Genomic DNA, 41,882 nt, shown 5'->3' with positions numbered 1-41,882 from the left:
ATTCGAACAACGCTATCGCCGCCACACGCTGCGGCTCAGACAATGAACTACGCGGATGCACAGAACTGCCCCCTGAAAATCGGAACTGGATTCTCCAGTCCAATTTCCAGGGAGCAGTTCACACGCGCCGCCCCTTCGTCGTGCTCGGGCGTGGTGCTCGGGCGTTGTGCGCTGGCGTCGTGCGCTGGCGTCGTGCTCCGGCGTCCTGCGCTATCGCGGCAGGGCAGATCCCGGTCGGCGCAGTGACGTGTGGCAGGGCGGGCCGTCCGCCACTAGTGTCGGGGGAGGCAGCGTCGCCGTCCCTTTTCCCCCGACTTGCGAGGAACACAGCATGAAGATCGGCATCCTGACGAGCGGCGGCGATTGCCCCGGACTCAACGCGGTCATCCGCGGCGTGGTGCTCAAGGGCACCACGACCTACGACCTCGAGTTCGTCGGCATCCGTGACGGCTGGCGCGGCGTCGTGGACGGTGACTTCTTCCCGCTCACCAGGCACGAGGTGAAGGGCCTGTCCAAGGTCGGCGGCACGATCCTCGGCACCTCACGCACGAACCCGTACGAGGGTCCGCGCGGCGGCGCGGAGAACATCGCGAAGACGATGTACGGCCACCGCATCGACGGCATCATCGCGATCGGCGGCGAGGGAACCCTCGCCGCGGCGAACCGCCTGTCGAACGACGGCATCAATGTGCTCGGCGTCCCGAAGACGATCGACAACGACCTGCGGGCCACCGACTACTCGTTCGGCTTCGACACGGCCGTCAACATCGCCACTGATGCGATGGACCGCCTCCGCACCACCGGCGACTCGCACCAGCGGTGCATGGTCGCCGAGGTGATGGGACGCCACGTCGGCTGGATCGCCCTGCACGCCGGCATGGCGGCGGGCGCCCACGCCATCTGCATCCCCGAGGTGCCGATGTCGATCGACGAGATCTGCGCCCAGGTCACCAAGGCGCACGACCGCGGTCGCGCACCGCTGGTCGTCGTCTCCGAGGGCTTCACCCTCACGGGCATGGACGAGGCCTACAGCGACAAGGGTCTCGACGCCTTCAACCGCCCGCGCCTCGGCGGCATCGGCGAGGTGCTCGCCCCCGAGATCGAGCGCATCACCGGCATCGAGACCCGCTCCACGGTGCTCGGCCACATCCAGCGCGGCGGCTCGCCTTCGGGCTTCGACCGCGTGCTCGCCACCCGCCTCGGCCTCCACGCCGCCGACGCGGTCGTCGACGGCGCCTGGGGCCAGATGGTCGCGATGCGCGGCACCGACATCGTGCGCGTGCCCTTCGTCGACGCCCTCGGCGAGCTCAACACCGTGCCGCTCTACCGCTACGAAGAGGCCGCCGCCCTCTTCGGCTGAGCGCGCGTGCGGAGAGCGGATGCCTCGGCCCGAGGCATCCGCTCTCCGCTGTTCCCCGCAGCCGCGCTCCGCTGCGCGGCCCCTACACCTGCGCCCCGCGGTCCTCCCAGCTCTGCGTCGGCAGCCGGCGTGTCTCAGTACGTGCGGCGTCCGCCGGGGTACCCCGTGCGTTGTGCGACACGCGCCGGACGGATGTCTCAGATGCGGTGGGTCCTCCGTGGGGAAGGCCGCCAAAGCTGTGACATACCGGGGCCGCCGCCCTCGGGCACCCATCCCAGCGCGTGGCTGCGGCGTCGTGTCTCAGTACTTGAGGCGTCCGCCCGGCAGACCCCGCGCGTTGTGTGACACGCGCCGGGCGGATGTCTCAGCTGCGGTGGGTCCCACGTGGGGGAAGCCGCCGAAGGTGCGACACATCCGGCGCCGGCACCCGGCGACAGCAGAAGAGACGGCAGACTGCACACGGCACATCGCACCCTGCAGAGGGAAGACAGCAGCGGGCGGTCGGGCAGAAGGAGCGCACCGGGGATCAGGGGGCGCCCGGGCGCCAGCCGGCGTCGACCAGCGCATCTGCGGCGCGGCGCACGGCGACGGAGGGATCGGGGTGCAGGTGATGGCTGAGGACGCGCACCAGACGCCAGCCCGATGACGCAACGGCGTCCCAGCGGTCCGAGTCGCGCGCGAACTGCTGCTCGTCGAACGCGTGTGTTCGTCCGTCGTGCTCGACGGCCACCTTGTAGTCGGGGTAAGCGAGGTCCAGTCGCGCGACGAACACGCCGTCGGCACTTCGCAGGGTCCAGTTGAGACAGGGCTCCGGCAGACCGGCGCGCACGATCGCGAGCCGCAGCGCGGTCTCTTCGGCTGTCTCCGCGCCGACGCGGATCCCGCTCAGCGCGCGCGTCAGGACACCACCCGCGACATCCCCTGCCTCCTCGACCTCTCGCCGCAGGTCGTCGAGCGTGACAAGCCCGTTCCTCGGCAGAACCAGGAAGTCGCCCGCGGCGATGAGGTCGTCCAGCTGCCAGAGCGAGGCCGCCTGTCGCCACATTCGTGCCGGATGCTCGATAGGCAGGCCACGAGCTGCCCATCGGGCCGGTTCCCGAGCCTGCAAGCGGTGGCCGACGACGCCCGCCCGGCGCGGCTCGCCGGCGGGTCGGCGGGCCGAGACGTGGAGTTCGCGCGCAGACGCCCTCGTGAAGGGCAGCGGTGCGCCGACGAGTGCCAGGCCGCAATCGTGGCTGAAGAACTGGTCGGCAGTGAGGGCCGGAGCGAACAGCGCGGCCCGTGCGAGCAACTCCTCGCGGAGGCGTGCCAGCCTCCGCGAGTTCGTCTCGTCGCGCGGCGGGTCTGCCGCTTCCGGGCGTGGCGCACGGACGCCGCGCGTCGGGCGCTCGAGGTCGGCCGCGCGCAGACGCGAGGGTGAGACGCTGTGATCCCGCGCCTCTGCGACGGAGAAGGCGCGGCCGCTCAGCGCTGGGGGAAGCGGATGCGCGCGTGACACGATCCCAGTAAGCGGCCTCGGGTGGCGGCATCCGTCACGTGAAGCCGATTCTGTGCGATCGCGCTACGCCGCGCCGTCTGTGGAGGAGCGGTCGCTGCCGGCGTGTCCCGGTTCCGGCGGCCTCCCCGACGCTCCGCGCATCGTGAGTGCGACATGCTGCTCCGCGCGTCACACTCGAGGCGACCACGCGCTCTCGCGACCCACGTCTCCCGAGACACGCGCTCGCGGCTCGGCACTGCGAGGAGAGCGGATGCCGCGGCCCGCGGCATCCGTCATCGCACGGGTCAGGCGTCCGCGACGCCGAGGACGTCGAGCAGCCAGGCGAGCTCGAAGGCGCGCTCGCGCCAGGCGTTGTAGCGGCCGGAGACGCCGCCATGCCCGGCGACCATCTCGCACTTGAGCAGCGCGTCGGCACCGACCTCGCGCAGGCGCGCGACCCACTTCGCGGGCTCCACGTACAGAACGCGGGTGTCGTTGAGCGACGTGACCGCGAGGATCTTCGGGTACGCGACGCCCTCCCGGACGTTCTCGTACGGCGAATACGTCTTCATGTAGGCATAGACGTCGGCGTTGTGCAGCGGGTCGCCCCACTCGTCCCACTCGATGACCGTGAGCGGCAGCGACGGGTCGAGGATGGTCGTCAGCGCGTCGACGAACGGAACATCGGCGAGGACGCCGGCGAAGAGCTCGGGCGCGATGTTGGCGACGGCGCCCATCAGGAGCCCTCCTGCCGACCCGCCCTCGGCGACGAGCTGCGACGGCGTCGTGTAGCCGTTGTCGATGAGGTGCAGCGCGCTGTCGACGAAGTCCGTGAAGGTGTTGCGCTTGTTGAGCAGCTTGCCGTCCTCGTACCACTGCCGGCCCATCTCGCCCCCGCCGCGCACATGCGCGACGGCGAAGACGACGCCGCGGTCGAGCTCCGACAGGCGCGGAACCGAGAAGCCGGGCTCGATCGAGTGCTCGTACGAGCCGTAGCCGTATAGGTGGACCGGTCGCGGGGCCACGCCCGCGTCGCCGAACGACTGCTTCCAGACGAGCGAGATCGGGATCTGCGTGCCGTCCTGCGCGGTCGCCCACACGCGGGCCTGCGCGTAATCCTCCGGGTCGTAGCCGCCGAGCACCGGCTGGCGCTTGCGCAGGTGCAGTTCGCGCGTCGCGACATCGAGGTCGTACACCGTGCCGGGGGTGACGAACGAGCCGTAGCCGAGGCGCAGCAGCGGCGGGGCCCACTCCGGGTTGCCGCCGGTGCCGACGGAGTACAACGGCTCGTCGAACGAGATCTCGTCGACGGTGCCGCTCGTGTAGTCGAGCATCCCGAGGCGGGCGAGGCCGCCGCGCCGGTAGCCGACGACGCCCCAGTCCCGGAACGTCGACACGCCGAGCAGGCGCTCGCCGGGGCGATGGGGGATGACGACCGAGCGGTCGCCGGAAGGATCGGATGCCGCGACCCGCACCAGTTCGAAGTCCAGGGCGCCGTCGTTGTGCAGGATGAAGAGCACGTCCTCGCCGTCGACGACCGCGTGCTCGGAGTCGTACTCGACGCCTTCGGTGCGCGGCCACACCACGCGCGGCTCACCGCGGAGGTCGTCGGCATCCAGCAGCCATTCCTCGGAGGTGATGGACGAACCGAGGCCGATCACGAGGAAGCGGTCGCTGCGGGTGAAGCCGGCGCCGACCCAGTACTTCTCGTCGGGCTCGTGAAACAGCTTCGCGTCGTCGGCCACCGGCGTGCCGAGCTCGTGCAGCCAGACGGTGTCGGGGCGCCAGGCGTCGTCGACCGTCGTGTAGACGATGTAGCGGCCGTCGGGGGAGAAGGTGGCTCCGGCGAAGGTGCCGGGGATCTCATCCGGAAGCTGCTCCCCGGTGACCAGGTTGCGGACGCGGACGGTGTATCGCTCATCGCCGGCGACGTCGACGCCGTAGAGCATGAGCGTGCCGTCGTTGGACACCTCGAAGCTGCCGAGCGAGAAGAATTCGTGGCCCTCGGCCTCCACATTGCCGTCGAGGAGGATCTGCTCGCCGGCGACCTCGACATCGGGTGAGAGCTCAGGCGGCGTCCAGTCGTCGGCGGAGTCGAGCGGAGCGCGGCACTGGATGCCGTACTGCTTCCCCTCGAGCGTGCGCCCGTAGTACCACCACTCACCGCGGCGAGTGGGCACCGAGAGGTCGGTCTCGAGCGTGCGACCCTTGATCTCGCCGAAGATGCGCTCGCGCAGCTTCTCGAGGTGCGCGGTGCGCTGCTGGGTGTAAGCGTTCTCCGCCTCGAGGTGAGCGACGACCGCGGCATCCTCCTTCTCGCGGAACCACTCGTAGCGGTCCTCGACGTCATCGCCGTGGTGCGAGCGGACCGTGATCCTGCGGTCGGCGACGGGCGGACGGATGCCGGCGTCAGGGGCGGACGGGGCGGGTGCGGAGTCGCTGAGAGTCACCGTTCCACGGTAGTCGCCTCCGAGTTGACCGGCAGGGTCGCCGATGTAGGATTCTTCCTGGCCGGTTGCCGGTACCTGAACTCTTGGTGAACTGTTCGTTCGTCGCGCCGATCTCGTCGGCACCCTCCTTCCGCACCTCCTTCCCGAAAGCGAACGGTGGAAACCGCAACCCTCATCACCGTCGTGCTGGTGATCGCCCTGGCGCTGTTCTTCGATTTCACGAACGGCTTCCACGACACCGCCAACGCCATGGCGACCCCGATCGCCACCGGCGCGCTCAAGCCCAGGACCGCGGTGCTGCTCGCCGCGGTGCTCAACCTCGTCGGAGCCTTCCTGTCGACGGAGGTGGCCAAGACCATCTCCGGAGGCATCGTCCGGGAGGATCAGATATCGGAATCGATCTTCCCTGCCGTGATCCTGGCGGGCCTCATCGGCGCGATCACCTGGAACATGCTCACGTGGCTGCTGGGCCTTCCGTCCTCGTCGTCTCACGCCCTGTTCGGCGGCCTGATCGGCGCGACGATCGTGGGTGTCAGCATCACCGCCATCGACTTCGGCGTCGTGATGTCGAAGGTCATCCTCCCCGCCCTCATCGCGCCGCTCACGGCGGGCATCATCGCGTTCACGGTGACCAAGATCGCCTACGCGCTCACCCGCCGGTACGACAACAAGCCCGACGGGCGCGACGGCTTCCGCGTCGGGCAGATCTTCACGTCGTCCCTGGTCGCGCTCGCGCACGGCACGAACGACGCGCAGAAGACGATGGGCATCATCACGCTCCTGCTCATCACCGTCGGCCTCCAGGACCACCCCGAGCCGGAGCTCTGGGTCATCGTAGCCTGTGCCGTGACGATCGCGCTCGGAACCTACATGGGCGGCTGGCGCATCATCCGCACGCTCGGCAAGGGCCTCACCGAGGTCAAGCCCGCGCAGGGGTTCTCGGCCGAGAGCTCCACCGCCGCGACGATCCTCGCCTCGAGCGCGCTGGGCTTCGCGCTGTCGACCACGCAGGTCGCCTCCGGGTCGGTCATCGGCTCCGGGCTCGGCCGGCGCGGCTCGCAGGTGCGCTGGCGCACGGCCGGGCGCATCATGGTCGGCTGGGTGCTCACCCTTCCCGCCGCAGGTGCTGTCGGCGCCCTCGCGGCGCTGGTCGTGACCTGGCTCGGCTTCTGGGGCATCATCATCGACGCGGTGCTCGCCACCGTCATCATCCTCGCCATCTTCCTGCGCTCCCGTCGCAACGAGGTGACCGCAGCCAACGCGATGAGCGAGGTCGCGGAGTCCGGCCGCGCCGTCAAGGTCAAGCGCAACCCGCCGCCCACGCGACGCCAGCGCGCCATCGCCCGCGAGGAGGCGCGACAGAAGTCGGCCGCCGCCGCAGCGGCGAAGAAGGCGGCGAAAGCGGGCAAGAACACCGAGCCCGCCGAGCAGGCGCCCGCCGGTCAGAACGACGGAGGTGCGCGATGACCATCGACTGGATCGCGTTCGTGCAGGTCTTCGTCGCAGCGATGGTGGCGGCGGTCCTGATCGTGAGCTTCTACGCGCTGGGACTGCGTCTCCTCGTCCGCGCCGGCCGCGCCCCGGTCGTCGCGCCGGCCGAATTCACCGACGCCATCACCGTCATCACCGAGAAAGAGGCGCGCCGCGCAGAGAAGGCCGCAGCCAAGGCGGCCAAGCGCAGCCCGCTGACCGAGGGCCAGAAGCGCTTCGCGCTCGTCGGCGCGTACGCCTGCTTCGTCGTGTGCGCCGCCGCGGTGCTGGGCGGACTGCTCCTCATCGTCTTCAACCACTGAGGTCTCCTCCCGCACGGTGGGGGAGGCCCGCAATAGGGTGAGTGCATGGTCCCCACGCCCTCCTCAGCCGCCGGCGGGGCGCACGGAGCCCCCGGGCGCGGGCCGGCGCCGATCCAGTTCGGCCAGTACCCGCCCGCGCGGCGCACGATCCTCCATCTGAGCGACACGCATCTGCTGGCCGGTAACGCGCCGCTGGGCGGACGCTTCGACACCGCGGCGAATCTCACCCGCACCCTCGAGGCGGCCGAGGCCACCGGCATCCGTCCCGACGCCATCGTGTTCACGGGAGACCTGACCGATCTCGGCGAGCGGGAGGCCTATGCGGCCCTGCATGCTGCTGTCGAGCCGGTCGCCGACCGGCTCGGTGCCCCCGTGGTGTGGATCGCCGGCAATCACGACGAGCGGCCGGCGCTGCGCCGCGATCTGCTGGGGCTCGAAGCGACCGAGGAGCCGGTCACGGGCGTCTGGGACCTCGGCGGCCTGCGCCTGATCGGGCTGGACACCACCGTTCCGGGGTGGCACCACGGCGACCTCGACTCGCATCAGCTGGAGTGGCTTCGTCACGAGCTCGTGACCCCCGCACCGCTCGGCACGATCCTCGCGCTGCACCACCCGCCGCTGCCGTCGCACGTTCCCCTGTTCGACATCCTCGAGCTGCGCGACCAGGGTCGACTGGCCGAGATCGTCGCCGGCACCGACGTGCGCGCGATCCTCGCCGGCCACCTGCACTACTCGACGAGCGGCACCTTCGCCGGGGTGCCGGTGAGCGTCGCGGCGGCAACCTGCTACACGATGAACCTCGCCCGTGCGGCGGTCGAGGTCAACGGCATGGACGCCGGTCAGTCGTTCCACCTCGTGCACGTCTACGACGACACCATCACCCATTCAGTCGTGCCCGTCGTCGACGCGCCAACCGGCGACTTCTTCTCCGCGGAGTGGGTGGAGCGGATGTCGCGGCTCACGCCCGAGGAGAGGCTCGAGGCCTTCTCGCGCAAGCGCCACTGATCCGGCCCACGCCGTAAGCCCCGCCGCGAGCACGGCGGTGGTGTGCTGACCGCATCGCTCGCCCGCCGCAGCCGGCTCCCGGTCGACCGCCGCACTGTACGTCTGGGCGGGTCGCGGTGTACGCGGTGTACATGCCCGCGCACAGGGGCCGAGGGTAGTCTCGAACCATCCCGCACACCGCTGTGAACGACCCACGAGGACTGCACACATGGCTCTGGACGCAATGACGCGCACCCGCATCGAGACCGACTCCCTGGGATCCCTGGAGATCCCCGCCGACGCGTACTGGGGCATCCACACCGCCCGCGCCCTGGAGAACTTCCCGATCTCCAAGCGACCGATCTCGGTCTACCCCGACCTGGTGCGTGCGCTGGCCATGGTGAAGCAGGCATCGGCTCGCGCGAACCGCGAGATCGGGGTCCTCGACCCCGCGAAGGCCGACCTCATCGATCGCGCCTCGCAGCTCGTCATCGACGGCGAGCACCACGATCAATTCGTCGTGGGGGTGATCCAGGGCGGCGCCGGCACCTCGACGAACATGAACGCCAACGAGGTGATCACCAACATCGCCCTCGAACTGGCCGGGCGTGAGAAGGGCGACTACGCCTTCCTGTCGCCGATCGACGACACCAACCGCAGCCAGTCCACCAACGACGTCTACCCGACCGCGATCAAGGTCGGCCTGGGCCTCGACCTGCAGACGCTCCTGGAGGAGCTCGACCTGCTGCGCCGCTCGTTCCTGGCCAAGGCCGTCGAGTTCCACGATGTCCTCAAGGTCGGCCGCACGCAGCTGCAGGACGCCGTGCCGATGACCCTGGGCCAGGAGTTCCACGGCTTCGCGACGACGCTCGGCTACGACCACCAGCGCCTCACCGAGAACGCGTACCTGCTGTACGAGGTCAACATGGGCGCCACCGCCATCGGCACCGGCATCACCACCCACCCCGCCTACGCTCCCGCCGTCCTCCGTCACCTGCGCGAGATCTCGGGCCTGGATCTCGCGACCGCCACCGACCTGGTGGAGGCGACCAGCGACACCGGCTCGTTCATGTCGTTCTCGGCATCGCTCAAGCGCAACGCGATCAAGCTGTCGAAGATCTGCAACGATCTGCGCCTGCTGTCGTCGGGTCCGCAGGCCGGGTTCGGCGAGATCAACCTCCCCGCACGTCAGGCGGGATCGTCGATCATGCCTGGCAAGGTCAACCCGGTGATCCCCGAGGTCGTGAACCAGGTGGCGTTCTCGGTCGCCGGCGCCGATCTCACCGTCACCATGGCCGTCGAGGGCGGACAGCTGCAGCTCAACGCGTTCGAGCCGGTCATCGCCCACTCGATCTTCCAGTCGATCACGTGGCTGCGCCAGGCGATGTACACCCTGCGCGTCAACTGCGTCGACGGGATCACCGCGAACCGCGAGCGGCTCGGCGCGATGGTCGGCTCGTCGGTCGGCGTCATCACCGCGCTCACTCCGTTCATCGGCTACGCGGCCGCGGCTGCGCTGGCCAAGACCGCGCTGCTGACCGGGCGCGGCGTCGCCGACCTCGTCGTCGAGGCGGGCCTGATGTCGCGCGAGGACGTGACCAAGCAGCTGTCGCCGGCGCGCCTGTCGGGGCTCGAGACCGTGACCGCCGCGATCCCCATCGTCCAGTCGCCCGAGGACGTCGTCCAGGGGGCACCCGCCGACACGCGCTGAGACTGTTGCCGCGGAAGCGCTGCGATCGATAGCGTCAGGGGACTCGAACGAAAGGCGAGAAATGACCGATCCGCAGAATCCGGCGGCATCCGAGCCGCCGCAGCAGCCCGCGTCGCAGCCCTCTGCGCCGCCGCCCGCCGCCGACGCGCCGTCCGGCGCGGGCCCATCGGACTACGCCCCGCCGCCCGCCCGCCCCGAGTACGGGGCGGCTCCGCCCTCGTACCCGCCGGCTGCGCCCGCCTACGGCTCCGCGCCGCCCGCTTCCTACGGCGCCCCGGCCGATGCGCCGGTGCCCGGCAAGACGCTCGGCATCGTCGCGTTCGTGCTGTCGTTCTTCGTGCAGCTCGTCGCCCTCATCCTCGGCATCGTGGCGCTCGTGCAGAGCCGCAAGGCGGGGGCCAAGAACGGATGGGCCGTGGCCGCCATCATCATCTCGGCGGTGCTGATGCTCCTCGGGATCATCCTGTTCTTCGCCATCGTCCTGCCGCTGCTGACGTTCTCCGGCGAGGTGCTCCAGGCCTGCCAGGAGGTCGGCTTCACCGGGACCGTCGAGGTCCGCGGTCTGCCGGTCGACTGCTCCACGGTCGCGAACTGACCTGATATCGGCGACGGCGGGTGCCCATCGGGCGCCCGCCGTCGGCGTGTCCGGGCCCCACCGGCCCACAGCCCCGAGCCCCCGGTCCCGGCGCCGAACGGCAGGCCGTGGGCCGTGAGCGTCTCAGCCCAGGATGCGGCAGTGGGTGGTGAGGGCGCCGATCCCGTCGATCCCGACCGTCACGGTCGAGCGGTCGCGGAGGAACACCTGCGGGTCGCGCGAGTAGCCTGCGCCGCCGGGGCTGCCGGTGGAGATGAGCGTTCCCGGCAGCAGGGTGGCCGACTTCGACAGGTGCGAGATCAGCGTCGCGACGGGACGCACCATCTGACCCGTGGTCGCGTCCTGCAGGGTGGTCCCGTCGAGCACGGTCCAGATGTGGAGGTCCTGCGGGTCGGGCACCTCGTCGCGCGTGACCACGAACGGACCCGTCGGCGTGAACCCGTCGAACGACTTGCAGCGCGACCACTGGGCCTCGGAGTACTGGATGTCGCGCGCCGTGATGTCGTTGACCACGGTGTAGCCCCACACGTGCTCGAGCGCGTCCTCGGGTGACACGTCTTTCGCGGGCGTGCCGATGATGACCCCGAGCTCCGCCTCGTAGTCGACCGACTCGCTCAGCGTGCGTGGCCACGTCGTCGTGCCCTCGTGGCCGGCGAGCGAGTTGGGCCACAGCACGAAGACGGTGGGGGTGGAGTCGGTCTTGAGGCCCAGTTCGCTCGAGTGCGCGGCGTAGTTCAGGCCGATCGCCAGGATCACCGGCGGCGTGAGCAGGGCGGACGCGAAGCCGAAGGAGTCGAGCGGATGCCGCGTCCCGCGGCCTGCGGCATCGCTTACGCGTGCGAGCAAGTCGTCGCCGCCGGCGATGAGCTCCTCCAGCACGCCGGGTGCGCCCTCGAACAGGTCCCCGACGATGATCGCCTCGTCATCCTCGATGAGGGCGAGCCGCGGCTCGCCCGATCCGGGTGACACGACGTGGGCGAAACGCATTACTCCAACCTATCCGGAGGGCGGTGCGACGGGCGATGCGCAAGCCCGTCACGGGTGACCGTTCTGCACCCATAGGCTGTGCGCATGACGCTCGACCCCGGTGCCGACCGACAGCGCCCCTCACTCACGCCGCCCGAGTTCGCGTCCGCCCTCGCGCAGCCTCGCCACGCGGCCCCCGCGGCCATCGCCCCGCCCGCGGTCTCGCCGGCGCCCGTGCAGGTGCCGTCGGCGGCGACGACCCGGCGAGGGCGTTCGGCGTCGATCTGGATCATCGGAATCCTGGTGCTGCTGCTGATCGCGCTGGTGGCCTACTTCCTCAATGCCATCGGGCCGGGGGCATCCCTCATCGGGATGCTGCTCGCCCTGGTGCCGCTGGCGGGCGTTCTGCTGGCGGTGCGCATCGTCGACCGCTGGGAGCCCGAACCGCGAGGACTGCTGGTGCTCGCCGTGGCGTGGGGGGCCATCGCGGCCGTGGGGATCGCGCTCGGGGTCGATCTCCTGCTCTCCATCGTGTTCGGCCCGGCTACCGGCGCACGCGAGGTGCTGCAGGCGGTCGTCCAGGCACCGGTCGTGGAGGAGTTCGCCAAGGGCCTCGGCGTGTTCCTGATCTTCGCCACCGCCCGCCGCGCGTTCGACGGGCCCGTCGACGGCATCGTCTACGGCGCACTGATCGGCGCCGGCTTCGCGTTCACCGAGAACATCCAGTACTTCGCGGTGAGCTTCATCGAGGGCGGCGCGGCCGAGACGACCGGCACGTTCTTCCTGCGCGGCATCCTGTCGCCGTTCGCGCACGTGATGTTCACCGCCGTCACCGGATTCGCGCTGGGCCTGGCCGCCCGGCGAGGGCTGAGCACCGGTCAGGCGGTCGGGCCCTGGCTGGTGGGGCTCGCCGGGGCGATCGCCCTGCATGCGTTCTGGAACGGGTCGGCCGTGTTCGGTGACTTCTTCCTCCTCTACCTCACGCTCCAGGTGCCGCTGTTCATCGGGTTCGTCCTGGGGATCGTCGCCCTGCGCCGGGAGGAGGCGCGCGTGACCAGGCGGCGCCTCGGCGACTACGCCGCGGCGGGGTGGTTCACCCCGCAGGAGGTCGACATGCTCGCCACCTCGGCCGGCCGCAAGGCCGCTCTGGCCTGGGCGCGCACGCTGCGCGGTGACCGCACCGCTCTCATGAAGACCTTCATCGCCGACGCCACGGCGCTCGCCGCGACGCGCCAGCGCGCCATCACCGGCCGCGATCCGCTGGCCGCCGGTGAGGAGCGCGACCTCCTGGTGAAGACCGCGACGACGCGCGCGGCGATGTTCGCCCCCTAGGTCTTGACACTCGCAGGGGCCTCCCGGCATCCTGAATCCAGGTCAACTCAGCGCTCGGTAGACACGCAGGCATCGCCGCGGCACCGAGCGCTGAGTCTTGGATGAGGCTCGTACGCCCGCAGTTAACCGCCTGTGCCGCTCGTCGCTCGCATGCTTGGATGGACTCATGACTGACGACCGCACCAAGCCCGAGATCGACGCACCCGCCGGCCCGGCGCCGGCAGACCTCGTCGTCCGCGACCTCGTCGTGGGCGAGGGCGCCGAGGCCAAGCCCGGCGACACCGTGACCGTCCACTACGTGGGCGTCGAGTACGAGTCCGGCGAGGAGTTCGACTCGTCGTGGAACCGCGGCGAGAGCATCCAGTTCCCGCTGCGCGGCCTCATCCAGGGCTGGCAGGACGGCATCCCGGGCATGAAGGAGGGCGGTCGCCGCGAGCTGGTGATCCCGCCGCACCTCGCCTACGGACCCGCCGGCGGCCACTTCCTCGGCGGCAAGACGCTGATCTTCGTCATCGACCTCATCAAGGTCGGCTGACCACCTCGATCGTCTGGAGGGGACGGATGCTGCGGCATCCGTCCCCTTCGTCGTCCCCCGGAGTGCGCACGTAATTTTCATTCATGGGAATAGAAACTCTGCAAGGCTGTGTTGCACCGCGTATGCCCGTCCCGCGGGCGCCCCACACGGACCTGACAGACGAAGGACGACCATGACCGACACCACCACGATCGATGTTCCCGGCTACAAGGCGGGCACCTGGGTGCTCGACCCCGCTCACAGCGAGGTCACCTTCAGCGTGCGCCACATGATGATCTCGAAGGTGCGCGGCACCTTCGGCATGAAGAGCGCGACCCTGGTCGCCCCCGAGAACCCGCTCGATGCCCAGGTCGAGGCATCCGTCGACGTCACCTCCGTCGACACCAAGGACGAGGGCCGCGACAACCACCTGCGCTCGGCCGACTTCTTCGACGTCGAGAACCACCCGACGATGGAGTTCCGCTCGACCGGCGCCCGCGTCGAGGGTGGCGACTTCCTGGTGGACGGCGACCTGACCATCCGCGGGATCACCAAGCCGGTGACCTTCGAGTTCGAGTTCGGCGGCTTCGGCACCGACCCGTGGGGCAACTACAAGGCCGGCGCGACGGCGAAGACCGTCGTCAACCGCGAGGACTTCGGCCTGACCTGGAACGCCGCGCTCGAGACCGGCGGCGTCCTGGTCGGCAAGGACGTCACGATCACCCTCGACCTGCAGGGTGCGCTGCAGCAGGACTGATCCCGCACCGCGATGAGGAGAGCGGATGCCGCGAGCCGCGGCATCCGCTCTCGTCGTGTCCGCCCGCCGTCAGCCCGACACCGAGACGGTCTCGCCCACCCGGTCTGCGGCCTCGACGAGGTCGGCGTGGACGCGGGCGACGCCCCGGCGGGCGACCTTGTGGCCGCGGATCGTGCCGTCGGTGGACGTGAAGTGATCGGGGGAGTCGCCGTCGGTGAGGTAGACCGGCTGCACGATCGTCCAGTCCAGCTCGGACCCCCTCAGCACCCCCTCCTGGATCTCGGAGTCGATGATCTGCGGGCGGATCAGCAGGGCGAACATGATCCGGTCGGTGAGGCGCAGCAGCGACCGGGTGTCGCCGACGCCGTACGACGACTGCACGACGATGCGGCGGACTCCGGCGCGGCGGGCCGCTGAGACGATCGCCGCGGTGCCGCGGGAGCGGACGTCGTCGTGCGTTCCCTTCGCGCCGCGCAGGCGCACGCGCAGCGGCGGCTCGGAGATGCCGAGCGTGACGACGATGGCGTCGTGTCCCGGCACGACGGCCGCGAGAGCCGATGCGTCGGTCGCGTCGCCGTCGACGCGTTCGAGGCCCGCGCGGGCTGGGAGTGCGGACGCGTGGCGCGCGAGCGCCGTCACGGTGTGCCCGCGCTCGAGAAGGGCTTCGCAGACGGCGCGGCCGGAGCCGCCGGTGGCTCCGATGACGAGGATGTTCATGATGGTGTCCCTTCGGTGGTGGTGATCCCACTCTCGCCCTCGCGCGCCGGATGATCTATCGTCAGAAGTACGCATTGCTTGATCGATCGTCCGGAGTTCGCATGACCGTGACCATGCCGTGGGACAGTGAGGACGCCCTGACCGCTGCTCTCTACCAGGTGCGGATGCGCGGCGCGTTCTACTCCTGGACGGAGGCCTCCCAGGAGTGCTCGGTCGAGATGCCGCAGTTCCCGGGCACGCTGAGCTTCCACATCGTCGCTCACGGAACGGCCCACCTCGAGGTCGACGGCGCGGCGACGGTGGCCCTCGACGCCGGCAAGCTCGCCCTGGTGCCCAGGGGCATCGGGCACCGCGTGTCGACCACGCCCGGCGCACGGGTCGTCGGGCGCGCAGACCTGCTCCCTCAGGAGATGCTGGGCGACGCGTTCTCCGTGCTGCGCGTCGGCCCGGAGGTGGCGGACCCGCCGCTGGCGATGCTGTGCGGCGTGGTCGCCTTCGACTCGCCGGCGGTCGACGACATGCTCGCGGTGCTGCCCTCGATCGTCGTGGTCGACTCGGCGCGTCACCCGGTGATGGCGGCGCTGCTCCCGCTTCTCGCGCGCGAGCTGCGCGAGCCGATGCCGGGCGGCGAGGCCGTCGCCACGCGCCTGGCCGACGTGCTGGTGGTCGAGACCGTGCGCGCATGGCTGGCCGACGCACAGCAGGAGACCGGCGGCTGGCTCGCCGCGCTCCGCGACCCGCAGCTGGGGGCGGCGCTGGCTGCCGTCCACCGCGATCCGGGGCACCCGTGGTCGCTCGAGGCGCTGGCGCGCCGCGCGGCGATGTCGCGGTCGGTCTTCGCGGCGCGGTTCACGGCGGTGGTCGGGACCCCGCCGATGGCGTACGTCTCCGCGGCGCGCATGCGCGCCGCTCGCGCGATGCTGGCCGAGGGTCGCAGCGTCGCCGCCGTCGCGGCAGCGCACGGCTACGGCTCGGAGGCCGCCTTCAGCCGGGCCTTCACCCGCATCACCGGCGACACGCCGGGGCGGGTGCGCCGCCGTGCCGCCTGAGTTCCCGTCCGGTCAGGCGGTCGCCCGGCGCCCGAGTCGCAGCCGGTCCTGCGCGAGGAGGATGCCGAGGAAGACCACGAGCGCTCCCGCCGGCTCGTTCCACGAGATGGTCTCGCCGAGGATCACGATGCCGAGGATCACACCGACCACCGGGGTGATGTAGGTCACCGTCGACGCCCGCGTCGGCCCCCACGCGCGCACGGTGTTCTGGTTCCAGACGTAGGCGATGCCGGTGCCGAGGCATCCGAGCAGCACCAGGCTCACGACGATCGGCACGTCCAGGCGCACCGGCGTCAGCACCAGGAAGGGGGTGAGCAGCGCCATCACGACGCCCGCCATGGCGATGTAGCCGAAGGTGAAGGCGAGGGCCGACATGCCGGTGTTCGAGACGAACCGGCGCATGTACGCGAAGCTGAACCCGTAGCTCGCGGTGGCGCCGAGGATGGCGAGCTCCGCCACGAGACTGCCGTCGAGTGCGATGCCCTGCCACGGCGCGATGATCACGACGACGCCGAGGATGCCGACGCCGATCCCGATCACCTGCAGCGCCTTGAGCCGCTCCACGCGGAACACCAGCCACGCCATGATCGCGGTCATGATGGGCGTCGTCGCATTGAAGATGCTGGCGACTCCCGAGCTCACGTGCTGCTGCGCCCACGAGAAGAGCAGGAACGGGATGACGCAGAACGTGAGTCCGAGGACCGTCAGGTGCGCCCACACCCGCAGGCTGCGTGACAGGTGCTCGCGCCGCAGCAGGACGAGCGCCGCGAGCGTGAGCGCACCGAGCAGGATGCGTGTCCACGCGACCTGGGCGGGCGAGATACCGGTGAGCGCCACCTTCATGAACAGGAAGCTCGATCCCCACACGACGCCGGCCAGCACGAACTGGATCGCGACGGCCCGGGGCGAGGGCGCGGCGGTGGCGCGCGCTGCGGTCGTCGTCGTGGTCGAGGTCACGGGCCCCACGGTACGCTCGTGCCTCAGCCCGAGGCCCCGGCGCCGGGTGCGACGTCCGAAATCCGCCGATGTGCGACGGTTCGGCTACGGCACCGGGTGCTCGGCGTCGTAGGCACGGAACCGCGGGCTGAACCGCACGAGGGTCGCCACGAGCGCGATGATCACGAAGCCGCCGAGCAGCGGCGGGAACCACAGCGCGGTCAGGGTCGCGAGGGTGCCGGCGTACAGGGCGCCCAGCCGCGGGCCGCCCGCGACCACGACGATGAAGATCCCCTGCAGACGCCCGCGGATGGCGTCGGGCACCGCGGCCTGCACCATGGTGTTGCGGAAGATCGAACTGACGTTGTCGGCCGCCCCCGACACCGCGAGCACGAGGCAGGCCAGCGCGATCAGCACCAGGTTCGGCGTGTCGGCGTCGACGCCCTCCGGCGCGAACCACCCCAGTGCTGCGGCGCCCAGCACCAGGCCCAGGGCGGCGATGGCCGTCCCGTAGACGAGGATCGCCCGTTCGATGCCGAGGCCCTGATGACGGATGCCGCCCACCCGGCCCGAGAACAGGCTCGAGGCGAACGCGCCAGCGGCAACGGACGCGGTGAGCACCCCGGTCGTGATCGGGCCGCCGCCCAGCAGCACGGCGCCGATCGCGGGGAACAGCGAGAGCGGCTGACCGAAGGTCATCGCGATGATGTCGAGGATGAACTGCAGCCGGATGTTCGACGCGCGGCGGAGGAACCGCCAGCCGTCGCGCAGAGACTCGAGTCCGGGCCGGACGATCTCGCCCTCGGGGCGCAGCGTCGGCAGCGTCCACAGGCCGAGGAACAGCGAGGTCATGAGCACGACGTCGAGCGTGTACGTCCAGGCGTACCCGGTGAGCGCGACGAGCAGACCGGCCAGCGCCGGGCCGGCCATGACCATGATCCCGACAGTGATGCCGCCGAGTGCCGACGCCGCGGCGAGGAGCTCGCGGGGGAGAAGGCGCGGCACGATCGCCTGGCGGGTGGCCAGGACGATCGAGTTCGCGGCCGAGTTGACGATGCTGAGGGCGTATAGCCACCACACGGTCTCAAGCTGGGCCCACGTGAGCACCGCGAGCAGGGCTGTCGAGCCGAACGTGACGCCGGCCGCGATCAGGGCGACGGCGCGCCGGTCGAATGCGTCGGCGAGCGTGCCGCCGTAGATCCCGGCGATGATCATCGGCACAAGGCCGGCAACGGCGATCATCGCCACGGCGAAGGTCGACCCGGTCAGGTCGTACATCTGGAGCATGATCGCGACGATCGTCAGCTGCCCGCCGAGCCCGGCGAGGGTCGACCCGATCCACATGCGCGCGAACGCAGGACTGGCGCGGAACGGCCGCAGGTCGATGAAGTGGCTGCGATGCTCCTCGGTGCTCACTCGCCGATCCCGACCCGCACGCTGCACTTCACCGTCCGAGCCTAACCGCGCGCAGGACGCCGAGTTCGCCGGGACATCGCGCTGCTGGTAGACTCTTCAGGTTGCCGTTGGATCGGCCGCGGAGAAAGAGAGCTCGCACATCGGGTGACGGGCACCGCGCAACAAGCAGAGAGGGGATCACCTATGGCACTGGAAGCAGACGTCAAGAAGGCGATCATCGAAGAGTACGCGACGCACCCCGGTGACACCGGATCCCCCGAGGTGCAGGTCGCGATGCTGACGCAGCGCATCAAGGACCTCACCGAGCACCTCAAGGAGCACAAGCACGACCACCACTCGCGTCGTGGGCTGTTCCTGCTCGTCGGTCAGCGCCGCCGTCTCCTGGGTTACCTCCAGGACATCGACATCAACCGTTACCGCTCGCTCATCGAGCGCCTCGGCCTCCGTCGATAAGCTCGCGCCCAGCGTTCAATCGCGCAAAACATTCTTGAGAAGGCCTCCCCACGGTGTGGGGAGGCCTTCGTCATTCCCGTGCGCGATTCGTCGCGGTCGCTTCGCTCCTTCGCTCGACGAGCCCCGGTCGTTGAGCGAGCGAAGCGAGACGAAAGGACGACGACGATCAGGCGGATGCCTCGGCCCGAGCCGCGACGAGATCGGCGTGGTGGATCTCGGCCACGTCGGGGTGGGCGCGCAGGCGCGACTTCAGCGCGTTCTCGCCGTACAGCGCGTGGATCGGGTTCGCCGGATCCTGGGTGACGCCGCGGGCCTGCGCCGCGAGCTCGGCCGGGAGCTCGATGAGCGGCAGGCGCTTGTCGAGCGCGGGGTTGAAGAAGAACGGCACCGAGATGCGGTCGTCGGGATAGCGGGGCGAGATCACCCGGTGCTTCGTGGCGATCAGGTAGCCCTGCGTCGCGTACTCCAGCAGCTCGCCGATGTTGACGACGAACGCACCGGGCACCGGGGGAGCGTCCACCCACTGCCCGTCACGCTCGACCTGCAACCCGCCCTTGCCGGGCTCCACCCACAGCAGGGTGAGGACGCCCGAGTCTTTGTGGGCGCCGACGCCCTGCTGCGGCGTCGGATCCTCCTTGCCGGGATAGCGGACGATCTTGATCAGTGTCGAGGGCTCCCCGAAGTGCTCGTCGAAGTAGCCCTCCGGAGCCCCGAGCGACAGCGCCCAGGCGCGCAGCAGCTTGCGGGCGACACCTGACAGGTGGTCGTGCCACTCCGAGACGACCTCGCGCAGCTCGGGCTGCGCCTCGGGCCACAGGTTCGGCCCGATGAGCCGGGCGAAGTCGGGGGCCTCCGGGTCGGTCACCGCTTCACGCTCCGGGCCGATGTCGATCTGCTCTCGCCAGTCGACCTTGCCCTGCGTGCGCTCGCCGCCGACGCGGGTGTAGCCGCGGAAGTGCGGGCTGTTGACGTTCTCGATCGCGAGCTTGTCGGCCTCGGGGAGCGCGAAGAAGTCGCGGGCCGCCTGGTGCAGGCGCGACTCCAGCTCGGGCGAGATCCCGGTGCCGGTCAGGTAGAAGAACCCGACGTCGTGGGTCGCCGCGCGCAGGTCGTCGCGGAACTGCGCGGCGGCCTCCGGCCCCGCGTCGAGGCGGGAGAGGTCGAGGATCGGCAGGTTGAGCTCGGTCATGGTGCGAGAGTAGGCGGCGGCCGCGGCATCCGCGCCGTTTGTTGCCCACGGTTACCGGCCACCGTCCCCGCCCCGGGAAACGGCGAAAGCGTGGATCCCCGCGCGGCGGTGCGTGCGGGAATCCACGCCTTCGGGGTGTCGTCGGGCGCGTTACTCAGGGGCGGGCGAAGAAGGCGCGGATGTCGCCGACCACCTGGTCGGGGACCTCGAGGGCGGCATAGTGTCCGCCGCGCTCGAAACGGCTCCAGTGGACGATGTTCGAGTTGTCGCGCTCGGCGAACACCTTGATCGTCTGGAAGTCGTCCTTGAAGACGGCGACGCCGGTGCGCGCGTCGCTCACGCGCGGTTCGGCGGCCGCGAGGGCGTTGTCGCGGTAGGCGCGGCTCATGCCGGCCGACGCATTGGCGAACCATGCCACGCTCACCTCGGTGAGGATCGCATCCAGCGGCACGAGCGCCGTGCCGTTGCCGAAGGAGTTGAAGAGCTCGGCGTACGCGAGGTGTCCGACGGGGGAGTCCGACAGTGCGGCCGCGATCGTCTGCGGGCGCGCCGCGTTCATCGTGTTGTACGCGCCGACCGACTGGAACCACTGCATGTGCTCGAGGCCCGCGTAGTCCTGCGGCTCGAGCTTCTCGAACTCCGCCGGGTCTCCGGAGGGGAACGAGAACAGCTGCAGCACGTGCAGGCCGAGGAAGCCCTTCGGATCGAGCAGTCCGAGCTCGCGCGCCACCATGGCGCCGTTGTCGCTGCCGTGGATGCCGTACGAGTCGTAGCCGAGACGGCGCATCAGGGTGTCGTAGGCGGCGGCGACTCGTCCCACCGTCCAGCCGGCACCGGTCACCGGCTGGCTGAAGCCGAAACCGGGCGCGTCCGGCACGACGACGTCGAACGCGTCCTCCGCGCGACCGCCGTGGGCGACCGGGTCGACCAGCGGCTCGATCATGTCGAGGTAGTCGACGAAGGAGCCCGGGTAGGTGTGCGCGAGGAGCAGCGGCGTCGCGCCCTCGTGCGGCGACCGGACGTGGATGAAGTGGATCGGCTGGTCGTCGACCTCGGTGATGAAGTGGGGGAACTCGTTCATGCGCGCCTCCGCGGCGCGCCAGTTGAAGCCGTCGCGCCAGCGGGCGACCGCCTCGGCGAGGTAGGTGTTGGGCGTGCCCGACTCCCAGTCATCCGCGGGCGCGGGCTGGGGGAGGCGCGTGCGGGCGAGGCGGTCGGCGAGATCGTCGAGGTCCGCCTGCGGAATGTCGATGATGAAGGGGCGGATGCCGGTGGCGTGGGTGGTTGTGCTGTTCATGTCTCCGACGCTACGCTCGATATAGGCAAGGTATCTTCCTGTTTTCCAGATCTGCGAAACGAGGATCGATGGCCGAGACGTCGGCGCGGATGCTCGCACTGCTGGCGCTGTTGCAGAGCCGCCCACGGTGGCCCGGTCCCGAGCTCGCCGCTCGGCTGGGCGTCTCGGTGCGCACCATCCGCAACGACGTGGAGCGGCTGCGCTCGCTGGGCTATCCGGTCGAGGCCGAGCGCGGGCGTGCCGGGTCGTATCGACTCGCGGCGGGCGGCAAGCTGCCGCCGCTCCTGCTCGACGACGAGGAGGCGGTGGCGGTGGCCATCGGACTCCGCGTCGCCCGTGGCGTCGCGGGCGTCGACGAGGCCGGTGCTCGAGCCCTCGCGAAGCTGCTGCAGGTGCTGCCCGAGCGTCTCCGGCCGACGGTCGACGCCGTGGCCACGACGGTCGACAGCGGCCCCGAGAACATCGGGACGGACGCGCCCGACCCGGAGGTCGACTCGCACGTGCTGAGCGCCGTCGCTCAGGCGGTCCATGACGGGGAGTGGCTGCGCTTCGAGGACCGGGGCACGCCGCGCCGGGTCGAGCCCTATCGCCTCCTCAGCTGGCAGCGGCGCTGGTATCTCGTCGCCCGCGATCCCGACACCGACGAGTGGGAGACGTTCCGGCTCGACTGGATCCAGCCGCGCATGCCCACGCGCCGGCGGTTCGATCCGGTGCCCGTGCCCGGCGGAGACTTCACCGCCTTCGCGATGCGCTCGATCGCAGCGAGCGGGTGGAACGTGCACGCGCGGCTGCGCATCGACGCCCCCGCCGAGCGCGTGATCGCCCGGATCAACCCGACGGTCGGAGTCGTCGAGGCCGTGGACGCCCAGACTTCGATCCTCGTCACGGGTGCTGACAGCCTCGAGACGATCGCTGCCTACATCGGCATGCTCGGCATGGACTTCACGGTCGAGTCGCCTCCCGAGCTCGTCCCGCACCTGCTCCACCTCGCCGACGTCTACACGCGCGCGGCACGGTGACGGCGGGCGGAGGCATGCGCCTCTCAACGCGTGACGGGTCCCGGCCGCAGCCGGGATGCGCCTCGACGGTCCCGGCCGATCCGGGACCGTCGAGGCGCGCCCGATCAGGGGGTCGGGCGGTTCATGTCCGGGATCGTGATCGGCGTGGTGAGCCCCGACGCGCCGCGGTTGAGGAATGCCATGGCGATGGCGCGCAGCAGCTGGTCGAACAGGTAGAAGTTCACCGGCATGATGGGAATGAGGCCCTCGCGGAACAGGATGTACGACGGCCAGCCCACGCGGATGGTCGCGGCCGACACGTAGTCGCGCTTGAGGCCGAGCCAGTCGCCGACCTCGTTGCCGAGCTGATAGCGAACGAACTCGTTGAGGAACCCGCGCGTGAGGCCCAGGTCGACCTGCGCGACAAGTCCGAGGAGCACCTCGGCGAGATACTTGCCCTCGGTCGTCGGTGCGAGGATCGGCGTCAGGATCTGCGCGGCCTGCGCGTGGGCGGCATCCCAGCTCGCTGGGATGTACTCGTCCTTGACGCCCAGGAAGTGCAGTGCGACCTGCCACGAGTGCAGGAACGCGTCCTCGTCCGCCCGCGACATCGGCACTTTCCACTCCTTGAGCTTCTTGTGCGCGAACGTCCCCGTGCTGTGGAAGGTGACGAGGATGTCGTGGTTCGAGATCGGGATCTGCTCGTCGTGGCCGCTCGCCTGCCAATGCGGTGACTGGGGCAGCAGATGACGGACGGCTGCGTGCACCATGCGCGTGCGATTCGCGGTGACGATGAACTCGCCGGTGTTCTCGAACGCGTTGAGGTCGCTGAGGTCGTAGCCGAACGAGAACGTCTTCGCGGCGCGGTCCTGCATGTCCGCGCCGCCCTTCGAGTGGTAGACCGACCGCGCCTCGCGTGGGATCACCGTGGACATGATGCCGCCGCCGACGCCGTAGATCATGAACAGATAGGTGTCCTTGCGGCGATTGAAGTCCGCGGCCCGCCGGAGCTTGGTCATGTCGGCCCACGGCGGGAGCTGTTTGTGGCCATTGAGCCATCCTGAGATCTCGGGGGGCAGTCCCGAGGGGATCGGCTGCCAGTTGTTGACCCAGCCGTCCATCGCCGCGTTGACCTGGGCGGTCTGCCCCGCGTCGATCATGTTCGCGATGATGCCGTCGATCTCGTCGTCCCAGACCCATTGCGGGTCGACGCCGCTCCCGGACCCGACGACGGACTGGCTCGGCGACCATGTCCATTCCCGCTGGGCGGCCACGCCGGTCGTCGCTGACGCGGCCTTGGGCACCACCGCGCCCGCCAGGCCGAGCGCCGCGCCCAGGGTCAGCACGGAACGTCTGTTCATGTCGGTCACTTGCCGCCTTCTTCCGTAAAAGGGATGGACCGACCCCGGCCGCCACGTCACCCTCGACGTGCTCCGTTACGCGCAGTCCATCCAGGACTGATGTGATTGGCCGTTAACATATGGGCATGCGCGAGATCGCGCAACCCCGACGTGGGGCAGCGGTGCGCGACGACCGACCGCGCGCGTCAGCCGTTCTGACGCGGGTCAGGACGCGGTGTGCGCACCTGCTCGCGCGGACGACGCGATCCCGTGGGATCGCTGCGCCGGCCCTCGCGGCGGGCGAGGTCGTGGTCGGCGAACAGCCACGCGGGCCGCGGCTCGATGAGCGGGCGGAAGATCCTGCGCACCGGGCGCGTCGCGAGGCCCAGCGCGACCAGCACCGATCCCACGATGACCAGCGGCAGCCACAGCCACGTCGGTTCGGCGTTGCGCAGCAGACCGCTCTCGCGGAACGGGTAGAGCGCGAACGAGTGCAGCAGGTAGACGTACATCGTGTACTGGCCGAAGTGCGTCCACCAGTGCGTGTCGCGCGGCAGCAGGGCGAAGAAGGCCGTCGACAGCAGGACCGCGACGAGCATCAGCGCGAGCCGCACGCCGCCCGCCCACCACTGCGTGCCGCCGATCGCCGCGTAGTTCTCGTCGTAGAAGAGCCACTCGCGCAGATTCATCGCGCGCCAGTCGTCCACGAAGAACCAGGCCGTCCACGCCGCGACCGCGAAGACGGCGGAACCGACCGCCCAGACCCACCACGGGCGTCGGTCGAGCAGGCGAAGGCGGGCGACGATGTCGTGCTCGCGCAGCCACCAGCCGAGCGTGAAGAACGGCAGGAGGCCGAGGGTGCGTGAGAGCGAGAAGGTCGAGTCGATGTTGGGTAGGTAGCCGGCGCCGATCGAGATGACGACGGTCCACACCAGGGGCCAGCGCAGGAGGGCGAGGTAGGGCAGCACGACGCGGAAGATCCCGAGCGCGAGCAGGAACCAGAGGGTCCACGACGGTTGGGTCAGGTTGGGGTTCGCCTGCCCCTCCACGATCCACTTGGTCAGCGTCCACAGCCCCTCGAACACGACGTACGGCACGAGGATGTCGGTGATCACGCGCGCCATCTGCGTGCGGGTCGGGGCGTCCGACTTGGAGAAGTATCCCGAGATGATCGCGAAGGCCGGCATGTGGAACGCGTAGATGACGAGATAGAGGCTCAGCGCGATGTCGGAGTCGTACGTGAGCCGCTGCACGGCGTGGCCCAGCACCACGAGGACGATGCAGGCGAAGCGCGCGTTGTCCCAGAACGGGGTGCGCCGCTTCGGGCGGGCGATCGATCCCGTCGGGGTGGTCGCCGTGGGCGGAACGCTGCTGCCGGTCATCGTCACCTCTCGCCGGGGCGCACACCAGACTATCCGCGTGGGCACGGGGGCGCCGTTGCTTGACACCGAGTCCCGCACTGCTCGAGTCTGAGTGCGAGCGTGCCGACGACGCGCCTCAGAAGGAGACGTGCGATGACGGATGCCGCGACCGACGCCGCCGCAGAGGTCACCGCTGCGCGTCCCGTCGTCGCGGTGAGCACGGGTCGCGTCCGCGGCATCCGGGAGGGCGGACTGGATCGCTTCCTCGGCATCCCCTACGCCGCGCCGCCCGCCGGAGAGCGTCGCTTCCGCGCCCCCGAGCCGGCCCGCGCGTGGGAGAGGGAGCGGGATGCCGCCGCCTTCGGCCCGACCGCCCCGCAGACCCCGTACGGCGCCCACGTCGCGAAGTACCTCCCGACCGTCGAGATCGCCGGCGACGACGTCCTCACGGTGAACGTCTGGACCCCCGCCGACCGCTCCGCCGACGCCGCGCTGCCGGTGCTGGTCTTCGTCCACGGCGGCGCCCTCACGAGGGGCTCCGCCGCTCTGCCGACGTACGACGGGGAGAGGTTCGCGCGCCACGGCATCGTCTACGTGTCGATCCAGTACAGGCTCGGCCAAGAGGGCTTCGCCGTCCTCGACGACGTGCCGCGCAATCTCGGCGTGAGCGACCAGGAAGCCGCCCTGCGCTGGGTCCGCCGTGAGATCGCGGCGTTCGGCGGCGACCCCGGCTGCGTGACCGTGATGGGGCACTCGGCCGGAGCCAACACCCTGACCGCCCTCCTGGCGCTCCCTCACGCGAAGGAGCTCTTCGACCGGGCGATCCTCCAATCCGGACCGCTCTCCGCCCAGCCCCCGAAGAAGGCCGGACGCATGACGCGCGAGGTGGCGAAGCGGCTGAAGATCTCGCCGTCGAAGGGCGCCTTCGCCGCCACCGATCCGAGCGCACTCGTTGCCGAGCAGACCGCGATCGCCGCGGGCGGCGGCTCCCCGCTCGGCCGGAGCCCTGCCGTCGCGCTCGCCATCGGCGGCGACGCCGTGCCGCGCACTCCGCTCGACGCCCTGATCGACGGTGCGGGGCGCGACATCCCGGTACTCATCGGCTCCACGAGCGAGGAGTACCGGCTGTGGCTGGTTCCCACCGGCGCAGTGGATCGGGCGACGGCGTTGACCCTCGCCATCGCGCGGCGCTTCGCGCGCGTCCCCGCACGTATCGTCCGCGCGCACCGATCGCGGCGACCCGAGTCCACGCCGGGCGAGGTGCTCGGCGAGGTCGTCGGCGACATGCTGCTGCGCGGCCCGATCGTGCGGTTCGCCGACAGCCGGACCGGCGACGCGTCGCCGACGTGGGTCTACGAGTTCCGCTGGCGGAGCCCGGTGGACCGGCTGGGCGCGGCGCACGGGATGGAGCTCGGCTTCGTCTTCGACCGCCTGGAGACGCCCGACGCGGTGGCGATGGGTGGCCCTGACGGCCCGCAGTCGCTCGCCGACGCGATGCACCGCGCGTGGGTCTCGTTCGTGGTCGACGGCGACCCCGGCTGGGAGCCGTGGTCCGTGCGGCGGCCCGTGCAGGCCTTCGATGCGGACGGCGGGCACATCGACTACGCGCCGCGGCAGAACGAGCTCGACGGGCTTCCTCGGGGGTAGTCTGACGCCCGCGATGACGACGATCGATGATGCGCTGCAGCGCGACCTGGCCCTCCCGGACTTCGACTGGCGCGTCTTTCCGCAGGGCACCGAGCGCGATGTGTTCGCGGCGCCCAGCGGTGGCCTGGCCCGCGTCCGTCTGGGGCAGCCGGACGCGCCACGAGTGGTGCTGGTCCCGGGTGTCGCCGGGTCGAAGGAGGACTTCGTCCTGCTGTTCCCGGTGCTCGTCGCGGCCGGGTTCCGCGTCGAATCGTACGATCTCGCCGGCCACTACGAGTCGGCGGCCGCCGGCCCGCAGCACCTCGATCCGCCGCGCGACGCCTACGACTACGCCCTGTTCGTCGACGACCTGGTGGCGATCCTCGACGACGGCGGCCCCGCCCACGTGCTCGGCTACAGCTTCGCGGGACTGGTCACCGAGCTCGCCCTCGTGGCGCGGCCCGATCTGTTCCGCAGCCTGACGCTGATGTCGGCCCCGCCTGCCACCGGCCAGGTGTTCCGCGGTGTCAAGCACATCGGGCCGATCTCCGACATGTCGCCGCATCGGGCGGCCGGGCTGATCCTGTGGGGCATCCGCTACAACCTCAACCGCACGCCGCCCGGCCGCATCGCGTTCGTCCGCGAGCGCCTGGCCGTCACCGGCCGATCCTGCATCGACGACGTGGTCGGCCTCATGATGAGCACGCCCGACTTCGCCGACGATGTCGCGGCCGTCGGCATCCCGAAGCTGATCGCCGTCGGCGACCAGGACCTGTGGCCGCAGGCGCAGCACGAGGCGTACGCCGCCCGCATCGGCGCCCGCGTGGCGACCTATCCCACCGGACACGCGCCGTGCGAGACAGCGCCCCACCAGCTCGCGCGCGACATGCTGCAGCTCTTCGCCGCCGCGCAGTGAGCGAGGACGGATGCCGCGGCCGCGGCATCCGTCCTCGCACTCACTTGATCGAGCCGCGGGTGACGCCCGAGATCACCCAGCGCTGGCTGAAGATGTACACGATCAGCAGCGGCGCCATCGCCATGAGGTACGACGCGAACGCGACGGTGTAGTCGGTGTTGAACTGTCCCTGGAACACGTACTGCGCGAGCGGGAGCGTGCGCGCAGACGGGTCGGTGAGCACGACGAGCGGCATGATGAAGTCGTTCCACGCCCACACGCACGTGAGGATGCCGACCGTCGCGTTCATCGGCATGAGCAGCGGGAAGATCACCTGCCAGAACACCCGCCACGTGCTCGCGCCGTCGACCCTCGCCGCCTCCTCGAGCTCGATGGGGATCGAGCGGATGTACGCGGTGTAGATGAAGATGTTCAGCGACAGCCCGTAGATCGTGTACAGGATGATCATGCCGACCTGGTTGTCGAGCCCCAGGATCGAGGTCTGCTTCACCAGCGGCAGCATGATGATCGGGAACGGGATGAACAGCGCCGCGAGCAGATAGAAGAACACGCCCTTGAAGAACGGCCGGTGGATGTTGCGCGCGATCGCGTAGGCGACGATCGAGCTCGTGAGCAGGGTGAAGACCACCGAGCCCACGGTGATGAACGCCGTGTTCGCCAGCGCCTGCGGGAAGCTCGTGCGCACCCACGCATCGGCGAAGTTCTCCCAGCGGATCGGGTTCGGCAGCTCGAAGCCGGTGCCCTGCGTGAGCTGCTCGGGGGTCTTGAGAGCGACGACGACCGCCAGGTAGAGCGGGATCAGGACGGTGAGCGAGCACACCGCGATGAGCGCGGTGGCCCACCAGTTGGTCTTGCGGGTGTCGTCGTCAGGTTCGCCACGGCGCTTGCGCCGGTTGTTCGCGGTGACGGCGTCGAGCTCCTGCTCGGCTTGCGGAGCGACGTTGGTTGCGGTGGTCATCAGAAATCGGCCTCTCTGCGCTGAAGGACCCGGAACTGGAAGAGCGAGACGACCGTGATGACGATGAAGAAGATCACCGCGTTGGCCGTCTGGTAGGCGAACTCGCCGCCCGAGAAGCCGCCCCGGAAGATGAGAAGCGTCACCGATTCGGTCGCCGTGCCCGGGCCGCCGTTGGTGAGGGCGACGATCGGGTCGAAGACCTGGAGGAATCCCTTGAGGCTCAGCACCACGTTGATCGTGAAGAACGCGCCGATGAGCGGGAAGGTGATCGAGCGGAACTGCCGCCACGGGGTCGCGCCGTCCAGCGACGACGCCTCGTAGAGCTCGGCGGGGATCGTCTGCAGCCCCGACAGGTAGATGATGATCGCGAACGCGCATGCCTGCCACACCGCGAGCGCCACGATCGCCGTCCACGCCCACGTCTCGTTGGTGAGGATGTTCTCGCGGAACACGGGGATACCCGACAGGATCTTCGGCAGCGAGTTCGAGAACATGAACTGGAACACGTAGCCGATCACCAGGATCGCGAGGATGTACGGCACGAAGTACACGCCGCGCCAGAAGTTGCGCGCCCGGATCTTGGCGTTCAGGCCCAGGGCGATGGCCAGCGAAAGCACATTGGTGAGGATCGTCGCGACGATGGCGAACAGGAACGAGAACCCGTAGGCCTGCAGCACACGGTCGTCGCGGAAGAGGTTCACGTAGTTCGACAGTCCGACGAAGTTCCAGGCGCCGTAGCCCGGGTAGTTCGTGAAGCTGAAGAACACGCTCACGATGACGGGAAGGGTGTGGAACGCGGCGAACGCGATCACAGCGGGCCACACCATCCAGTAGTAGGCGGACGGGGCTCTGGTGCTCTCCGATCGCACACGCGTCGCGCGCTTCGGTGCGCTGCTCGTGGCGGTGGACCGCACAGCCTGGGTGACAGTGGTCATGTCACTCTCCTGTCGTGACGGGGATCGTGCGAGCGGCGACCTTCGCCCACTCGCTGTCGAGGGCCTTCAGGGCGGCTTCGGTGTCGCCCTCGAAGAGGAACTGCTGGTCGATCGGGATCAGCGTAACGGCCGCCGGGATCTGGTGATCGATGAAGCCGGTGATGCGCCCGTCGTCGAAGTACGGCTTGACGGACTGCAGGGCCGGGTCGTCGCTGAGCTCGGCGCCTTCGACGGAGGGCACCATGTTCTGCGAGGCAGCGAACTCCTCGATGACCTCGGGCTGGAAGACGTAGTCGAGGAAGCGCTGGGCAGCCTCCTCCTTCGCGCCGTTCTTGCCCATCGTGAAGACGACGTCGACCCCCGAGACGAGCAGGCTCTCGCCGGGCTCGTCGGTCGGATACGGGAAGATGCCCATGCGGATGTCGGGATTGACCTGCTTGATCGGGTTCGTGGCCCAGATGCCCTGCAGCAGCATGGCCGCCTCGCCGCCTGCGAACGCGGCGTTGCCGTCGTCGTACGTCTTGCCGCGATACCCCTCCTGCATGTACGAGAACAGCTCGTACTGCCGGTCCATCGCCTCGGGGAAGTCCTTCTGGAACGACACCTCGGAGTCCGGTCCGACGTTCTCGCCTTCTTCGCGCATCTTGTCGAAGAAGTCGCCCTGCGCGGGGTACGCGCCGAGCGCGTTCCAGGAGGGGATGCCGGTCCACGAGTCCGCCAGCGTCCCGTAGAACGGCTGGATGCCGGCCTCGACCAGCGCATCGCAGACGGCGATGAGCTCATCCCACGTCTCGGGGACCTCGAGCCCCTGCTCCTCGAAGATGTCCTGGTTGTAGATGATGCCGTTGGCGTTGTTGACGTAGCCGAGCCCGTTGACCTCGTCGCCGTAGGTGCCCAGATCCGCGAGGATGTCCTGGACCGCGGGGTTGATCGTCTCGAGGATCGGGTCGCCCGTGAAGTCGTGGAACACGCCGGCCTGCGCGAGCCGGCCGAAGTTCCCGTTCGCGTTGAGGGTGATGACGTCGGGCACGCGATCCTTGACGAGCAGGGTGCGGATGACCGTGTCGGCATCGGCGACCTGGTTCTGCACGACGTCGATGTCGGGGTTCTCGGCCTCGAAGTCGGCGATGATCTCGTTGAAGTCCTCGAGCGCCTCTCCCTTGAACTGGAAGAAGTTCAGCTGGGTGACGCCGTCCGCCGGCTGCTGGGCGCAGCCGCCGGCGGCCGCCGCTGTCGCGGCGATGAACGCGACCGCGACCGGCCTGATCCATCGTCGTTGACTGGTTCTCATCGTGCGCCTCCTTGCGCGTCGGGTGGTGGAGTTGTCAGTTCTCGGCGGTGAGCTCGACGACCATCGCCTGCTGGGGGCGCTGCACAGGTGGGCGCACGCCCGCCTCGGCCAGCTCGCGGCCGGTGAGCAGCGGGGCGTCCGCGGCCCATTCGAGTGCCGACTGGCCCGCCTCGTCGGCGTCGCGCATCAGCACCCGCAGCCGGTAGCTCCGCGCGGCGTCGAGGCCCGGCAGCCGGACACGGCCGGGCGGGTAGGCGGCGCTGGTCGCCGTCTGGACGATCGTGAAGACGGCGGATGCCGCATCCCCCGCCACGATGCCGCGCACGTCGATGCCGGGATCGGTGCCGTCGACGTGGACCACGCGCCCCGAGGCGATCACCGGCCGCAGCCGCTGAGCGAGCGCGACCCACTCGGCGATCTCGGCGCGGCGCTCTTCGTCGACGGCGGTGAGGTCCCATTCGATGCCGAAGTGGCCGAGCAGGGCGACGGCTCCGCTCAGTCCGAGTGAGACCGTGCGCCCCGACGAGTGGACGACGGGGCTCGTCAGGTGCATCCCGAGCATCTCCGGCGGCACGACCAGGCCCGTGTACCGCTGATTGTCGAGCCGCTCCAGCGGGTCGAGGCTGTCGCTCGTCCAGACACGGTCGGTGCGATCGAGGATGCCGAGATCGACACGAGCGCCACCGGAGGCGCAGCTCTCGATCTCGAGACCGGGATGCGACGCCTTGAGCTCGTCGAGCAGGCGGTACACCGCGACGGTGTGCTCGTGGACGCGGGCGGCCCCGGCCGGACCGCTGCCGGCGTCGACGAGATCGCGGTTGTGGTCCCACTTCAGGTACGCGATCGGATACTCGTCGAGCAGCGCGTGCAGGTGCGCGGAGATGTGGGTGTACGCGTCAGGGTGGGAGAGGTCGATCACCTGCTGCTGGCGGGCTGACGGCGGGAGCGACATCCGTCCTCGCAGGATCCAATCGGGATGCCGACGGGCGAGGTCGCTGTCGGGGTTGACCATCTCGGGCTCGACCCACAGCCCGAATTCCATGCCCAGCTCGCGCACGTGGTCGACGAGCGGGTGGAGGCCCTCAGGCCACACGTCGCCGTCGACGGTCCAGTCGCCGAGGCCCGCGGTGTCGTCTCGCCGCCCCGTGAACCACCCGTCATCCAGGACGAAGCGTTCCACGCCCGCCGCGGCCGCGGCATCGGCGAGTGCCGTGAGGCGATCGAGCGAGTGGTCGAAATAGACGGCCTCCCACGTGTTGAGCGTCACGGGCCGCGGCCGCCGAGGGTGCTGCGGCCGCGCGCGCCACTCCTCGTGGAACCGCCATGAGAGCTGACTGAGGCCATCGCCCCACGAGCCGATCACCCACGGAGAGCTGTACGCGGCGCCGGGCCTCAGCACGATCTCGCCGGGCAGCAGCAGCTCGCCACCGGCCAGGAAGGCGTCGCCGGTGACGGTGCGCTCCGCGAGGACGCGGTGGTTGCCGCTCCATGCGACGTGGATGCCGTGCACGCGCCCGGTCTCGAAGCCGAAGCCGCGCCGGCCCGCGGCGAGGAGGATCGTGGCGTCGGCGCCGGTGCGGCCGCGGCGGCTCTCACGCAGGTGCGAGCCGACGGCCAGTTCGCGGCGCTGGGGTGCCCGCTCACGCAGGTGGTGCCCGGTGGTGTCGAGCACCTCGGTCGCATCCCACGGGATCGGAAAGGTCGGCTGCAGCGAGTGCAGCGTGTACGGCGTCTGTCCGGTGTTGCGGACGGTCAGGCGCTGGTGGAGGAGCCCGCCCTTGCCGACCCGCAGCTCCGCCCTCACGGCCAGGCGGGCCTCGGTGTCGGCGAGGGCGATGCTCGCGCGATCGTCGGAGGCCTGCACGTCCGCCAGGGTCAGCCGGATGCTGACGCCGGAGCCCTCGCGGTGGCCCTCGAAGGCGGGGGTGCCGAACCATCCTTCGGCGCCGGTCGGCACGAGCGTCAGTGCGGGAGTCCCGTCCAGGCCGCCCGACACGCGCTGCGCGCGTGCGCCGGCGGCGAGACCTCGGAGCGTCTCCGGCGTCGAGCCGGCCAGTTCCGCGCCCCAGTGCACGATCGCCGGCGCGGGGGACGCAGTGAGGTCGACGACCACGCTCGTCCCGCCCCGAGAGAGGTGGAGCACCCGGGGTTCAGCGGGCAGGGCGCTCTGTTCGGCGTCGAGCAAGCGGTCGATGCTGTGCATGGGATTAGTTCTAGCACGGAATTAATAACGCGACAAGACTGGGGCTGCTGCGACAATCTTCCTCAGGGGAGCGTCGAGTTCATGCCAGAATGAAAACAACGACCTCGAGAAAGGGAGTTCGCCGGCGATGTTGACGGACAGTGAGCGCGCACTCGCGCGCGCGGTGCTCATCCATGGGCCGATCGCTCGCAGCGCTCTCACGAATCGACTCGGACTCTCGCCGGCCAGTCTCACCCGGCTCGCCAAGCCCTTCCTCGACCGCGGCTACCTCATCGAGCTCGACGACCTCGCCGACGGCTCGGTGGGCCGGCCCGTCCGCCCCCTCGACGTCGCACCCGGGCTGGGGCGGTTCGGCGGGGTCAAGGTGACCGGCGATGCCATCGAGGTGGTCGTGACCGACGTCCGCGCGGGTCTGCTGGCCGAGCGCACCGAGCCGCTCGACTCGCACGAGCCGGCCCTCGTCGCCGCCGCCATCGCGCGGACGATCCGGGCACTCAGCGCCGACCCGCTCGACGGGGTGGGAGTGGCACTGGGCGGTGCGGTGCTCGATGGGAAGGTGCGCTACGCGCCGTTCCTGGAGTGGGAAGATGTCGATTTCGCGTCTCTGCTCGAAGCCGAGCTCGGCGTGCCGGTCGCGCTCGAGAACGACCTCGTCGCGCTGTCGGAGGCCGAGCGCTGGTTCGGGCTCGGTCGCGGCATCCCCGGCTTCGTCGTCCTGACGATCGGAGCGGGTGTCGGATACGGGCTCGTCGTCGGCGGCGAGGTGGTGCGGTCGGACGAGGCGGGTCTGGGCCTGGGCGGCCACATCCCGCTCAGCGACAGCGGGCCGCTCTGCCAGGCCGGCCACCGCGGCTGTTCGCAGGCGATGCTCACGTCCGGCTCGATCTCCGCTCAGGTGTCGGCGGCGCTGCAGCGCCCGGTGTCGTACGACGAGGTCCTCGAACTCGCGAGGGCCGGCGAGCCCGCGGCTGTGACAGTGGTGGAGGCCGCCGCAGATGCCCTCGGCCGGTTCATCGCCCTGGCGGCGAATCTCACGTTCCAGACCGCGGCGGTTCTGGCAGGCGAGGGCATCGGGCTGTTCGCGCTCGCCGAGGATCGGGTGCGCGCCGCGATCGCGGCCGGCCGCGATCCGCGATCCGACCCGGTGCGGCTCTACGTCGACGACTCGGGGTTCGTCGCGTGGGCGCGTGGCGCGGCCGCCGTCGCGATCCAGGCCGCCGTCGACCGCCTGCGTCTGGACTGACTCCGACCGCCCACGCGCGCGCGACGCCGCAGAGGGTTGATCATGGATGAAGCGGATGCCGGGGGTCCCGGCATCCGCTCGGAATAATCTTGGTGCGCACGCGTTCTACGAGATACATTCATTTGCATGGATTCGCACGACGGAGAACCCGCACGGCGAAAGAGCGGAGAAGCGATCGTGAGCGAGAGCACCACGTGGTCGGGAATGCAGTTCGGCATCTTCACGGTGAGCGACATCACCCAGGACCCGACCGACGGCACCACGCCGAGTGAGGCGGAGAGGATTCAGGCGACCCTCAAGATCGCCAAGCACGCCGAGGAGGTGGGCCTTGACGTCTTCGCGCTCGGCGAGCACCACAACCCGCCGTTCTGGTCGTCGTCGCCCACGACCACCCTCGCGTACATCGCGGCGCAGACCGAGCGGCTCGTCCTCTCGACCGCGACGACGCTGATCACCACGAACGACCCGGTGAAGATCGCCGAGGACTACGCGATGCTGCAGCACGTGTCGGGCGGCCGTGCCGACCTGATGATCGGCCGCGGCAACACCGGTCCGGTCTACCCGTGGTTCGGCAAGGACATCCGCCAGGGGCTTCCGCTGGCCATCGAGAACTACAACCTGCTGCACCGCCTGTGGCGTGAGGACGTCGTCGACTGGGAGGGTCAGTTCCGCACCCCGCTGCAGGGCTTCACCTCGACCCCGCGCCCGCTGGACGGCGTCGCTCCCTTCGTGTGGCACGGCTCGATCCGCACGCCCGAGATCGCCGAGCAGGCCGCGTACTACGGCGACGGCTTCTTCGCGAACAACATCTTCTGGCCCAAGGAGCACTACCAGCGCCTGATCGCTCTGTACCGCCAGCGCTTCGCGCACTACGGCCACGGCACGCCCGAGCAGGCGATCGTCGGCCTCGGCGGCCAGGTGTTCATGGCGGCGAAGTCGCAGGACGCGGTCACGCAGTTCCGCCCGTACTTCGACAACGCGCCCGTCTACGGGCACGGCCCCTCGCTCGAGGACTTCAGCGAGATGACCCCGCTCACCGTCGGCTCGCCGCAGCAGGTGATCGACCGCTACGCCGCGATGCGCGACACCTACGGCGACTACCAGCGTCAGCTGTTCCTCATGGACCACGCCGGCCTGCCGCTGAAGACGGTGCTCGAGCAGCTCGACATCCTGGGCGGCGAAGTGGTGCCGGTGCTGCGCAAGGAGCTGCAGAAGAACCGCCCGGCGGAGGTCCCGGACGCGCCGACGCACGCCAACCTGGTGAAGGCCGCCTACGGCGACGGGGCCCCGCGTCAGGCGGTGCCCGGCGCGAACCGCGGCGACAACCTCGTCGGTGCCAGCCCCTACCAGGACACCCCGGCGCCCGCGGGTGCCGCGTTCGGCCTCGGCCGGAAGGAGGCGTGAGATGACCACGGCACGTCGGATCGCGGTGATCTCGGCCGGGCTCTCGAACCCGTCGTCCACCCGCATGCTCGCCGACCGGCTCGCCGCCGCGACGGCGAAGCAGCTCTCGGACCGGGGCATCGAGGTCGAGGTGGACGTGTTCGAGCTGCGCGACTACGCGCACGACATCACGAACAACCTCCTCACCGGCTTCGCGCCGCCTGCGCTCGAGTCGGCGATCAATGCGGTCGTCTCGGCCGACGCCGTCATCGCCGTGACGCCGATCTTCTCCACGAGCTACTCGGGGCTCTTCAAGTCGTTCATCGACGTGCTGGACCCCGACGCCCTCACCGGCAAGCCCGTGCTGATCGGTGCGAACGCCGGCACCGCCCGTCACTCGCTGGCGATCGACTACGCCATCCGGCCGCTGTTCACGTACCTGCACGCGGAGCCGGTCTCGACCGGGGTGTTCGCAGCGTCGAGCGACTGGGGCGCATCGGCCGACAACGTCGCGCCGCTGGGAGAGCGCATCGACCGCGGCGCGCGTGAGCTCGCCGAGGCGATCGCCCGCCGTGAGGCCGCGAACGCCTCCGACCCGTTCGATCCCGCCAACTACCTCGGCGAGGGCCGCTCGTTCGGCCACCTGCTCGGCGGGCTCGCGGGGGAGTAGGTCCTGCTCCTCGGTTGAGAGTGGTCAGCCGAGGAACACATCCTCCGGTGCGCGGAGGGGGCGCCATGCGTCCTCTTCGCGCACCGTCGTGCCGTCGGCCGGCGCGTCTTCCGGCAGCACGTCGGCGGCCACGAGCGGCCCGAGGTCGATCCGCGCGATCTCCTCGATGTCGGCGATCGGCACCTGGAACGTGCGGAAGGCGCCGAGCTGTGGCACCACGAGCACACCCTGGCTCAGATCGATGAGCTGCGACTGGTCGAGCACGAAGCCCGCGGCGGCGAGCACACCGTCGGCGGTCGCCCACGCGCCCACCTTGACGAAGCGGCGCGGCACGCGGATGCCGCGGTACGGCGGATCGTCGTCGGCGAGCACGGGGGCCGTGAACACGCTGACGCGTTCATCCGTGGCGTCGGCGAACGCGAGGACGTGGTCTTCGAGGCCGAGCCACAGCTCCTTCGACTGGTTGAACCCGCTTGCCTGAGGCGCGGCGTTCGGGTAGACGAACGTGGCTTCGGTGGCCCGCCGCGCCTGCGCCGGCGTGCCCCAGCCGGGGTCGCGCCGCCGCACGAGATGGCCGCGGTCGAGATCATTCGAGGCGTAGACCGCGGGTCCGGCCTGTTCGGCGGCCGGCACGCGCGGGTCCAGCTCCCAGTCGCCTGTCCGCGGCAGGTCGAGCAGCGACGAGCCGTCGATGTTGACGCCCGTCATGACGGCGAGCCGGCGCTCCGGCTCCAACAGCACCGTGAACCGCGGATAGGTGAGCTCGCGCACGGCACGCCCGTCCACGGGGCGGGGGAGGGGAACCGGGATGCCGAGGAAGCCGTCGTCGTACGCATCGGGATCTGCCACCGCTCCATCATCGCGGGAGCCCGCGACAGTTGTCGCACGCGCGTCGGGTGCGTCCGCCCCGACCCGTCGTCCCGCCGCGGCCTGGCGCAGCGTCCGGCTCACTCGTCATTCACGGACCTCCTCGCTCCGAGACGCCGCGCGAGGACGGCGTCGACCGTCAGGCCCAGCCCGACGGCGAACGTCACCGACACCACGACGGCGACCACCGGCCCGCCGGGCACGAACGTCGCGACCACGGCCCCGATGAGCGCCTGGTACAGCGCCCAGGCCAGGGCGGCCAGACCCGCGACCGCGAGGTACCGCGGGGCTGCCAGCCTCGTCGCGCCGGCCGTCAGGTTCACGGCGAGCCGCGCGAACGGGATGAACCGTGCCGTGAAGAGCACGAGAGCAGCACGCCGCTCCAGCCGCGCGCGCGCCCAGCCGAAGGCGGCGCGCGCGCGGGAGGTCCGCATCCAGCGCCACCTCTCCAGGCCGATGGTGCGGCCGACGAGGTAGCACGCCGCGTCTCCGCACAGCGCCGCCGCGGCGGCGACGAGGACGATCGCGGCCAGCGGGGGCTCGCCCTGGGACACCGCCAGGGCGCCGAGCGCCGTCACCGCGGCTTCGCCCGGGATCACGACCAGGAACGCGTCGCCGAGCACCAGCGCGAACAGCAGGGGGAGCGCCCACGGACTGCGCGCCACTTCGGTCAGCAGGTCCTCGACCATGTGCCTTTGATAGCCGTCCGCGGTGAACGGCGACCGAACGGCGCACGTCCGGTGACCCGCCGTGGTGCATCCGGTGAACACTTGCGGGCGGGCGCCGATTCGAGGCATCCGTCCGCCGCCTCGCCGTCACCCTGGAGGCGTGAGAGTCGCACTGCTCGCCGAATCGTTCCTGCCCCACATGAACGGGGTGACGGGGTCGGTGCTCCACGTCCTGCGGCACCTCGCCGTGGAAGGACACGAGACCCTCGTCATCGCACCGCGCGCCGGTGAGATCACCACCGACCTCCACGGTGCCCGCACCGAGCTGCTGCGCTCGGCGCCCCTGCCGTCGTATCCCGAGGTGCGCGTGGTCTTCGCGCGCGCCGCGCGACTGACGGCGATCCTCCGCGAGTTCCGCCCCGACGTCGTGCACCTCGCGTCGCCGTTCGTGCTCGGGTGGCAGGGGCTCGCCGCCGCCGATGCGTTGCGCGTGCCGACCGTCGCCGTCTACCAGACCGACGTCGTGGCCTACGCCGAGAAGTACGGGATGCCGCGGGCCGGCGCGCTCGTCGGTCGCCACATCGGGCGACTGCACCGGCGGGCCACACTCACCCTGGCGCCGTCGACCGCGTCGCTGCGGCAGCTCGAGGAGCTCGGGGTCGACCGCCTGCGCCGCTGGGGTCGCGGGGTCGACATCCAGCGGTTCGGCCCGGAGCGGCGCGACGACGGCTGGCGTGCGCGCGTGGCACCCGGTCAGACGATCGTCGGGTACGTGGGCCGCCTGGCCCCCGAGAAGCAGGTCGAGGATCTCGCCGCGCTGTCCGGCCTCGACGGCGCGCGCCTGGTCATCGTGGGCGACGGTCCGGCACGGCCCGCGCTCGAACGCGCGCTGCCCGACGCCGTCTTCACGGGCCATCTCACCGGGCCGACGCTCGCCGAAGCCCTCGCCGGGTTCGACGTGTTCGTCCACCCGGGAGAGAGCGAGACCTTCGGGCAGACGATCCAGGAGGCGCTCGCCAGCGGCGTGCCCGTGGTCGCCACCGGCGTCGGCGGGCCCGTCGACCTGGTGCGGTCCTCGGTCGACGGCTGGCTCTACCGCCCCGGTGACCTCGCCGACCTGCGCGCGCGGGTCGCCGACCTCGTCGGCGACGACGGCAAGCGGCGCGCGTTCGCGGCAGCCGCACGCGAATCCGTGCGCGAGCGCACCTGGGACGCCGTGTGCAGCCGCTTGGTCGAGCACTACGACGAGGCACGGATGCTGCGCCCCATCGACGACGCGCGGCGCCAGCGCGGCGCGACCCGGCCGGCGGTGCCGACCCCCGCCCCGCGGCGGTCGTGGTCGCGGTTCGTCGCGCTCGGCGACTCGATCACCGAAGGGCTGTGCGACGCGTCCCGGATGCCTGCGGGCCAGTACCGCGGATGGGCGGACCGGCTCGCGCAGCTGCTGGCGCACGCGCAGGGGAGCGATCAGCCGTTCCGCTACGCCAACCTCGCCGTGCGCAGTCGCCGGGTCCACCACGTCCTCGCCGAGCAGCTGCCGCACGCGCTCGCGCTGCGGCCGGATCTCGTATCGGTCCTCATCGGGGCCAACGACCTCGTCGCGCGGCACGTCGACCCCGTCGCCGTCGCCGCCCGGCTGGAGGAGGCGGTCCGGCGGCTGCGCGCGGCCGGGATCGACGTTCTCATCGTGACCCCCTTCCTGCCGCGGCGCCGTGCGGCGCTGCTGTTCGCGCAGCGGTTCGCCGTGTTCTCCTCCGAGCTGCGCCGCATCGCCGCGCAGACCGGGGCGGTGCTGCTCGACACCGACGCGTTCCTCGACGACCGCGGGCTCCCCGCCATCGGCGACCTCGAGCTGTGGGCCGACGACAAGGTGCACCTGCGTCCGCGCGGCCACCGCTACCTCGCGTACCGGGCCGCCGAAGTGCTCGGCGTGCCCGATGCCGAGGCGCTCGGCGACCTCGACGCGGCCCTCCACGCCGACGACGACCCGGTGGCCCCCGGCTCCTGGCTGAGGCGCGACGCCCTGCCGTGGGTCTGGCGTCGCCTCCGCGGGCGCACGGCCGGCGACGGCCTCGTCGCGAAGCACGCCGACTACGTGCTCATCGGTGGGCGCGGCGACGTGCGTTCTCGGGCGAACGCCGGCTGAGGCATCCGCTCAGTCTTCCGTTCCGATGGTGCGGCGGGCCAGCAGCGCCGCCGCGAAGAAGCAGAGCGCGCCGATGCCCGTGCCGAGGTTCGCCCAGAACGCGCTGACGAGCTCGCCCGTGGCCGGCACGACGAAAGCGGCGACGGCCGAGACACCGAACGCGATGGATCCCAGCAGGTTGAGGCCAGTGCCGTGCCACGTGCGGGCGTCGCGGTCCCACAGCTTCCCCCGGTCCTTCGTCGCCATCACCGCCAGCACGCTGGAGATGAGGAACGCCGTCGAGCCCCACGCGTCGGGTCGCCAGCCGGCGCCGACGTAGCTCGGGTCGGCGATGGCGGCGATGAGGGCGGCGGCGGTCGACACGTTGAACAGGAGCGTTCCGGCGAACTGGATCGCGGCCGCCCACCAGTCGGCGCGGTCGGCGCGGTTCATGCGCGTGTCGGGCGTGCGGCGCCCGCTCAGCAGCAGCTGGATGAGCCCCGCCGTCGTGAAGAAGATGGACCCGGCGAAGAACGTGGCGTTCGCGCCGACCGGACCTGCCCACGCGGCATAGGCCGGCACGACGCCGATGAAGAACAGCGCCGAGCCGACCGCGAATCCCCAGGACTCCCGCCGGAGACGCCGGATCCGCCGCGAGGCCTGGTCCGCGGGTGGCCGTGTACTCAATGGTGGAACGCGGGACCGACGCCCGGGTGGGGCATGGGGCTGTCGAGCGAGTCGAGGAACTCGGTCTCGCTGCGGATGTCCTTCATAAGGTCCTCCGCGAGGTCGCGGCTCAGCCCGTTCCGGCAGACGATGCGCATCACCGTCTGATCCGCCAGATCGCCGGAGAGGGGATACGCCGGGACGAGCCATCCCTTGATGCGCAGCCGCTCGGACAGGTGGTACAGCGTCCATTTGTCGGTGTGGCCGGGAGTGAGCCGCCAGGCGAATACGGGGATGTCGGTGCCGTCGCTGAGCAGCTCGAAGGCGTCGAGCTCTCCCACTGCCGACGACAGGTAAGTCGCCACGTCCTGCGAGGCCTGCTGAATCGCCGTGTATCCGGCGCGGCCCAGGCGCAGGAACCGGTAGTACTGCAGGAGCACCTGCGTGCCGGGGCGGGAGAAGTTGAGCGCGAAAGTGGGCATCGATCCACCCAGGTAGCTCACCTTGAAGACGAGGTCCTCCGGCAGCGCGGCGGTGTTGCGCCACACGACCCATCCCACACCGGGGTACACGAGACCGTACTTGTGGCCTGACGTGTTGATGGACTGCACCCGCTCCACCCGGAAGTCCCACTCGAGGTCGGGCTGCAGGAACGGCGCGACCATGGCGCCGGAGGCGCCGTCCACGTGGATCGGGATGTCGAGCCCGGTCTTCGCCTGGATCTCGTCGAGTTTCGCGGCGATCGCCTTCACCGGCTCGTACGCTCCGGTGTAGGTGACGCCCACGATCGCCACCACGCCGATCGTGTTCTCGTCGACGAGCTCCTCCAGGCCCGTGCCGTCCATGAGCGGATGCTCCTGCGTCACGGGGACCAGTCGCATCTCGACGTCGAGGTAGTTGCAGAACTTCTCCCAGCACACCTGGACGGCAGAGCTCATGATCAGGTTCGGCTTATCGGTGGACTTCTCCGCCGCGCGGCGGGCGTGCTGCCAGCGGCGCTTGAGCGCCAGCCCGCCGAGCATGCACGCCTCCGACGAGCCGATCGTCGACGTGCCGATCACGTCGTCGTCGTCCGGCGCATTCCACAGGTTCCCGAGGATGCGCCAGCAGCACTCCTCGATGGCGGCCGTGGCCGGGTACTCGTCCTTGTCGATCATGTTCTTGTCGGCGGATTCGACGGCGAGGCGGCCCGCGTAGTCGTCCATCCACGTGCCGACGAACGTCGCGAGATTGAGCCGCGCGTTGCCGTCGAGCATCGTCTGGTCCCGGATCACGCGGTACGCCGTCTCGGGCAGCATCTCCGCGTCGGGGATGACGTTGTATCTTGCGGTCGTCGCCTCGCCGGCTCGGGCGAAGAGGGGCTGGAGCGCTTCATCCTGGTACATGCATCCTCCGTTGAGTCGCGGACCGCCGGCGAAGGTGCGCGTGGATGCGCAGACGATCCGGATTCCCCGCCGGACACCCGGTGATCGGTCCCCTACGCCGCGACCCTATTGCCCCCGCTGCGCATTCGAAGGGTGAGTCCCATAGCGTGGTGTCACTTCCCGCGGGGTCCTCGGCGTCGTAGACGTTGATGGGCCATCGTGGGAACCCAGCTGTTTCCGCCAAGAAGCAAGAAGAGTGATCCCACGATGAC

The 41,882-nt window shown here is 70.3% G+C and carries 36 protein-coding genes; 18 read left to right on the top strand and 18 right to left on the bottom strand.

Annotated elements, in window-relative coordinates:
* Positions 1–331 precede the first annotated feature (331 nt).
* Positions 332–1,360, top strand: a complete 1,029-nt coding sequence (locus IM767_RS19870) for an ATP-dependent 6-phosphofructokinase (protein WP_109212079.1) — start codon at positions 332–334, stop codon at positions 1,358–1,360.
* A gap of 526 nt (positions 1,361–1,886) precedes the next feature.
* Here IM767_RS19870 and IM767_RS19865 read toward each other — a convergent pair.
* Together IM767_RS19865 and IM767_RS19860 are read right to left on the bottom strand one after the other, a co-directional pair.
* Positions 1,887–2,858, bottom strand: a complete 972-nt coding sequence (locus IM767_RS19865) for a hypothetical protein (protein WP_109212080.1) — start codon at positions 2,856–2,858, stop codon at positions 1,887–1,889.
* Between the two features lie 284 nt (positions 2,859–3,142).
* On the bottom strand, positions 3,143–5,287 hold the full coding sequence (locus tag IM767_RS19860) for a S9 family peptidase (protein WP_239453497.1): 2,145 nt from the start codon (positions 5,285–5,287) through the stop codon (positions 3,143–3,145).
* A 156-nt stretch (positions 5,288–5,443) separates the two neighbouring features.
* Here IM767_RS19860 and IM767_RS19855 point away from each other — a divergent pair, with 156 nt between their 5' ends.
* The 5 genes from IM767_RS19855 to IM767_RS20925 all read left to right on the top strand — a co-directional run bounded on the left by IM767_RS19855 (position 5,444) and on the right by IM767_RS20925 (position 10,370).
* Entirely contained in the window at positions 5,444–6,754 is a 1,311-nt protein-coding gene (locus tag IM767_RS19855; RefSeq protein ID WP_109212081.1) for an inorganic phosphate transporter, read from the top strand.
* Positions 6,751–7,080: a peptidase gene (locus IM767_RS19850; RefSeq protein ID WP_109212082.1), complete on the top strand. Its 330-nt coding sequence runs from the start codon at positions 6,751–6,753 to the stop codon at positions 7,078–7,080. The genes IM767_RS19855 and IM767_RS19850 overlap by 4 nt, the downstream gene beginning before the upstream one ends.
* A gap of 45 nt (positions 7,081–7,125) precedes the next feature.
* Entirely contained in the window at positions 7,126–8,085 is a 960-nt protein-coding gene (locus IM767_RS19845) for a phosphodiesterase (protein ID WP_109212083.1), read from the top strand.
* Positions 8,086–8,293: 208 nt separating this feature from the next.
* Complete coding sequence (locus tag IM767_RS19840) at positions 8,294–9,775, top strand: aspartate ammonia-lyase (RefSeq protein WP_109212084.1); 1,482 nt, start codon at positions 8,294–8,296, stop codon at positions 9,773–9,775.
* 61 nt (positions 9,776–9,836) lie between these two features.
* Positions 9,837–10,370 carry a DUF4190 domain-containing protein gene (locus IM767_RS20925; RefSeq protein ID WP_239453499.1) on the top strand — a complete coding sequence of 178 codons (534 nt, stop codon included), beginning with the start codon at positions 9,837–9,839 and terminating at the stop codon, positions 10,368–10,370.
* Between the two features lie 123 nt (positions 10,371–10,493).
* Here the strand turns inward: IM767_RS20925 and IM767_RS19830 are convergent, their stop codons facing one another.
* Positions 10,494–11,357, bottom strand: coding sequence for a fumarylacetoacetate hydrolase family protein (locus tag IM767_RS19830; RefSeq protein WP_109212085.1), 864 nt, complete (start codon positions 11,355–11,357; stop codon positions 10,494–10,496).
* Positions 11,358–11,441: 84 nt separating this feature from the next.
* Here IM767_RS19830 and IM767_RS19825 point away from each other — a divergent pair, with 84 nt between their 5' ends.
* From IM767_RS19825 to IM767_RS19815, 3 genes are all read left to right on the top strand, one after another.
* Positions 11,442–12,668, top strand: coding sequence for a PrsW family intramembrane metalloprotease (locus tag IM767_RS19825; protein ID WP_109212086.1), 1,227 nt, complete (start codon positions 11,442–11,444; stop codon positions 12,666–12,668).
* A gap of 166 nt (positions 12,669–12,834) precedes the next feature.
* Positions 12,835–13,203, top strand: coding sequence for an FKBP-type peptidyl-prolyl cis-trans isomerase (locus IM767_RS19820; protein ID WP_109212087.1), 369 nt, complete (start codon positions 12,835–12,837; stop codon positions 13,201–13,203).
* Between the two features lie 172 nt (positions 13,204–13,375).
* Positions 13,376–13,939 carry a YceI family protein gene (locus tag IM767_RS19815; protein ID WP_109212088.1) on the top strand — a complete coding sequence of 188 codons (564 nt, stop codon included), beginning with the start codon at positions 13,376–13,378 and terminating at the stop codon, positions 13,937–13,939.
* A 69-nt stretch (positions 13,940–14,008) separates the two neighbouring features.
* On the opposite strand, the gene IM767_RS19810 is transcribed toward IM767_RS19815, so the two are convergent.
* Positions 14,009–14,656: an NAD(P)-dependent oxidoreductase gene (locus tag IM767_RS19810; protein ID WP_109212089.1), complete on the bottom strand. Its 648-nt coding sequence runs from the start codon at positions 14,654–14,656 to the stop codon at positions 14,009–14,011.
* A 101-nt stretch (positions 14,657–14,757) separates the two neighbouring features.
* On the opposite strand from IM767_RS19810, the gene IM767_RS19805 reads away from it, so the two are divergent.
* Positions 14,758–15,705 carry an AraC family transcriptional regulator gene (locus IM767_RS19805; protein ID WP_109212090.1) on the top strand — a complete coding sequence of 316 codons (948 nt, stop codon included), beginning with the start codon at positions 14,758–14,760 and terminating at the stop codon, positions 15,703–15,705.
* A gap of 12 nt (positions 15,706–15,717) precedes the next feature.
* On the opposite strand, the gene IM767_RS19800 is transcribed toward IM767_RS19805, so the two are convergent.
* Both IM767_RS19800 and IM767_RS19795 read right to left on the bottom strand, forming a co-directional pair.
* Positions 15,718–16,662: a DMT family transporter gene (locus IM767_RS19800; protein ID WP_109212109.1), complete on the bottom strand. Its 945-nt coding sequence runs from the start codon at positions 16,660–16,662 to the stop codon at positions 15,718–15,720.
* Positions 16,663–16,746: 84 nt separating this feature from the next.
* Positions 16,747–18,057 (bottom strand): MFS transporter, encoded by a 1,311-nt coding sequence (locus IM767_RS19795; protein WP_109212091.1) that lies wholly within the window; start codon positions 18,055–18,057, stop codon positions 16,747–16,749.
* 183 nt (positions 18,058–18,240) lie between these two features.
* On the opposite strand from IM767_RS19795, the gene rpsO reads away from it, so the two are divergent.
* Complete coding sequence (gene rpsO / locus IM767_RS19790; RefSeq protein ID WP_005048780.1) at positions 18,241–18,510, top strand: 30S ribosomal protein S15; 270 nt, start codon at positions 18,241–18,243, stop codon at positions 18,508–18,510.
* Between the two features lie 166 nt (positions 18,511–18,676).
* Here the strand turns inward: rpsO and IM767_RS19785 are convergent, their stop codons facing one another.
* The gene (locus tag IM767_RS19785; protein WP_109212092.1) at positions 18,677–19,699 is read right to left on the bottom strand and encodes an isopenicillin N synthase family dioxygenase; all 1,023 of its coding nucleotides are present in this window, start codon (positions 19,697–19,699) and stop codon (positions 18,677–18,679) included.
* A gap of 154 nt (positions 19,700–19,853) precedes the next feature.
* Positions 19,854–20,996: an epoxide hydrolase family protein gene (locus IM767_RS19780; protein WP_109212093.1), complete on the bottom strand. Its 1,143-nt coding sequence runs from the start codon at positions 20,994–20,996 to the stop codon at positions 19,854–19,856.
* A gap of 68 nt (positions 20,997–21,064) precedes the next feature.
* Between IM767_RS19780 and IM767_RS19775 the strand changes: the two genes are divergently transcribed.
* On the top strand, positions 21,065–22,015 hold the full coding sequence (locus IM767_RS19775; RefSeq protein WP_109212094.1) for a helix-turn-helix transcriptional regulator: 951 nt from the start codon (positions 21,065–21,067) through the stop codon (positions 22,013–22,015).
* 104 nt (positions 22,016–22,119) lie between these two features.
* On the opposite strand, the gene IM767_RS19770 is transcribed toward IM767_RS19775, so the two are convergent.
* Positions 22,120–23,355: an oxygenase MpaB family protein gene (locus IM767_RS19770; protein WP_198426180.1), complete on the bottom strand. Its 1,236-nt coding sequence runs from the start codon at positions 23,353–23,355 to the stop codon at positions 22,120–22,122.
* A 185-nt stretch (positions 23,356–23,540) separates the two neighbouring features.
* Positions 23,541–24,716, bottom strand: a complete 1,176-nt coding sequence (locus IM767_RS19765; protein ID WP_109212096.1) for an acyltransferase family protein — start codon at positions 24,714–24,716, stop codon at positions 23,541–23,543.
* 132 nt (positions 24,717–24,848) lie between these two features.
* On the opposite strand from IM767_RS19765, the gene IM767_RS19760 reads away from it, so the two are divergent.
* Both IM767_RS19760 and IM767_RS19755 read left to right on the top strand, forming a co-directional pair.
* A complete protein-coding gene (locus IM767_RS19760) occupies positions 24,849–26,342 on the top strand; it encodes a carboxylesterase/lipase family protein (protein ID WP_109212097.1) in 1,494 nt (497 codons plus the stop codon).
* Positions 26,343–26,355: 13 nt separating this feature from the next.
* Complete coding sequence (locus tag IM767_RS19755; protein WP_109212098.1) at positions 26,356–27,237, top strand: alpha/beta fold hydrolase; 882 nt, start codon at positions 26,356–26,358, stop codon at positions 27,235–27,237.
* Between the two features lie 40 nt (positions 27,238–27,277).
* Here IM767_RS19755 and IM767_RS19750 read toward each other — a convergent pair whose 3' ends face one another.
* The 4 genes from IM767_RS19750 to IM767_RS19735 are packed head-to-tail and all read right to left on the bottom strand — an operon-like array spanning position 27,278 to position 32,624.
* A complete protein-coding gene (locus tag IM767_RS19750; protein WP_109212099.1) occupies positions 27,278–28,195 on the bottom strand; it encodes a carbohydrate ABC transporter permease in 918 nt (305 codons plus the stop codon).
* Positions 28,195–29,130, bottom strand: coding sequence for a carbohydrate ABC transporter permease (locus IM767_RS19745; protein ID WP_109212100.1), 936 nt, complete (start codon positions 29,128–29,130; stop codon positions 28,195–28,197). The genes IM767_RS19750 and IM767_RS19745 overlap by 1 nt, the downstream gene beginning before the upstream one ends.
* A 1-nt stretch (position 29,131) precedes the next feature.
* Positions 29,132–30,421 carry an ABC transporter substrate-binding protein gene (locus IM767_RS19740; RefSeq protein WP_109212101.1) on the bottom strand — a complete coding sequence of 430 codons (1,290 nt, stop codon included), beginning with the start codon at positions 30,419–30,421 and terminating at the stop codon, positions 29,132–29,134.
* Between the two features lie 34 nt (positions 30,422–30,455).
* A complete protein-coding gene (locus IM767_RS19735; protein WP_109212102.1) occupies positions 30,456–32,624 on the bottom strand; it encodes an alpha-galactosidase in 2,169 nt (722 codons plus the stop codon).
* Positions 32,625–32,751: 127 nt separating this feature from the next.
* Between IM767_RS19735 and IM767_RS19730 the strand changes: the two genes are divergently transcribed.
* From IM767_RS19730 to IM767_RS19720, 3 genes are all read left to right on the top strand, one after another.
* A complete protein-coding gene (locus IM767_RS19730) occupies positions 32,752–33,867 on the top strand; it encodes an ROK family protein (RefSeq protein WP_109212103.1) in 1,116 nt (371 codons plus the stop codon).
* 204 nt (positions 33,868–34,071) lie between these two features.
* Complete coding sequence (locus IM767_RS19725; protein ID WP_109212110.1) at positions 34,072–35,271, top strand: LLM class flavin-dependent oxidoreductase; 1,200 nt, start codon at positions 34,072–34,074, stop codon at positions 35,269–35,271.
* A gap of 1 nt (position 35,272) precedes the next feature.
* A complete protein-coding gene (locus IM767_RS19720) occupies positions 35,273–35,920 on the top strand; it encodes an FMN reductase (RefSeq protein ID WP_109212104.1) in 648 nt (215 codons plus the stop codon).
* 24 nt (positions 35,921–35,944) lie between these two features.
* Here the strand turns inward: IM767_RS19720 and IM767_RS19715 are convergent, their stop codons facing one another.
* Together IM767_RS19715 and IM767_RS19710 are read right to left on the bottom strand one after the other, a co-directional pair.
* Complete coding sequence (locus IM767_RS19715; RefSeq protein WP_239453501.1) at positions 35,945–36,769, bottom strand: DNA/RNA non-specific endonuclease; 825 nt, start codon at positions 36,767–36,769, stop codon at positions 35,945–35,947.
* 98 nt (positions 36,770–36,867) lie between these two features.
* The gene (locus tag IM767_RS19710; RefSeq protein ID WP_109212105.1) at positions 36,868–37,476 is read right to left on the bottom strand and encodes a DedA family protein; all 609 of its coding nucleotides are present in this window, start codon (positions 37,474–37,476) and stop codon (positions 36,868–36,870) included.
* A gap of 139 nt (positions 37,477–37,615) precedes the next feature.
* On the opposite strand from IM767_RS19710, the gene IM767_RS19705 reads away from it, so the two are divergent.
* On the top strand, positions 37,616–39,601 hold the full coding sequence (locus IM767_RS19705; protein WP_109212106.1) for a GDSL-type esterase/lipase family protein: 1,986 nt from the start codon (positions 37,616–37,618) through the stop codon (positions 39,599–39,601).
* Positions 39,602–39,610: 9 nt separating this feature from the next.
* On the opposite strand, the gene IM767_RS19700 is transcribed toward IM767_RS19705, so the two are convergent.
* Both IM767_RS19700 and gad read right to left on the bottom strand, forming a co-directional pair.
* Positions 39,611–40,267, bottom strand: coding sequence for a hypothetical protein (locus IM767_RS19700; protein ID WP_239453503.1), 657 nt, complete (start codon positions 40,265–40,267; stop codon positions 39,611–39,613).
* The gene (gad, locus tag IM767_RS19695) at positions 40,264–41,631 is read right to left on the bottom strand and encodes a glutamate decarboxylase (protein WP_109212107.1); all 1,368 of its coding nucleotides are present in this window, start codon (positions 41,629–41,631) and stop codon (positions 40,264–40,266) included. The genes IM767_RS19700 and gad overlap by 4 nt, the downstream gene beginning before the upstream one ends.
* Positions 41,632–41,882: the final 251 nt, after the last annotated feature.

Source organism: Microbacterium ureisolvens (genome assembly GCF_015278315.1).
GTDB classification, from domain to species: domain Bacteria; phylum Actinomycetota; class Actinomycetes; order Actinomycetales; family Microbacteriaceae; genus Microbacterium; species Microbacterium ureisolvens.
The sequence above is the reverse complement of the archived record's forward strand: the minus strand, read 5'-3'. Positions and strand labels throughout refer to the sequence as shown.

Excerpts from the sequence above, each read along its gene's own strand:
- IM767_RS19870 (WP_109212079.1), top strand. The coding sequence starts at position 332 with ATGAAGATCGGCATCCTGACGAGCGGCGGCGATTGCCCCGGACTCAAC.
- IM767_RS19850 (WP_109212082.1), top strand. The coding sequence starts at position 6,751 with ATGACCATCGACTGGATCGCGTTCGTGCAGGTCTTCGTCGCAGCGATG.
- IM767_RS19845 (WP_109212083.1), top strand. The coding sequence starts at position 7,126 with ATGGTCCCCACGCCCTCCTCAGCCGCCGGCGGGGCGCACGGAGCCCCC.
- IM767_RS19840 (WP_109212084.1), top strand. The coding sequence starts at position 8,294 with ATGGCTCTGGACGCAATGACGCGCACCCGCATCGAGACCGACTCCCTG.
- IM767_RS20925 (WP_239453499.1), top strand. The coding sequence starts at position 9,837 with ATGACCGATCCGCAGAATCCGGCGGCATCCGAGCCGCCGCAGCAGCCC.
- IM767_RS19830 (WP_109212085.1), bottom strand. The coding sequence starts at position 11,357 with ATGCGTTTCGCCCACGTCGTGTCACCCGGATCGGGCGAGCCGCGGCTC.
- IM767_RS19825 (WP_109212086.1), top strand. The coding sequence starts at position 11,442 with ATGACGCTCGACCCCGGTGCCGACCGACAGCGCCCCTCACTCACGCCG.
- IM767_RS19820 (WP_109212087.1), top strand. The coding sequence starts at position 12,835 with ATGACTGACGACCGCACCAAGCCCGAGATCGACGCACCCGCCGGCCCG.
- IM767_RS19815 (WP_109212088.1), top strand. The coding sequence starts at position 13,376 with ATGACCGACACCACCACGATCGATGTTCCCGGCTACAAGGCGGGCACC.
- IM767_RS19810 (WP_109212089.1), bottom strand. The coding sequence starts at position 14,656 with ATGAACATCCTCGTCATCGGAGCCACCGGCGGCTCCGGCCGCGCCGTC.
- IM767_RS19805 (WP_109212090.1), top strand. The coding sequence starts at position 14,758 with ATGACCGTGACCATGCCGTGGGACAGTGAGGACGCCCTGACCGCTGCT.
- rpsO (WP_005048780.1), top strand. The coding sequence starts at position 18,241 with ATGGCACTGGAAGCAGACGTCAAGAAGGCGATCATCGAAGAGTACGCG.
- IM767_RS19785 (WP_109212092.1), bottom strand. The coding sequence starts at position 19,699 with ATGACCGAGCTCAACCTGCCGATCCTCGACCTCTCCCGCCTCGACGCG.
- IM767_RS19780 (WP_109212093.1), bottom strand. The coding sequence starts at position 20,996 with ATGAACAGCACAACCACCCACGCCACCGGCATCCGCCCCTTCATCATC.
- IM767_RS19775 (WP_109212094.1), top strand. The coding sequence starts at position 21,065 with ATGGCCGAGACGTCGGCGCGGATGCTCGCACTGCTGGCGCTGTTGCAG.
- IM767_RS19770 (WP_198426180.1), bottom strand. The coding sequence starts at position 23,355 with ATGAACAGACGTTCCGTGCTGACCCTGGGCGCGGCGCTCGGCCTGGCG.
- IM767_RS19765 (WP_109212096.1), bottom strand. The coding sequence starts at position 24,716 with ATGACCGGCAGCAGCGTTCCGCCCACGGCGACCACCCCGACGGGATCG.
- IM767_RS19760 (WP_109212097.1), top strand. The coding sequence starts at position 24,849 with ATGACGGATGCCGCGACCGACGCCGCCGCAGAGGTCACCGCTGCGCGT.
- IM767_RS19755 (WP_109212098.1), top strand. The coding sequence starts at position 26,356 with ATGACGACGATCGATGATGCGCTGCAGCGCGACCTGGCCCTCCCGGAC.
- IM767_RS19750 (WP_109212099.1), bottom strand. The coding sequence starts at position 28,195 with ATGACCACCGCAACCAACGTCGCTCCGCAAGCCGAGCAGGAGCTCGAC.
- IM767_RS19745 (WP_109212100.1), bottom strand. The coding sequence starts at position 29,130 with ATGACCACTGTCACCCAGGCTGTGCGGTCCACCGCCACGAGCAGCGCA.
- IM767_RS19740 (WP_109212101.1), bottom strand. The coding sequence starts at position 30,421 with ATGAGAACCAGTCAACGACGATGGATCAGGCCGGTCGCGGTCGCGTTC.
- IM767_RS19735 (WP_109212102.1), bottom strand. The coding sequence starts at position 32,624 with ATGCACAGCATCGACCGCTTGCTCGACGCCGAACAGAGCGCCCTGCCC.
- IM767_RS19730 (WP_109212103.1), top strand. The coding sequence starts at position 32,752 with ATGTTGACGGACAGTGAGCGCGCACTCGCGCGCGCGGTGCTCATCCAT.
- IM767_RS19725 (WP_109212110.1), top strand. The coding sequence starts at position 34,072 with ATGCAGTTCGGCATCTTCACGGTGAGCGACATCACCCAGGACCCGACC.
- IM767_RS19720 (WP_109212104.1), top strand. The coding sequence starts at position 35,273 with ATGACCACGGCACGTCGGATCGCGGTGATCTCGGCCGGGCTCTCGAAC.
- IM767_RS19710 (WP_109212105.1), bottom strand. The coding sequence starts at position 37,476 with ATGGTCGAGGACCTGCTGACCGAAGTGGCGCGCAGTCCGTGGGCGCTC.
- gad (WP_109212107.1), bottom strand. The coding sequence starts at position 41,631 with ATGTACCAGGATGAAGCGCTCCAGCCCCTCTTCGCCCGAGCCGGCGAG.